The organism is Streptomyces sp. NPDC057137 (assembly GCF_042670825.1).
GTDB lineage: Bacteria > Actinomycetota > Actinomycetes > Streptomycetales > Streptomycetaceae > Streptomyces.
In genome coordinates, this window is sequence record NZ_JBHUUW010000038.1 from 1 (window position 1) to 55504 (window position 55504).

Here is a 55504-nt window from a genome sequence, read left to right on the forward strand (position 1 = left end):
GTCCCCGGCCGGGCATCCGCGCGTACCGCGTCGACGCATGGCCGAAGTTCGCCACTTGACCAGGTCATGCCAGCGCTCCACGATGTGCGCGAACAAGCGGCCGCCGCACCCGACGCGTCACGGCCGGGAACCCCCCACCCAGGAGACAACATGCGACTTCGCGTACGCGAGAGCAGATGGAAGGCCGCCACCCTCGCGGCCATGCTGGCGCTCGCCGTGGCCGTCCCCTTCACCGCCGAGGCCGCGCCCCCGGACCCGAAGGGCGCGCCCAACTCCCCCGTCGCCGCCGAGGAGCGGATCCGGCAGTACGACGTCCCCGGTGTCACCGATGTCGCGACCCGTACCGCCCTCGCCTCCACCGGTGTGTCGGTGGACGAGGCGGGCGAGCGCTCGACGGTCGTCAGCGCCACCGACACCCAGGCCGAGCGGCTGCGCGCACAGGGCTACCAGCTCGACGTGCTGCCCGCGCCGCCCGCCCGGACGAACGGAAAGGCGCTCCAGCCGCTCGACTTCCCCTCGGCCGACTCGAAATATCACAACTACGCCGAGATGAACACCGAGATCAACCAGCGGATCGCCGCCCACCCGAACCTCATCAGCAAGCGCGTCATCGGCAAGAGCTACGAGGGCCGGGACATCATCGCGGTCAAGATCAGCGACAACGTGACGGCGGACGAGAACGAGCCCGAGGTGCTGTTCACGCACCACCAGCACGCCCGCGAGCACCTCACCGTCGAGATGGCGCTGTATCTGATACGCGAGCTGGGTGACACCTACGGCACGGACTCACGGGTCACCAACGCCGTGAACAACCGCGAGATCTGGATCGTGCCGGACGTCAACCCGGACGGCGGCGAGTACGACATCGCCACCGGCTCCTACCGCAGCTGGCGGCTGAACCGCCAGCCCAACTCCGGCTCGTCGAGGGTCGGTACGGACCTCAACCGCAACTGGGCCTTCCAGTGGGGCTGCTGCGGCGGCTCCTCCAGCAGCCCCGGCACCGAGACGTACCGCGGCGCGCGTGCCGAGTCCGCGCCGGAGGTCAAGGTGGTCGCGGACTTCGCGCGCAGCCGGGTCGTCGGCGGCAAGCAGCAGCTCAAGGCGGCCATCGACTTCCACACGTACAGCGAGCTGGTGCTGTGGCCGTACGGCTACACCACGGCCAACACGGCTCCTGGCATGACGCTCGACGACCGGAACGCCTTCGCCGCGGTCGGCGGGAAGATGGGCGCGAGCAACGGCTACACCGCGGAGCAGGCGAGCGACCTCTACATCACGGACGGGTCGATCGACGACTGGCTGTGGGGCAACCAGAAGGTCTTCGCGTACACCTTCGAGATGTACCCGGGCAGCTCCGGCGGCGGCGGTTTCTACCCGCCCGACGAGGTGATCGAGCGCGAGACGAGCCGCAACCGGGACGCGGTCCTGCAACTGCTGGAGAACGCGGACTGCATGTACCGGTCCATCGGCAAGGAGTCGCAGTACTGCGCGGCCTGACATACCGTCACCTCCCTTGACGGCGGCGGCAGTTACCGTCTGACCGTCCACCGGGTACCGGGCACCGCCTTTCGCGGCGAGTCCCGTGCCCGGTGGACGGGCCACCGTCGAGTACTCGGCCGGCGGGCTCTATCATCGACAGTCCCGATGGGATCGTGGAGCAGTGGAGTGGGTACACCGCGTGGTGGTCCGCGGCCGTCCGCGCGTGCCCAGCCTTCCTCCCCGATATCCGTAAGGGACTGTGAACCTGATGACGGCAGACACACCCCGGCCCCGTGTCGACACGAGCAAGCCCCATCCGGCGCGGGTGTACGACTTTCTCCTGGGCGGGAAGGACAACTACCCGGTCGACCAGGAGGTGGGGCGGAAGCTGCCCGAGGACTCCAGGCGTGACTCCCGGCTGAACCGCGCGTTCATGCACCGCGCGGTCGCCTGGGCGGCGCGCAGCGGTATCGACCAATACCTCGACATCGGTACCGGGATCCCCACGAAGCCGAACCTCCATCAGATCGTCCAGGAGATCGAGCCCGCCGCGCGCGTCGTCTACACGGACAACGACCCGATCGTGCTGGCCCACGCCGAGGCCCTGCTGATCAGCACACCCGACGGAGCGACCGACTACATCGAGGCCGATGTCCGCAGGCCGCACACGATCCTCGAACACGCCCGCGGCTTCCTGGACTTCACCAGGCCCATAGCCCTGTCCCTCATCGCCCTGATGCACTTCGTCCCGGACGAGGACGACCCGTACGGCATCGTCCGCGATCTGGTGGACGCGCTGCCCTCCGGCAGCGTCCTCATGCTCTCGCAGGGCACCGCCGACTTCCAGCCGCAGGAACTGGTGGGCAAGGTCACCGGCACCTACAGCAAGGGCGGCATCACCCTCCGGCTGCGCACCCGCACCGAGGTCGAGCGCTTCTTCGACGGGCTCGACCTGGTGGCCCCAGGACTGGTCACGGCCCCGAACTGGTTCAAGGACCAGCCGGCCCCCGCGGTGGAGCAGAGCTCCTTCTACGTGGGTGTGGCCCGCGTCCGCTGAGCACCATCGGGACGGAGCTGATCACGTCCGTCCGCCTCGGGGGCTGAAGTCCGGGCATGTCCGGGCATGTCCGGTCGCCCCTGGTGAGCGGACCAGGGGCGACCGGATGCCCTGTGGGGGCCTCAGGCGGGCCGGCCGACGCTCTTGCGGACCACGATGTGCGTCCCCAGCAGGTGCCGTTCCTGGCCGGGCCCCTGTTCCTCGCGCAGCGCCAGCCGGACCGCCGCGCGGCCCATCTCCTCGGCGGGGATGTGCACCGTGGTCAGCCCGGGGGTCAGATCGTCGGCGACCGGGTCGTCGTTGTAGCCGATCAGCGAGATGTCGTCGGGCACGCTCAGACCGTGCTTCCGCAGCGCCTTCATGGCTCCCGCGGCAACCTCGTCGTCGCCCGCGAAGACGGCCGTGAAGTCCGGCTTCCCGGCTTCGAGGAGGCCGTTCATGGTCTCGTACCCCTGCCGCTTGTTGAAGCCGGTGCCGACCACCCGCGCGGCCTCCGGCGGCAGTCCGAAATCGCCAAGTGCCTTGCGGTACCCGGCGATCCGGTCCTCCGACGTGGAGTTTCCCGGGAGCTGGCCGAGGAAGACGATACGCCGGTGACCCGCCGTCAGGAGATGGCTGGTGATGCCGTAGGCGCCGGCCTCGTTGTCGTACTCGACGACGACCGCCGGTACCTCGGGCGGTGGGGCGGGCCGCCCGCACAGCACCAGCCTCGACCCCACCGCCGCCAGGGCCTGCGCGTAGCGGGCCATGCGTTCGCGGTACTCGTCGTCCTCGACCGCGCCGCCGACGAGCACGACCATCTCGGCGCCCTGCTCGCGCAGCATCTGGACCAGCTCGTGCTCGCGCCCGATGTCGTTGCCGGTGGTGCAGACGATGCACAGGCGCCCGCGGGCGGTCGCCTCGTTCTCCACTCCCTGCGCGACCTGGGAGAAGAAGGGGCTCGTGACGTTGCGGGTCAGTACGGCGACGGTCTTGCGGCCCGTGCCCGCCAGGGCTCGCGCGTGGGCGTTGACGACGTAGTCGAGGTCCCGGACGGCCCTGAGTACCTTGGCCCGTGCGCCGGCGGACGTCGGAAGGCTGCCCGAGAGCACCCGGGACACCGTCGCGGCCGAGACCTGTGCACGGGCGGCGACCTCCTGGATGGTGACGCGTTCCCCCAATGCCCCTCCTCGTTGTGCGGGTGGCGGCCGGCCGGCCGCCACCCTTCCTGCCCACCATGGTGCGCCATGATCACGCCTTGGCGGCCACGTACTCCTTGGTGAACTCCTCCTCGCAGCGGGCGCCGCCGTCCGAACGCCACTTTTCGACGGCCTTGTCCCAGTCGCCGAGGGACTTCCGGCCGCTGACCACGCCCGCGATGCTGTCCTTGATGAATTTAGTCAGGTTCGCCCCGTCGCGGTTGAAGGTCTCCGACTGGAGTCCCCAGTGGGCGTCCCGGGACATCAGCGGTATGACCTTGGACTCGTACGCGTGGAGCGCCTTCGTCTCCTCCGGGAAGCCCGGCAGATACAGCGGCGTGGGGGCGTCCGAGAGGTTGGTCACCGGCAGGCTGATCTTGTTGTCGATGAGACCGCTCTCGGTGGCGATCGGGTTGTTGTCCTTGTCCCGCTTGAAGTGCACTCCCTCGACGCCGTAGTGGATCTTCTCGTACTCCTCGGTGCCGAAGGGTGAGGCGAGGAAGTCCAGTACCCGCAGCAGCAGTTGGACCCGCTCCTTGGACGCCTTCCGCAGCACGGTGTAGCCGAAGGTCGCCCGTGAGGCCATGTACGCGGACTTGGCTCCCTGTGGTGTGTAGGCGAGGGCCGTGCCGACCGTGTACGCCCCCTTGTTCGCCTGCATGGCGGGCAGGGAGGCCATGACACCGTCGGTCATGGAGAGCACGGTGCCGTTGGCGAAGAGGGTCTTCAGGTCCACCTGGGAGGTGGCCATCGAATCCTTGAAGTAGTCGCCCGCCTTGCGCAGTTCGGCCATGTAGGCGACCGCGGCCTTGAACTCCTCGGTGCCGTACGCGCTGACGACCTGATCGCCGTCGAGGCCCCAGATGTTCGGGGCACCGTGCCACACGCCGTGCACCTGGTAGCCGTAGACGTTCTCCATGGACGCCCCGAGCAGCGCCTTCTTGCCGAGCGACCCGGTCTTCGCGAGGGCGAGGAAGTCGGCGCTCGACATCCCGGGGCGGTAGCCCGCCTTGTCGAACGCCTCCTGGTTGGTGAACATGCAGTGGCCCAGCAGAGGCCGCTCCACCGGAACGCAGTACAGCTTGCCGCCGATACGTCCCGCGTCGCTCCAGGCGCGGGTGGGGATGTTGGCGAGGTTGGGATAGTCCTTGATCGCGTCCCCGGACAGGTGCTCCGACAGATCCGCGCACCGGGAGCGGACGAACTGCACCTCGCGGGGCAGCGGGTTGCCGCCACCGGTGTTGATGATGTCGGGGATGTCGTCGCTCGCCATCATCGTGGCGAACTTGTTGGGCTGGTCGGCGGCCGGCACCGCGGTGAACTCGATCTTGACGCCCAGCTCCCACTCGACCAGCTGCCAGTACTTGTTCTCGTCGCGGGAACGCGGTGGGGTGCCGTACGTGATCGACATGACCTTGATGGTGCTGCCGTCGCCCGGCTTCTCCGTGCCGGCTCTCTTCAGTTCCGAGGGATATGTCAGATACCCGGCGCGTACCCCCTCGGCGGTCGGCGCGAGGTCCGGCTTGGGCCCCTGGAAGGGGAGGTAGGCGGGCCAGGGCACCAGTTCGGCGCCCTCGTTGCCGATGGCGTCACCGCTGCTGCTGGAGCTGGAACAGCCGATGAGCAGGGACGGCGCGGCAACGACCGCGCCGCCTGCGGCGATTGAGCGAAGGAGGGTACGGCGGGACAGGGAGTCACTCATGAGAAGTCCTCTTCTTTGAGGTCACGGGAGCCGGGGTCCGGGGGGGTGCGGTACGCGAGTGGCGCGGCTGGCGAGTGGCGCGTACGCGGACGGCGTCGCGGTCAGCTCTTGATGGCGCCGGTGAGTACGCCCTTGGTGAAGTAGCGCTGGAGGAAGGGGTAGACGATCAGGATCGGTACGGTCGCGGTGACCAGCACGGCCATCTGGAGGGTCTGCGGGGCCGCGACCTGGCTCGCGTCGGCGGCGCTGGAGTCGGCGAGCTGCGCGCCGCCGATCACATAGGTCCGCAGCACCTGCTGGAGCGGCCAGTGATCGCTCTCCAGATAGATCGAGGAGTAGAACCAGGCGTTCCAGTACGACACGGCGTAGAAGAGCCCGACGACGGCGAGCGCGGCCTTGGACAGCGGCAGTACGACGGACCACAGGATCCGCCAGTCGCCGGCGCCGTCCAGTCGCGCCGCCTCGTACAGCTCGTCGGGGATGGACTGGAAGAAGCCGCGCAGCACGACCAGGTTGAAGACGCTGATCAGGAACGGGGCGATGATCGACAGGTAGTTGTCCTTCAGGCCGATCCCGTCGACCAGCAGGAAGGCGGGGATCATGCCCGGCGGGAAGAGGAACGTGAACAGCACGACCAGCAGGACGGGCTTGCCCCCGTACACACCGGGCCTGCTCAGCGCGTAGGCGAGCGTGACCGTGCAGAGCATGCTGGCGAGGGTGCCGACGATGGTGACGCCGGCGCTCACCAGCAGGGCGTGGCCGACGATGCCGCCCGCGAAGATCTGGTCGTACGCGCGCAGGGTGGGGTCCGTTGGCCAGAGCACCCAGCCGCCGTTCGCCGTGACCTCCTCGTTGGAGGCGAGGCTGGTGGAGATCACCACGAGGAAGGGGACGATCACCAGCGCGACCACCACGGCCAGGGCGATGCCCTTGGCCACGGAGGTGACCGGCTTCGGCTTCTCCATCCAGGGTGGCCGCACGGCCTTGGTCGTGGCACTCATCGGTATACCCCCTGCTCACCGAAGCGGTGGGCGAGCCTGTTCGCGCTGTAGACGAGCAGCGCGCCGATCACGCCCTTGAAGAGGCCGGCAGCGGCGGCGTATCCGAAGTCGCCTCCCGCGATGCCTTTGAAGAACACGAAGGTGTCGAGGATTTCGGCGACCTCGGGCCCGTAGGTGGTGCGTTGGAGCATCATCTGCTCGAAGCCGACGTTGAGAATCTCGCCGAGCCGCAGGATGAGCAGCAGGATCAGGATGGGCCGGATCGCGGGCAGCGTGACGTGCCAGAAGCGGCGCCAGGGGCCCGCGCCGTCCATCGCCGCGGCCTCGTAGAGCTGCTCGTTCACCTGGCTGAGCGAGGCGAGGATGATGATCGTGCCCCAGCCGGCGTCCCGCCAGATCACCTGGGCCACGGCGAGCGGGCGGAAGGCGTCGGGGTTCCCGATGATGTCGACGGTGTGCAGTCCCGCGTCGCCGAGGAGGCTGTTGAGCATCCCGGTGCCGCCGAGGACCTGCTGGAACAGCGCGACGACGATCACCCAGGAGATGAAGTGGGGCAGGTAGACCACGGACTGGACGAACCGTCGCAGCAGATCGTTGGTGAGGCTGTGCAGCAGCAGCGCGAGCGCGAGGGGTACGGGGAAGAAGAAGACGAGCTGCAGCACGGAGATGTAGAGGGTGTTCCACACCGTCTGCCAGAAGTCCGTGTCCTCGAACAGCCGTTGGAAGTTGTCGAACCCGACCCACTGGCTGGCCCACAGGCCGTCGAAGGGCACGTAGTCCTTGAAGGCGATGACGCTGCCGACCATCGGGCCGTAGTGGAAGAGCAGGAAATACGCGAGTCCGGGCACCATCAGCAGGAGCAGGACGCGATCCCTGCGGATACGCGGCAGATGCAACCGCTTGCGCGAAGCGTCACCGCCTGACGCGTCCGGTCCGCCCGGTTCGATCGCCGCGCCTGGTGGCTTCACCACCTCGTCGCGGTCGCGCTGCTTCGACAGCACAGCCACGGTGTCTCTCTTTCGTCGGTGGAAGGTGCACGAAACCTAGAGCGATTGCAGAGAAGGGTCAACACCTCGTGCTGCGCGACTTCTTGACCCCTGCTGCGACCTGCATCTACTCTCCAGGCGACTTCATGAAATCGCTTGCACGAGGGTGGAGTTCATGCCGACCGACCGACCTACCGCAGTACTCGCCATGGGCGCCGAGGTGGCCGAGGCCCTCTTCCCGCCCGGTCTGCGCCGACGGCTCACGGCGAGCTTCGCGCCGGATCCGGTGGAGCTGAACGGCAGCCTCACCACACCGGGGGCACGGGCCGCCCTCGCCGGGGCGGACATCCTGATCACGGGGTGGCGCTGCCCTCCGCTGACCGCCGAGGTGCTGGCCGCGGCACCTCGGCTGCGTGCCGTGATCCATGCCGCCGGCACGGTCAAGTCGCTGGTCACACAGGCGGTTTGGGAGCGCGGCGTGGCCGTGTCGTCGGCGGCGGACGCCAACGCGCGGCCCGTCGCCGACTTCACCGTCGCGGCCATCACGCTCGCGGCCAAGAAAGCCCTGCCGACGGCGGCCCGGTATCGCGACGGCTGGCCGTCCTTCGCGGAGCGCGAAGGCGCGTACGGCCGTAGCGTCGGGATCATCGGCGCGTCACGCATAGGCCGCAGAGTGATCGCGCGGCTGGCGTCCTCGGGCAACGACACCCGGATCCTGCTGAGCGATCCGTACGTGTCGCGGGCCGACGCCGAGGCCCTGGGAGCCCGGCTCTGCGATCTGGACGAGCTGTGCCGTTCCAGTTCGATCGTCAGCGTTCACGCACCGAAACTCCCCGAGACCCATCAGCTCCTGGACGCCCGGCGCCTCGCTCTCGTACCGGACGGCGGGACGGTCATCAACACGTCCCGGGGGACGCTCGTCGACACCGAAGCCCTGGCCGGCGAGTGCGCCACCGGCCGCCTCAACGCGTTCCTGGACGTCACGGACCCCGAACCCCTGCCTCCCGGGCACGCGTTGCTCAAACTTCCCAACGTCCTGGTCACCCCGCACATCGCCGGTGCGCAGGGCAGCGAGGTGAGCCGCCTGGGGCTGTACGCGATCGAGGAGGCGGAACGCTGGATCCGCGGCGAACCGCTGCACGGGGCCATCACGGCGGCGGAGCTGACCCGGCTGGCCTGACGCGCCGAATTCTTATATCTGAACTCTGCGCGGAGCATTGTCAGACGAATCAGGCGGCCCTACTCTCACACGGTCTCGTCCATGAACTCAGTTCATACATATGACAGGAGTGTTCGATGAGCCCAATCCCCCGCCGACGTCCGCCGGCCCTGATCGCCGCAGCGATCGCCGTCGCCGCCCTCCTTCTGCCGATGACGACATCGGCCGCTTCCGCGAACCCGCAGGAGCAGTCCGGCGCCTCCGCGCGCCACGGGAGCCTCGTCATACCGAAGACGCCCGTCGTCGAAGGCAAGCGGCTCGTGGAGGCCCGCGTCCGCGTCGCCCTCGGCGACCGGAAGCTGCGCGAGGAGGTCAAGTCGCTGACCAAGCAGGCCGATTCATGGCTCGGGAAAGGTCCGTGGACCGTCACCGACAAGCCGAAGCCGGCCGCGAGCGGCGACATCCACGACTATCTGAGCCAGGCCCCCTACTTCTGGGCCAGCCAGCCGCCGACCGCCGAGAACCCGCGGGGCTGCCCGTACGTGGAGCGCGACGGCGTGCGCAATCCGGAGGCCGAGATCGGCACCGACCGCGTGGACGCCGGGAACGTCCTCAAGTCGGTGCCCGTCCTGACCCTGGCCTGGTATTACACGGGGAAGAAGGAGTACGCCGAGCACGCCTCCGAGATTCTGCGCACCTGGTTCGTCGACCCCGAGACCCGGATGAACCCGAATCTGAACTACGCGCAGGGCATCCCGTGCAAGAACGACGGCCGCGCCATCGGCATCATCGACTTCGCGCAGTACTACACGGTCAATCTCGACGCCATGGCGATCCTCGACGCGGGAGCGCCCGGCTGGACGAAGAGCGACCGCGCGGGCCTGCGGACCTGGAACGAGGGTTATCTGGACTGGCTGGTGAACTCCGATTTCGGCAAGCAGGAGTCCGCCGCCACGAACAACCACGGCACGTACGCGGCCATGCAGATCGCCGGCCTCGCGGTCGCCACCGGGGACAAGGAACTGGCGCGCAGGACGGTCCGCGAACAGGGCGCCAAGCTGATCGACACCCAGATCACCGCGGCCGGCGGTCAGCCCCGGGAACTGGCGCGCACCAGGAGCTGGCACTACTCGAACTACAACCTGGCCGCCTTCAGCCGGCTCGCCGCCATCGGCAAGCAGGTGGGCGTGAATCTCTGGTCCTACCAAGGGCCGCAGGGGCAGAGCCTGTTCGGCGCCATCGACTATCTGCTGCCCACCGCCACCGAGGCGGCCACCTGGCCACATCCGGAGCTTGAGTTCTACCGCTACGCGGCGAGCGACATGGTCCACGCGGCGGCCGACGCAGGCCACAAGGCGGCGAAGGCGGCCGTCCCGAAGCTGCAGGCGCCACCCGGCGGCGACCTCTGGGACCTGAGGCCGGCCGCTCAGCACGCGTACTGAGACCCGTCCTCCAGCAGGCTGTACGGGGGGCGAGGCGGGGCCGAGCGCCCCGCCCCGCCCCCCGGTCGCGCACCTGTATCAGCATCAAGCCTCCCCACATAGTCTTGTGCAAGAACATCTTGCCACTTATCTTCTTGTCGAAGCGTATCGCGGAACCCGGGACGGCGTCCGGAGCCAACAGGCGGGCGCCGCACGCAGCGAGGCAGGCTCTTCGCCCCGCATCACGAGGAGACAAGGCATGAGCAGCGACACCTCCCACGACCGCCCGGTCATTCTCATCAACGGCATGGCGTCCAACTTCGAGACGCAGTGGCGCAGAGGCGGCTGGGTCGACAGCCTGGAGTCGGCCGGCCGAACCGTGATCGGCGTCGACCTCCCCGGCCACGGGACGTCCAAGGACGCTGTCGGCCGCGACGCCGCCGATCTCGTCCTTGACGAGGCGGCCAAGCACGGATCGGTCGACGCCATCGGCTTCTCCGCCGGCGCCTGGGCTCTGTTGCTGGCGGCCTGCGAGCGCCCGGCCTTGTTCGAGCGGATTGCCGTTCTCGGAGCCGCGGACATGGTGCTGACCGCCGGGCTGCACCACGAGACCATGCAGAAGCCGCTCATCGAGGGTCTGCGCTCGGCCGATGAGCCGACGGACAATCCCATGGCACTGGCGATCCGCGCCATGATCGCCGACGCGGGCAACGATCGCGAGGCGGTCGCGGGCCACCTCGCGTCGAGCCATCGCTTCGTCACCGTCGAGGGCCTGGGTGCGATCAAGGCCACGGCGCTGGTCGTCGACGGCGGCGCCGATGCGGCCGGACCGTCGGACCTGGTGGCGGAGACGATTCCGAACGCGACGCGCCTCACGGTCGACGGCGCGGACCATTTCGACATCCCTGGCAGCAAGCAGTGCCAGAAGGCAGTCGAAACGTTCATCAACAGCGCCGGTTGACATGAGCGACGAGACCGAAGTCTTGATCATCGGAGCGGGTCCGGTAGGCCTGAGCGCCGCGCTCGCCCTCGGCCGCGCCGGCATCAGGTGCCTGGTACTGGAACGACGTGATCAGTTCTCCAGATACCCGAAGGCCAACGGCGTGCATGCCCGGACGATGGAGATATTCCGCGAGTGGGGAGTCGGCAAGCCCATCCGGGAACTCACCGCGGGAATGCCGGACGACATCACCATCGCGTGGATGACACGTTTGAACGGCATCGAGATCGGCCAGATGTCCGCCGGCGACGCCGATGAGACCTCCCGCCTGTTCGAGCAGCAATCGCCCGAACGTGTATCGACAGCAGGTCAGCACATGTTCGAGCCGATCCTGGCGAGAGCGGCCGAGGACATGGCATGCGTGACCATCGGACTCGGTTGTGAAGTAGTCGAGTTGGCCGACGGCGCCGACTCGGTAACGGCGACCTACACCGACCCTGACGGTGCCCGGTACACGGCCACCGCGCGGTACGCGATCGCGGCGGACGGTATTCGCAGCGTCGTTCGCCGCACTCTGGGCATCGGTGAGCACGGCCAGGAGTCGCTCGGCACCGCGATCAATGTCCAGTTCGACGCCGACCTGGGGCCGTTCCTGGGTGAGCGTTTCATCCCCATCATCTGGATCATCAACGCCGACACCCAGGGAGCGTTCATCCGCGACGGCGCCACTCGGTGGCGCTACAACTTCGAGATCGCGCCGGGGGCCGACCCCGACTCCGTGACCGTGGAGGAGTGCGAGAGGCAGGTCGCAGCCGCGATCGGTGAGAGCGTCGCCATCAGAATTCACCACATCTGGTCCTGGAGTCACGACCTGTCCGTCACGGACACATGGCGGGAGGGTCGCGTCTTCCTGGCCGGCGACGCCGCTCATCATTTCCCACCGCACGGCGGCTTCGGGCTGAACAGCGGGGTACAGGACGCGCAGAACATCGCGTGGAAACTGGCCGCGAAGCTTCGTTGGAACGCCGGCGACGGGCTGCTCACCTCGTACGAGGACGAACGGCTCCCGGTCGCGGAGTTCAACGGCGAGCAGATGATGCACAACACGCGGCAGATGGAGAAGACCGGCTTCATGATGCGGGACAGGAACTTCCTGGCGACGCTGGAGACCGCGGAAGGAGCACCCGCTCGACGAGCCATCGCCGAAGGTATCCCCGCCCAGCGGGCGATGCTGGCCTCGCACGGCCAGCAGTTCGGATACCAGTACCGGAGCGAGGCGATCGTGCCCGACGGCACAGAGATCATCGAGTCCGGCGTGGCCGAGTACCGCCCGACCGCCCGGCCGGGCGCACGGGCACCGCACTCCTGGGTGCGCTCTCGCGGCGAGGTGATCTCGACGATCGACCTCTACGACGGCGGGTTCGTCCTTCTCACCGGTCCGGACAACGCCGACTGGGTGGAGGCCGCGAATCAGCTTCGTGAGCAACTGGGCATCCCGCTCAGGACGTTCGGCCTGAGCTCGGATCTCTCGCCCGTCGAGGAGGCCGTCGATGACCTTTTGCGGCGTTACGGGCTGGAGCCTTCCGGTGCCCTGCTCATCCGCCCGGACGGATTCGTCGGCTTCCGCTCCGCCGGAAGTGCCGACGACGAGCACCAGGCGCTGGAAAACGCGCTGCACCGAATCCTGGACCTGCCCCGCGGAACAGACGGCCTCGCACCGGCCAACGGCAGCTGAGTCCTGAGCCGTACGCGAAGGAGACAAAGCCATGGAGAACGCCGCTGTTTCAGAGGATTCGTTGATCCAGAACGAGGTGGTCCGCCTGCGCGAGATATCTCCGGGCTGCTTCGTCGCGGTGATCGACAACCCACCCTTCAACTTGATCGACTCGCAGGTGTTCGCCGGTCTGAAGGCTGTGAAGTCCTTTGCCGAGGACTCCGCGAACGACGTTCGGGTACTGATCTTCGAGAGCGCGAATCCGGAATTCTTCGGCGCCCATCTGGACCTCACGGCCGCCGGCCATGGCGGTTCGGAGCCGGCGGGGTCGGAGCCGGTGGAGATCCTCCAGGAGTGGCCCGCGTTCAGTTACTGGCTCGGCACCACCCCGGTCGTCAGTATCGCCGTCCTGCGCGGACGGGCCCGCGGATTCGCCTTCGCGTTCGCCGCGGCGGCCGACATGCGATTCGCGAGCAAGGAGAACACCCGCCTGTGCCTTCCCGAGGTGGGCTTCGGCGCGTTCCCGGGCGGCGGAGGGATCGAATGGGCCCAGTTGCATGCCGGGCGCGCACCTCGATCGCCGCGGTCAAGAGCCACCTGACAAGACTGCAACCCATTCCTCTCCCGGAGGAGTTGGCACGGACCCTGGCCGTCGCGGAGACCCTGCAGGCGTCGGAGGCGGCGCAGGCGGTCGCGGTGCGGCTCATGACCAAGGCGGGTGGGCTGCCCTTCAGCCACGCCGTGGAACTTGAGCTGCCCAGACTCTGCGACATCGACTGACCGGAACGCCGTGCGGTCCAGAACGTGCCTCTCGGCGTCTCCGCAGCCAGGCGCCCAGCCGAAAGTAGTCTTGACAGAGAACATCTTGCTCCATAACATCGCGGGAGAGGTAAACGCGACTCCGGGCCACGGAATACATGCCGCGGAAGGCATTCCGGCCCCGCCCACAGCTCGCCAACAGACCGGGTCTTTCGCGCATGTACGGCCCACCAGGAGAAGGGGCACCGATGCCGTCGCCCAAACTCGCTCACGTCATCCTGAACACCAGCAACTTCGAAGCGATGAAGAAGTGGTACATGCAGGTTCTTGAGGCAACGGTCGGCGTCGAGACCTCGGATCATTCCGTGTGCTTCCTTCGGACGGACGAGAGTCATCATCGCTTCGGCATCTTCAGCGCCGCCAAGACCGACGACTCGATCGCGGTAGTGCCGCCCGGCGTCGACGATCCTCTTCGCCAGTCCCGGCTCCACCATTTCTCATTCGAGCACCCGACCTTGGCGGAGTTGCTCGACGCACACGTCCGGATCATGGATTCCTCGATCCGGCCGACAATGTGTCTCAACCACGGGCCCACGATTTCCCTGTACTACACGGACCCCGACGGGAACGTTGTCGAGTTGTTCTTCGACACCGCCTACACCGAAGAGCAGATCGTCGAGTTCTACGCCGGCGGCGACGGCAACGCCTTCGGCGCGACTCCCTTCGACCCGGCAGAGATGCGACGAGAGCTCGTCGGCGGAAAGCCGGTCGCCGAGCTGATCGCCTGGGCCCCGCCGAGCATGCGATAGGGCCCGGTCAACGAGGTGGGAAGACGGTCGACTTCATCTCGGCGCGGTCAGCACGACGTAGCGCCCGGAAGGACATACGCACATGCGGTTCGTCAGCTTCGGTCCCCGCGGAAATGAACGTCCCGGCGTTCTGGTCAACGACTCCGTTCTCCCGCTGTCCAGAGTGATGGCGGACATCGGTATCGCACCGACCGGGACCATTCGCAATCTACTGCCGTTCCTCGATCGGGTGGGCGAGGGGATCACCGAGGCCCTTGACCGCGGTGACGAGTTGATCCCGATTACCGGGACACGCCTCGGCCCTCCGATCGCCGACCCCCCGAATCTGTTCGACTGCGGAGCCAACTACCTTTCCCACCTTGCCGAGATCGGCGCCGAGGCGACCCCGACCCTGCCGGTGATCTTCCAGAAGCCGAGGTCGGCGTTGGCGGGACCCACGGACGCGATCGTGCGTCCGCTCGAATGCGTGAACCTCGACTACGAGGCCGAACTCACCATCGTCATCGGCAAGGCCGGGCGCAGGATCCCCGCGGAACGCGCCGCGGACCATATCGCGGGCTACCTGATCACCAACGATGTCAGCGCCCGTGACCTCGGCGAAGGGGAGAGCAGAAAACTCAACGCACCTGCCCTCTTCCAGCTCATGCGGGCCAAGGGCTGGGACACATTCCAGCCGACCGGACCCTGGCTGGTCACGCTCGACGAGGCCCGCGACTACGAAGACATCCGGATCCAGACGTGGGTCAACGACGAACTGCGACAGGACGCGTACGGCAAGGAGATGATCCACAGCCCGTACCAGATCATCGAATGGCTCAGCGCGACCACCACGCTCCAGCCGGGCGACCTCATCACCACCGGCACTCCCGGTGGCGTCGCGGCCGGCATGGCCACCCCCAAATGGCTGGCACCCGGCGACACCGTCCGCATCGAGATGACCGGGCTCGGCCAGATGTGTACACCCGTGCTCGATGAACAAGGCACGCGAGCGCGAGGCTGAGACAGAAACGACGGTCGATACGCATACGCAGTCGATACGCATACGCCTACGCGGCGACAGCGGACGCCGAATCGCCGATCGCCAACCGGCCTGCTGCGCAACGCCGTTCCTCGGGCGGCTCCGCTCCCCGACACCCCACCTATGACCGTGCCCACAGCCCACGCGGAAGACGACACAGCCGGAGCAGGCGAATGCCGTGGCGTGGGCGGATGCGAAAGGCGTGACCGCCATGACGAACGACACGACGAACCCCACGGGCGGCTCCGTCTCCGCGACCGACCTCGCCACCGGCCACTGGGTGCTGGACCCGGCCGGGTCCTCGGTCGGATTCCGCCACAAGTCGCTCTGGGGCCTGGTCACCGTCCGGGGCACCTTCGCCACGGTCACCGGCGAGGGCCAGGTCCACACGGGGGGCCGTGGCGAGGGAACGCTGGTCATAGACGCGACATCGGTCGACACCAAGAAGAAGAGGCTCGACGTCCATCTGCGCTCGGCGGACTTCTTCGAGGTCGACAGGCACCCGACCATCGTCTTCGCGGCGGACGGCGTCATCGCCGACAGCACCGGAAACGCCGAGGTCAGCGGCGTGCTGACCGTACGCGGAAAGTCCCGCCCGCTCACCTTCACCGCTCAGGTCACCGCCGCGAGCGCCACCGACGTGACGCTCACCGGCGAAGTGGGCGTCGACTACAAGGACTTCGGGCTGCCCTGGAAGAACCCGGGCGGCACGATGCGCGGTATCACCACGGTCACTCTGAGGACCCGCTTCACCCGGGCCTGAGAGGCGGCACGGCTGAGCCCGGTTCCTGGACCCGCTCCCATGTCAGGGCGGCGGTAAGGTGCTCCCCGCCGAACGGCAGGGGCGTCAGAGTGGTCAGTTCGAGACGCGGCTCGACCAGGACGACCTTGCGGGCCACGGTCGCCCGCACCCAGTTCGGGAACAGGCTCACTTCCGGCTCGTGCACGACCACCGAGTCGCCCTCGACGTGGTACGGACCGGCGTACGCCACATAACCGCGGGCGGCGGCAGCGGACTCGGCGTCCGTGCCGTCGCCGAGTCCGTCAGCGCGATACCGGGGTCGGTCGGGCCGCATGATCTGTACCGACATGAAGCCGTCCGCCGTGTAGAGGAGACAGCCCGTGGCGTCGTCCCCCAGCGGGTGGCCGACAGGCACTCCGAGACCGTCACGCACCTCGTACGACACCAACCGCCAGTAGCCCACCAGGCTCTTCCGGAGTGGCCGGGAATCGGCACCGACTCGCATGGTTTCGTCACGTTCCCATCAGGTGCGACGGCGACGGCGGTACAGGTTGCCGCGAAGGGTCGCCTCGCCTGTTGTTGACCCCACCCTGATGGTATAAATCAAGATGTTCTTAGTCAAGACGAGATTGACGGTGCCGGGCCCGGGTTACTTCCGTACGCGACGCATGAACTCGGGGGCGTCGGCGAACTCGTCGAACGCGTAGTGGCGGAGCACATCGAGAAAGACATCGCGCTGGGCCGGTTCGAGCAGATCGAGCAACCCCCGCTCGACCTTCTCGGTCGCCGCGCTCGCGCGCCGGCAAGCCTTCCGGCCCTCGGGGGTAAGTGTCGGCCTGCGGACCCTTCGGTCCCGCGGATCAGGTTCCCGTACGACAAGTCCCTTGGCCTCAAGGGAGTCGAGGGTCGCCGTGATGACAGATTTGTCGATCTTGACGAGGGCGGACAGCTCAAGCTGCGTCATCGGCGTAGCCATGAGCGCGACCATCACGAAGTGCTCTTTGATGTTGACGCCGACGGCCTCGAGAGCGGCCGTCTTACGCTGACCAAATCCGAGCCACGCCCGATTCAGCAGCCAGTTGACGTCGCCGTCCAGCGGATGTTCACCCTTCCCCATCCGGCCATGGTATCGACTGCCTCCCGCCCGATGCCACTCACCACGAGTTGATCCGGTGCTGTGCGGACGGCGGCCCCGGGCCGATGAGTCGGCTGGTCATGCCGGGTGTACGCGCTGGACGCATGGCCTGTCTTGGGCGATCCCCCGCGTCGCCCAAGACAGGCAGCTTCCACCCTCGCCGACCAGGCCCGACGGGCGGTCTCCGAGGACGTGCCGAGTATACTGGCTAAGAGCCAGTCAACGCGGGAGTCCAGCATGTCCCCCCGAAGCGCATCGGTCAATGAAGAACTTCGTCGGCGTTCCCGCGAACGGCTTCTGCAAGCCACCGTGGACCTGGTCGACGAGCGCGGTTTCGACGGGACGACCCTGGCCGACATCGCCGACCGGGCGGGCACGGCACGCGGACTGGTCTCGTACTACTTCCCCGGCAAGCGGCCGATGTTCCAGTCGGCCGTGCACCGGCTGATGCACCGCACCCTGCAGGCGGCCCTGGAGCGTGAGCCACGTACCGACGACGGGCGGGAACTGCTGGCGCGCGCCATCGACTCCGTCCTCGGTCTCACGGTCGACCATCCCGTGGCGATGCGCGCGCATATGGCGGGCATTCTCCAGGCCGAGGGCTTCGTCCAGTGCGCCGAACAGCAGCGGCTCGCGGAGCTGCTGCGCGAGACCATGACGCGGTACGGATCGGACGACGTGGACAGCGACTATCCGCTGCTGCGCGCGCTGATGATGGGCGCGGTCTTCGCGATTCTGCTGCCGGGGGCGGGGATGCCGCTGGCCAGCCTGCGGGACGAGTTGTTCCTGCGGTTCGGTCTGGACCCGACGTACGCCGTTCCGCCGGGCGGGGAGCCCGCCCGGCGGAACGCGTCATGACCTCATGGCACCGCCGGTCCGGCCGGCCGCGTCAACGGCCGGCCGTGCCGGTCAGTTGCGGAAGTCCTCGAAGTAGTCGGGCTGCGTCTGGACGTTGAGCTCGTCCATCTTCACCCTCTTCGCCTCGTCCGTCCGGCGGTCGTCGAGCTTGATGACGTCCAGACCCTTGGCGATGTCGTTCGAGTAGATGTAGCCGTTGTAGTAGTACGCCGACCACGGGCCGGCCGTGGTGACCTGGTCGAGGGTGACCGGGCCGCGCTCGAAGTAGCCGATCTCCTTCGGCTTCGAGGAGTTGGTGAAGTCCCAGACCGAGATGCCGCCCTGGTACCAGGCCTGGACCATGATGTCCTTGCCCTTGACCGGGATCAGCGAGCCGTTGTGCGCCACGCACACCTCGGCGTCCGCCTGCGGACGGTCGATCTTGAAGTAGCTCTTGAACTCCAGCTTCCGCTTGTCGCCCTTGCCGACGATGTCGTAGATGCCGTCGGCGCCGCGCTTCGGGCCGATCTCCTCGTTGCAGGTCGCCGCGCCACCGCCGCCGAGCTCGTCGGTGAAGACGACCTTGTTGGCCTTCTGGTTGAAGGTCGCGGAGTGCCAGAAGGCGAAGTTGACGTTGTCCTGGACGCGGTCGATGATCCTCGGCTGCTCCGGGTTCTTGATGTCGAACAGGATGCCGTCACCCATGCACGCGCCGGCGGCGACGTCCTTGGAGGGCAGCACCGTGATGTCGTGGCAGCCGGTGGTGGCCGAGACGCCCGGGTTGGTGGGCGCGCCGGGGTTGCCGCCGTCCGGGAAGAGCACCGGGAAGTCGACGATCTTCGACTGCTCGGGCGCCTTGCGGGGCACCTTGATGATGCTGATGCCGTCGTGCGGCGGCTGGCAGTCCGGGAACGTGGCACTGGGCGAGTACGAGGAGACGTACACGTACACGTTCTTGCGCTCGGGCACGAGCGTGTTCGTGTGCGAACCACACGCGGTCTCGACAGCGGCGACGTACTCGGGGTTGCGCTTGTCGCTGATGTCGAAGATCTTTATGCCCTCCCAGGAGGACTTCTCCGTGGCCGGCTGCGCGACGCTGGAGCAGGAGTTGTCACTGCGCGAGGCGTCCGTCGACAGGAAGAGCAGGTCTCCCGAGACGGATATGTCGTTCTGACCGCCGGGGCACAGGACCTGCGCGACGGTCTTCGGCTTCGACGGCTTGCTGATGTCGAAGATCCGGAAGCCGTCGTAGTTGCCGGAGAAGGCGTACTTTCCCTGGAAGGCGATGTCCGAGTTGGTCCCCTTCAGGTGCTCCTTGGGGACGTTCGTGACGAGCGACATGTTGTCGCTGTGGATGATCTCGTCCACGCCGGGTATGTCGTTGTTCTCGATGGCCTTCTTGGCCTCGGCCTGCTGGCTCTTGGAGGTCTGCTCCTTGGCCGGCTTGTCACCGGGGTCAGGCGTGGCGGCCGCCGGTCCGGCGGCCAGCAGCGTGGCGAAGAGCCCGGCGGCAGCGGCTGCTGCCACGCCCAGACGTCTACGGCGCACGCGGGTGGTGTGCAACGAAGTCACTGCGTCCTCCCTTGTATCCGTTCCCAGTTGAACGGCTTACGGACCTCGGCAGTATCGTCCTTCACATGTACATCTCAACAGATGGCAACCTAGATGTAATGAAAGTTTTTGATCACTCGCGTCCGGAAGCGTGTTAGGAAAGTGCCTAACAACGTGCCCGATACACGTCAAGTACCACAGGAGGCCATCGTGTTGATCCGGACCAGGAGTCCACGTGTCCTCCGGCCTGTCGTGGCGGCTGCCGCCGTGGCCGCTCTACTCGCCCTGGGAGCCTGCGACTCGGGCGACGACGGCAAGAAGAGTGAGACCAAGAGCGGGGCCACGGGGCAGGTCGTCGCCCCGGGCAAACCGGGCGAGAAGTCCCGGACGCTCTCCCCGGAGGAGGCGGCGAAGGAGATACCGGACAACACCCCCAACTCCTCGGACTTCGGCTACGCGACGATGATGATCCAGCACCACAGCCAGGCACTGGTGATGACCGAACTCGCCCCGGACCGCGCCGGATCCGGCCAGGTGAAGCGGCTCGCCGAGCGCATCGCCGCGTCACAGAAGCCGGAGATCGCCGCCATGGAGGGCTGGGTGAAGCTCAACGGCGGCGAGGAGAAGGCGGAGAAGGAAGGCGGCCACGAGCACGGCGCGATGACGATGCCGGGCATGGCCACCGAAGCCCAGTTGGCGAAGTTGCGCGCGGCGAAGGGCAAGGCGTTCGACGACCTCTTCATCGGTCTCATGGTCACGCACCACCAGGGCGCGGTCACGATGGCGACCGAAGCCCTCTCGGGCGGCAAGAACGTCCAGCTCGAAGAGATGGCGAACGACGTGATCGCGCAGCAGACGTCCGAGATCAACCGGATGCGCTCGCTCTGACGCGGGCCCGGCGCCACGTACGCCGTGGCGTCAGCGGCGACGGTGACGCGGTGTCAGATAGCCCCCGTCGCGGGCGCTCGCGATCAGGCTGAGCGACTTGCGGCGCCCGTATCCCGTCGCGCACATCACCGCGAGGACCGGGTCCTGGCCCAACTGCTGCGCCCTGCGGTACGTCTCCGCCACCCCGCGCCGGTCCGCGCTGTCGGACGACGCGGGGTCGTCGGCGCGGTGCCGGCCGCCGGGGGCGGGCTCCTCCTCCAGCAGGTGTGAGTCCAGCAGGTGTGAGTCCAGAAGCTGTGCGTCGAGCAGCTGTGCGTCGGTCTCGGAGTCGGTGGGGTCGCTCTCGTACTCGTACCCCTCGTCCTCCTCCGTCACGGCCACCCCCGCCACCGCCGCCGCCATCGCAGCGTCGTCGTCGGTGACCGGGTCGGGCTCCACGTGGTGCTGTCCCGCCACCGCCCGGCAGGCGTACGCGAGCGGCTCCTCGATCCAGGCGCCCAGCTCGGTCAGGTCGTCCAGGGGCAGCGGTGGATCGGCCTGCGCGTCCTCGACGGCGATCACGCCGTCCCGCAGGACGGCGAGTACATCGACGCGGGCCCCGTCGGCGAACGTCAGACGGATGTCGACCCAGGGCGGCACCAGCTCGTGCGGCGGCAGCTCGCACCGGCCACCCGGCGGCGAATCGCAGGTGACCGTGCCGTACCCCTGCACCTCCCACCGGGGCCGGACAGGGGCCGTGGGCTCAGCGGCGGAAGTCATCTCAAGTTCTGACACATTCACCACTTAATCAGGCAATTCTCCCCTGCCGCTGTGGCGCACCCGCCCCGGCGCGCATCGCACTCGGTCAGCGCACTGGCGTACCCCCACCCGCGCCGTCTCCCGCGAGCCGACGGCGCCGCGTACTCCCCGGCGCCACGGCCCGGTGCGATGCTGGAAGCCTCCTGTCGGAAGGAGTACGCCGTGCTGCGCATCGCCGTCGTCGGATCGGGCCCCAGCGGGGTCTACACCGCCCAGGCCCTCGTCCAGCAGCCGCTGGTCCCCGGCATCCTGGTGGATGTCCTGGACCGGCTTCCCGCCCCGTACGGGCTGGTGCGCTACGGCGTCGCACCGGACCACGAGAAGATCAAGTCGCTCCAGAACACGCTGCGTTCGGTGCTGGAGCACGAGCGTGTCCGGTTCCTCGGCAACGTGGAGATCGGCGCGCACGGCCTCACACCCGAACGGCTGCTGGGGCTCTACCACGCGGTCGTCTACTGCGTCGGCGCCGCCCGGGACCGCCGGCTCGGCATCCCGGGCGAGGAGCTGGCGGGCAGCCACTCGGCGACCGACTTCGTCTCCTGGTACAGCGCGCACCCCGACGCCGCGCCCGCCGATTTCGGGCTCGGCGCGCGCTCGGTCGTGGTGATCGGCGTGGGCAACGTCGCCGTCGACGTGGCGCGCGTCCTGGCGCGCGGCGCGGAGGACCTGCGGCCGACGGACGTGCCGCACCCGGCGCTCGGCGTGCTGGCCGCGAGCGGGGTCCGGGACGTGCACATGGTGGGCAGGCGCGGGCCGTGCGTCGCAGGCGAAGTTCACCACCAAGGAGCTGCGTGAACTGGGCGCGCTGCCCGCGGCGGAGGTGCGGGTGGAGCCCGCCGACCTGGCACTCGATCCGGCGTACGCCCCAGTCCGGCCGCCGGCCCAGGGCGCGGTCCGGGGCGCGGTTCAGGGTCCGGCCGCCGGTGCGCCGCTCCCGCTTGCCGCCGTTAACAGACGCAATGTCGAGGTCGTACGCGGCTGGGCCGACCGGCCCGGCCAGGGCCGGGCACGCCGTATCCATCTGCGGTTCTTCCTGCGCCCGGTGGAGCTGCTCGGGACCGACGGACGGGTGACGGCCGTACGGTTCGAACGCACCGCGCCGGACGAGCGCGGCGGGGTCCGTGGCACCGGAACGTACGAGGAGATCGAGGCGGGACTCGTCCTGCGGGCGGTCGGTTACCGGGGGGTGCCGATCCCGGGGCTGCCCTTCGACGAGACGTCGGGCACGGTGCCGCAGCTGGCCGGCCGGGTGCTGCGGTACGGCGTGGCGTCGCCCGGCGAGTACGTGGCGGGCTGGATCAAGCGTGGACCGACGGGAGTGATCGGCACCAACCGCGCCTGCGCGAAGGAGACGGTCGTCTCGCTCCTCGCGGACGCGCCGCTGCTGTCGGCACGCCGGATCACGGCGGACCCGCTCGACGCGCTCCGGGCGGCCGGGCACCGCCCGGTCGAATGGCCGGGCTGGCTGGCGATCGAGGACGCGGAGGCGGCGCTGGGGGCATCGCTGGGACGGCGGTCGGTGAAGATCCCGGACTGGGAGGGCCTGCTGACGGCCGCACGCGGGGAGCGGGGGCCGGCCGGTACGTAGCCGATCCGCCCCGGTCCGCCCGCCGGGCGGGCCCGGACTGCTAAAGTACGTTGTCGTTCAAGCCTCCTCCGGCACGGATTCCGATCCGCCGGGGAGGCTTTTTGGCGTGCCTCGGCGTGCTTCTACGTACCCGGAGTCGGCTCGCGCCCGGCCCGGCCGCCCTCCCGAACGGCTCACCTGTCCCGTCCCGCAGAGGAGACCCATGTCTGACTTGAGTACGCGCCCCGCGGCGTCCGCCGGCACCTGGCAGCTCGGCGATCTGTCCGTCAACCGCGTCGGGTTCGGCGCGATGCGTCTGACCGGCGGCACCCCCTTCGGTGCCGACGGCCGGAGCGATCGCGAGAGATCCCTCGCCGTGCTGCGGCGCGCCGTCGAGCTCGGCGTGAACCACATCGACACCGCCGCGTTCTACTTCTCCCCGACGCGCTCCGCCAACGAGCTGATCAACCGGGCGCTCGCGCCGTACGCCGACGACCTGGTCATCAGCACCAAGGTCTGGCCGGCCCGGGACCCTTCGGGCGCGTGGTGGTGGGCGAAGCCGGAGCAGTTGCGGGGTCAGGTCGAGGAGAACCTGCGCCAGCTCGGCCGTGACCACCTCGACGTGGTGAATCTGCGCCTCCCCCGGAGCTGGACGACCGACCCGGTCTCCGAGCACTTCGGGGCGCTGGCCGAACTGCGCGAGGCCGGGCTCATCCGGCATCTCGGCGTCTCCAACGTCACCTCCGCGCAGCTGGCCGAGGCCCGGTCCGTCGCGCCTGTCGTCTGCGTACAGAACGCGTACAGCGTCGACGCGCCCGGCGCCGAGCAGAAGCTCCTTCGGGAGTGCGGTGAACTCGGCATCGCCTTCGTGCCGTTCTTCGCGATCGCCGGCGGCCGGCGGGAGGAGGGCGCGGGCGCCGCCGAGGACGAGGCGGTGCTCGCCGTCGCCGAGGCGCACGGCGCGTCGCCCGCGCAGATCCGGCTGGCCTGGACGCTGGAGCAGGGCCCGCACGTACTGGCCATCCCGGGTACGGGCAATCCGGACCATCTCGTGGAGAACGTGGCGGCCGGCGCGATACGGCTCTCGGACGAGGAGACCGCCCTTCTCGGGTCGGTCCAGGGGTCCGGCGGGTAGACAGCCGCCCGGAGGGACGGCGGACGGCGGACGGCGGGCGGCGAGCGGCGAGCGGCGGTCCTCGGCCGCCGCCCGGCCGACGGAGGCGGCGGTCCAGGACCTGTCTTCAAAGTCCCGCCTTGCGATGCACCGCACCAACGAGACATCAGCCGCTCCGCAGCGGGCGCGGTCCCCGTCCTACGGGCGGACGGCGCTACTTCGCGGACAGGCCCTTGGCCGGTTCGTTGATCGCGAAGTCCGACGGCGCATTAGAGTGACGCACCGTGGCACGTGAACTCAAAGAAATCGTCGAGTCCGGATGGGCCGACGCCCTCGCCCCGGTGGCCGAACGCATCACCGCTATGGGCGACTTCCTCCGCGCGGAGATCGCCGCGGGACGCACCTATCTACCCGCGGGCCCGAATGTGCTGCGCGCCTTTCAGCAGCCGTTCGACGACGTCCGCGTCCTGATCGTCGGCCAGGATCCGTATCCCACCCCGGGGCACGCGGTGGGCCTGAGCTTCTCCGTCGCGCCGGAGGTACGGCCGGTGCCGGGCAGCCTGGACAACATCTTCCGGGAGATGCACGCGGACATCGGGGCGCCCCGGCCGTCCAACGGGGATCTGACGCCGTGGACCCGCCAGGGTGTGCTCCTGCTCAACAGGGCGCTCACCACCGCTCCCCGTAAACCGGCCGCGCACCGGGGCAAGGGCTGGGAAGAGGTCACCGAGCAGGCCATCCGCGCGCTGGTCGCGCGGAACAAGCCGCTGGTGTCCATCCTGTGGGGCCGCGACGCCCGCAATCTGCGCCCGCTTCTCGGCCAGTTGCCCGCGATCGAGTCGTCGCACCCCTCCCCCATGTCGGCGGACCGGGGCTTCTTCGGCTCGCGTCCGTTCAGCCGCGCCAACGAACTCCTCGTCCAGCAGGGCGCGCAGCCCGTCGACTGGCCGCTGCCGTGAGCCGCGTGCTCGGCGTCGACTCGGGCGGGTCCGGTCTGCGCGTCGCCCTCGGGTCGACGGACGACGCTCCGACGGGCGCCCCGACCGACGCTTCGGTGGGCGGCGGCCCGGTGGTCCGGACGATCGGCACCACCGTGTCCACCGAGCCGGTCCGCACGGGTCCTTCGGGCATCGATCCGGACCATTTGCTGAAGCAGTTGCTGCCCGCCGTTCAGACGCTGCTCGCGCGCGCCGGCGCGGATACGGCGGATGCGCCGGTGGCCGTCGTGATCGGCGCCGCCGGCATGGCGACGCTCGGCGACGGGCTCCGCGCCGAACTGCCCGCGGCGCTGGAAAGTGCCCTGGGAGTAAGGCGGTTGGCGCTCGCCGCCGACGCCGTCACCGCGTACGCGGGGGCGCTCGGCCAGCGTCCTGGCGCCGTCGTGGCCGCCGGTACGGGCATGATCGCGCTCGGCACCGACCTGACGGGCTGGCAGCGCGCGGACGGCTGGGGACATCTGCTCGGCGACTGCGGCGGCGGTGCCTGGATCGGCCGGGCGGGGCTGGAGTCGGCGATGCGCGCGTACGACGGGCGGCGTGGCGGTTCGGCCGCACTGCTGTCCCGGATGGAAGCCGTGTTCGGCCCCGCGTCGGAGATGCCGGGGGCCGTCTATCCGCGTACGGACCGGCCCGCCGTGCTCGCCTCCTTCGCCCCCGAGGTGGCCCGCTGCGCGGCGCACGACCCGGTCGCCGCGGAGATCCTCGACGAGGCCGCACGGCAGATCGCGGACGCGGCCGTCGCGGTGTGTCCGCAGGCCGAGGGGTGTGAAGTGGCCCTGACGGGTGGGGTGTTCAAGATGGGCGACCCGCTGCTCGTACCGCTGCGGGCGGAGTTGGCCGAGCGGCTGCCGCGCGCCAGGACGGTGTCGGCGGAAGGTGATCCGCTGGCTGGGGCGCTACGGATCGCGGCGGCCCTCGCGACCGGTTCGCTTCGACTGCCGTGCGACGGACGACTGTTGTCCGTCCCGACAGAGCGGGACGAATAAACAGTAAGCAGCATATCGAAAAAATATGGACAGATGACGCGCGACCGGACCCTCCCCGAACAGCCGACCCCACAAAACCAGTAGCATTCGGCGCCATGAGCTCCCCCACTGGGCCGGCACCCGGCCTGCCTGTACGAATGCCTCGACCTCGACAGTCGGGGCGGCACCGTCGACCCGAACCCGTGGCGGCGCCCGAGGGCGCGCCCACGCTTGTGCTGGCCATGCCCGGCGCCCCGAGCGCCGAGGTGCGGAACCTCGGCGAGGAGGTCGTCAGCATCGCGCGTTCCGAGCTGCCGGGCCTCGACGCCCGGATCGGCTATCTGGACGGCGACGACGACGAGTACCCCGCGCTGGGCACCGTCCTGGCCCTCACCGCCGAGCATCGTGTCGAGCGCTACGAGCTCGCGAAGGCCGCCGGCCGCGAGGTCAACGAGCCCGAGGGCATCTCGGCCGTTGTCGTGCCGCTGCTCGCGGGTCCCGACAACTCCCTGGTCAGGCGGATACGTCAGGCCGTTGTGGACAGCAAGGCCGTGGCGGAGATGACCGAGGTCCTCGGTCCGCACCCGCTGCTCGCCGAGGCGCTGCACGTGCGTCTGTCGGAGGCCGGGCTCGCCCGTGCCGACCGGGCGAGGCTTTTCACGGTGGCCACGGCCGCCGACGGCATCATCCTCGCCACGGTGGGCGGCGAGGAGGCCGTGCAGGCCGCGGGGATCACCGGGATGCTGCTGGCCGCGCGCCTCGCCGTGCCGGTGATGGCGGCTGCGCTCGACGACGAGGGCGCGGTCTCGGCCATCGCCGAGCAGCTGCGTGAATCCGGTTCGACGCAGCTGGCGCTCGCCCCGTACCTGATCGGACCCGAGCTGCCCGAGGGGCTGCTCGACGTCGCGCTCAAGGAGGCGGACTGCGCCGCGTCCGAGCCGCTGGGCGCGTATCCGGCGGTCGGCAAGCTGGTGCTCTCGCAGTACACGAGCGCGCTGGGCATCTCGGCGCAGACGCAGGCGCCGGCGCACTGACCTGCGGAGCTCCGGGTCGGCCCGGTGGCAGGTACTGATACGTCCTCGATCGCCGGACGGTCCGATCTCTCGGACCGTCCGGCGATCTGCGTTCGGCGCCGCCCCGCCGGGTCAGCCGAAGATCACGCAGGATGCGGCGGGCGCCTCGAACGAGCCCGCGCGGGACGGGACTCCGGATGCCGGATCGATGTCGAACCAGGTCACATCGCCGGAGTGCTCGTTCGACACGTAGAGCCTGCGGCCCGCCGGGTCCAGCGTGAGGTCACGCGGCCAGCGTCCGCCGCAGTCCACCGTGGTGACCAGAACGGCCTTCTCACGCGTCTCGTCGAGCGTCAGGACGGCGATGCTGTCGTGCCCGCGCACGGCGGCCCAGAGGTACCCGCCGTCGTGCGAGACGACGATCTCGGAGGCGTAACTCGCCGCCTCGACACCGTCCGGGAGGACAGGCGCCTCGCCGACCGGCTCCAGCGTGCCCTTGTCCGCGTCCCAGCGGCAGACCGTGAGGGTCGCCTCCAGTTCGTTCAGTACGTACGCGTGGGTGCCCGCCGGGTGGAAGACGAGGTGGCGCGGTCCCGTGCCGGGGCGCAGCGCGGTCTCGCCGTGCGGGGTGACGTCGCCGCTCGCGGCGTCGACGGCGCTTGTCCGTACGGAGTCGGTGCCCAGGTCGACGGCGAGCAGCCACCGTCCGCTCGGGTCGGGCAGCACCTGGTGGGCGTGCGGGCCTTCCTGCCGGTCGGGGTTGGGTCCGGTGCCCTCGTGCTGGAGGATTCCGGCGGCGGCGCCGAGGGTGCCGTCGGCGTGGACGGGCAGGACGGTGACGCTGCCGGAGCCGTAGTTGGCGGTCACCAAGTGCCCGGCGGCGAGGGTGAGATGGGTGGGGCCCGATCCGCAGACCGGCACCGGCTCGCCGATCATGCGCGGCGCCGACGTACCGCCCGAGGCGCGGGGGGTGACCTCGAAGGCGGCGGCCGCGCCCTCCTCGCCCTCGGAGACGGCGTAGAGCACCGAGCCGTCGGCCGAGAGGGCCAGGTAGGAGGGGTCGGCGAGGGCGTCTGTCGCGCCGAGTTCCGTCAGCGCCCCGGTGTCCGCGTCCACGGCGGTGGCGATGACGCCGCGGCCTCCCGCCGAGGTGAACGACCCGATGTAGGCCCGCCCGTCGCTCCCGCCGGCGCCGCTGCCGTCGCTCCTGTCGCCCACTGTCTGTCCCCTTGTCGCTCGTTCGATCGCTCGGTGCGTCCGTGAGTGGTGCGCGTGCCGCACTCGCGGCTCTTTCCGGCCGACGGTAGCAGGCGGTCTAGACCAACCGGCCGCGTCGGGCGCTGCCGCCTGAACTACCCAGTCCGGCGGCCGGTTCACCCTTTCGGACGGGCCGGAAGCACTTCTCCGCTCAGAGGGCGTGCGCGGGGAGCGCGACACCGGTGAGGCGTTCGGCCTCCGCCCACAGACGGGAGTTGACCGCAGGGTCCTGCGCCCTGCGGGTCGTACGCGCCGTGGCGGTGGGGCCGACGAGGCTGAAGCGTCCACTGGGGCCGTAGTAGCCGGCGGCGACCGCGTCGGGGCTGGTCGCCGCGTACAGCAGCGGTTCGGTGCCCTGTTCGACGCCCTGCGAGGGCAGGAGCCCGTTGAGCAGGGCGGATGCGCGGGACGGCCGGGCGCCGCCGAGGCTCGCGCCCGCCGTCTGGAGATTGGTACGGGTGAAGCCCGGGTGCGCGCCGGTGCTCAGCAGGTGCCAGCCGCGCTCGGCGGCGATACGGGCGAGTTCCCTGATCAGGATGAGGTTGGCGAGCTTGGACTGCGCGTAGGAGCGGTTCGCGCTGTAGCTCCGGCTCTCCCACTGGAGGTCGGAGAAGTCGATCTTGCCGTAGTTGGCGGTGCCGCTGCTCATGGTGGCCACGCGCGGGGCTTCGGCGGCGAGCAGCAGCGGGAGGAGCCGCACGGTCAGGGCGAACGGGCCGAGGAAGTTGCTGCCCATCTGCAGCTCGAAGCCGTCGGACGTCTCCATCCGGGAGGGCGGGGCCATCACTCCGGCATTGTTGACCAGCAGGTCGATCGGGGCGCCGTCGGCGATGAGCCCGTCGGCGAACGCGGTGACGGACGCCAGGTCGGCCAGGTCGACGCGGCGCACGTCGAGCTTGGCGTGCGGGTGCCGCGCCAGGATCTCGTCGCGGGCCTGCTCGCCCTTGGCGACCGTACGGACGGCCATGACGACGTGCGCTCCGGCGTCGGCGAGACGGCGGACGGCTTCTTTGCCGGTGCCGCTGTTGGCGCCGGTGACAACGGCGTGCTTACCGGTCTGATCAGGGACGTTGTACATGACGACTCCTTCGGGTGGGTTCGGGTGCGGCGGACGGCGACCGTAGAAGACCGCCGGTCTCTTCCCTTCCGAAGCTAGCAGACCACCGGTCCGATAACAACAGACCGCAGGTCTGTAGACTCGTGCCATGGCACACACCTTCCAGCGCGCCCGCAGCGAGGAGCAGCGCGCCCAGCGCCGACAGGCGATCCTCGACACAACGGCGTCGATGCTGGCCGAGATGCCGGTGGCCCAGGTGAGCCTCAACGAGCTGAGCCGGCGCGTCGGACTGGCGAAGTCGAACGTCCTGCGTTACTTCGAGTCCCGTGAGGCCGTACTCCTCGAACTCCTCGACGTCGCGTGCCGGGAGTGGCTGGAGTATCTGGAGGGCGCGCTCCCCTCGGGCGTGGACGCCGACGCCCCACTGCCCGAGCGCGGTGACCGGGTGGTGGCCGTGCTCGTGGCGTCGCTGGCGGACCGTCCGGTCCTGTGCGACCTCACCAGCTCACAGGCGGCGGTCCTGGAGCGCAACGTCTCGCCGGCCGTCGCGGCGGAGTTCAAGCGCACCGCGATCGTGAACGTCGGCGCGCTGGCCGGTCTGATATGCGCCCAGGTGCCCGAGCTGGGGGGCGAGGACGCGGGGCGGTTCGCGGCCGTCTGCGTCATGACGACCGGGGCGGTCTGGACCCACGCCCAGCCGTCGGCCGCGATGCTCGCGGTGTACGAGGCGGAACCGGCGCTCGCGGCCATGCGGATCGACTTCGCGGCGACGCTGCGGGAGGTGCTGGAGGTCATGCTCTCGGGGCTGCTGGCGCGTGCGGCACGCTGAGGTGCTCGTGGGCACGTGTGTCACCTGTGTCACGTGGAGAGCGGGCCCGAGGCGCCGATCTCGTACTGCGTGATCTCCATGCTGAGCACGACGGGGGACGGCTGCGACTCCCGCGCCGTACGGGCCAGATGAGCCGCAAGATGTTCCTGTGACTCCCACCGCTCGTACACGTTGACGCGTCCGGGCTCGACGGGGTCGGCGGCCACCACGTAGTCGAGACAGCCGGGTTCGGCCCGCGCCCGCCGCTGCACCGCCTCGAAGCCCGCGAGGAAGGCCTCACGGCCGTCCGGATCGACGTAACCCTTACCGGCGACGATCAGCATGCCGGGCCTCCGTGGTGTTCGGGGGTGCTGCGTGAGCCATGCCTGGACCGGTTGGATTCTCCCGCGTGCGGGGCCGGCGGCATACGGCGGGGCCGCTGTCGTCATGGGGAACTGTCGTACGGAACCGTCCAGGCCCGCGCACGTCGTCGCGGAACGGGAGGCGACGAGGACGCCGCGGCCGAGTGGACGGACGAGGCCAAGCGCCTGTCGGCCCCGCCCGCCGAGATGGTCGCCACGAGCCGGCGCCCGGGCGCCTGACCGGGACGGATGGCGGCGGGGTTGGCATGCTGGGAGCCATGAGCACCGCGCGCACCCCCTCCGCCTCCGCCGCCCTCTCCGTCGTCTTCGATCTCGACGGCACCCTCGTGGACAGCGAGCCGAACTACTACCAGGCCGGGCGGCGACTGCTCGCGCGGCACGGCGTGGACGACTTCAGCTGGGAGCACCACACCCGGTACATCGGCATCAGCACCCGCGAGACGCTGGAGGCGCTGCGCGCGGAGTACGGGATCGAGGACCCGGTCGACGAGTTGCTCGCGGTGAAGGACCGTCTCTATCTGGAGCTGGCGCGCGCCTCCACCGAGGTCTTTCCGGAGATGCGGAAGTTCGTGGAGCAGTTGTACGCGCAGGGGGTGCCGATGGCGGTGGCCTCCGGCTCGTCCCGCGCCGCGATCGAGGCCGTGCTCGGCGGCACGGGGCTGGAACCGTACTTCACGCTCGTCGTCTCCGCCGAGGAGGTCCCGCACGGCAAGCCCGCGCCCGATGTCTTCCTGGAGGCGGCGCGGCGCCTCGGCGCCGACCCGGCGGACTGTGTGGTGCTGGAGGACGCGGCACCGGGCGTGGCGGCGGCGCGGGCGGCCGGGATGCGGTGCATCGCCGTTCCGTACGTGGCGGGTACCGCCGACGATCCGGCGTTTCGCGGGGCGGAGCTGCTGTTCGCGCGTGGGCAGGGTGAGTTCACGGCGCGGGCGGCCTACGGCTGGCTGACCGGGACGGAGCAGGGCCGGGAGTAGGCACGCGGGTCCGTGGGAGGGCCCGGAACGCCACGGCGATGTCCAGCCCACCCTCCGGTCCCGGTACGGCGGTCAGCTCCGCGCCGTGCGCGGTGGCGACCGCCGCCACGATGGACAGGCCGAGGCCGAGACCGTCCGGGCCGCCCGCCCGGGACGCGTACCGCTGGAAGGGCTGGAACAGCGTCTCGACACGGTCGGCCGGGATGACCGGTCCGCTGTTGATCACGCGGAGCACCGGCCGCCCGCCCTCCGTGCCCGTGCTCACCCGCACCCACGCGTCGGCACCGCCGTCGTTGTGGCGCAGTGCGTTGTCCACGAGGTTGGTGACCAGCCGCTCCACCAGCCGTGGCTCTCCCGGCGTCCACGCCGGTGCGAGTGACCGCTCGATCCGTACTCCGTCGGGCGGCGCGGCCCGCAGCGCGTCGGCGACGACGGGCGCGAGATCGGTCGGCCGCCGTCTCTCCAGGCCGCGCTGGCTGCGGGCCAGCGTCAGCAGCGCCTCGATGAGACGTTCCTGCTGCTCCCCCGCCGCCAGCACCCTCTCGCACACGGTGCGCAGCGACCGCGCGTCCGCCGTCGGGTTGGACAACGCGACCTCGATCAGGGCGCGTTGGAGGGTGAGCGGGGTGCGCAGCTCGTGCGAGGCGTTGGCGACGAAGCGCTTCTGCGCGTCGAAGGCGCTGTCGAGGCGGGCGAGCAGACTGTCGAACGTGTCGCCGAGGTCCTTGAGTTCGTCGGCGGGGCCGGTGACGGCGAGCCGTTCGTGCAGGTTGCGTTCGGAGATACGGCGGGCCTTCTCGGTCATGGTCCGCACCGGGCGCAGTACGCGGCCGGCGGTGAGCCAGCCGAGTACGACGGAGACGGCGGACATCAACGCGAGGGCCACCCCGGACTGGACGAGCAACTGGTCGAGTGTCGCTTGCCGTTGCCGGTCTGCGTCTCTCCTCATGGCGTGGCGTATCGCCTCGCTGTCGAGGGGTGGCCCGCCTTCCATGCCGCTGCCGAGGAGGAAGACGCGGGGCTTGCCGCCGCTCGCGACGAGGAAGTACGTGATGGCGAGGAGCGCGGCCCCCGAGAGGAGGAAGAGCGCGCCGTAGAGGAGGGTGAGGCGGAGCCGGGCCGTCCACCGGATCCGGCAGAACGGCGAGCGCGGGCGCCGGACTTGGCCCGGACGCCGGACTCGCAGGGGGCGCCGCGTTGGGCGCGCCCGCTCAGATGCGGTAGCCGGCATGCGGCACCGTCTCGATCACCGGCGGCTCGCCCAGCTTGCGGCGGAGCCTGCTGACCGTGACCTTGACCGTGTTGGTGAAGGGGTCGGCCGCCTGGTCCCAGGCGCGCTCCAGGAGTTGTTCGGCGGAGACGACGCCGCCCTGGGCCGCCAACAGCAGTTCGAGTACGGCGAGTTCCTTGGGTGACAGTTCGAGACGGCGTCCGCCGCGCCGCGCGGTGCGCCGGCTCGCGTCCAGCGAGAGATCGCCGTGGGTGAGAACCGGTGGTACGGCCGGCTGGGCGCGGCGCGCCAACGCCCGTACGCGCGCTATCAGTTCGGCGAAGGCGAACGGCTTCGGCAGATAGTCGTCGGCGCCGATGCCGAGGCCGTCGACCCGGTCCTCGATGGTGGCCGAGGCGGTCAGCATCAGTACGCGGGACCGGCCGCCGCGCGCCACCAGGGCGCGGCAGACGTCGTCGCCGTGGAGTCCGGGCAGGTCGCGGTCGAGTACGACGACGTCGTACTCGTACACCGCCGTCATATCGAGAGCCTGTGGTCCGTCGTGGGCGAGATCGACGGCCATGCCGTCCTGCCGCAGGCCGGCGCCCACGGTCTCGGCCAGCTCCCGGTGGTCCTCGACGATCAGTACGCGCATGTCACACAGCATGCAGGACCAGGGGTTACAGCGACATAACAGCGTGCGTTCCCGCCGTGTAACCGCCCGGTCGATAGATGTTGCGCCATGACCTACTCATCCAGGCGCAAGAGTGCGCGCATCCTTCCCCTCGTCCCCCTGCTGCTCGCCGGAGTGCTCCTCACGGGCTGCTCCGACGACGGCTCGTCCTCGTCGGCCGACACCGGCTCCGGGCCGGACGCCTCCCCCACCAGCCCCGAGGAGCGGACTCTCGCGTACGCCAAGTGCATGCGGGAGAACGGGGTGACGAAGTTCCCCGATCCCAGTGAGGGCGGCGGTATCAGGCTCGATCCGAGCAGCGGTGTGGACCCCGAGTCGCCGGAGTTCAAGAAGGCACAGGAGGCTTGTGTGGAGCTGTCGCCGCAGGGTGCGGGCGGCAGCGGCGGCGCGCTCGACTCGACGAAGGTCGCCGCGTGGGCCGAGTGCATACGCGAGAACGGCGTACCCGAGTTCGCCGACCCGAAGATCAACGGCGGTTCCATGGAGATCACCATGGCCGCGGGGATGAACCCCGACGACTCCACCTTCCAGAAGGCCATGGACAGTTGCCGCGACAAGTTCCCCGGCGGCGGCGTCATGATGAAGCGGGGCGGCGGCTCGTGACCTCCCAGCACCCGGCCGACGGCACGCCGCCGGACGGCTCCGCGGACATCCAACCTCCGGACGACTCCGCCGACATCCGGCCCGACGCGACCGCCGAGCACGACGGCCCCAGGCGCCGTCCGCTGCGCGCCTCGCTCATCACCTTGGCCGCTCTGACGGTGGTCGCCGCCGGTGGCGTCGGCGCGACGGGCGTACTGGGCGGCGACGGCGGGGAGTCCGCCGCGGCCGCACCCTCCCGGCCGGCGAAATCGGCGACGGTGGAGAAGACCACGCTCACCCGCAGCGAGACCGTGGACGGCGCGCTCGGGTACGGGGACGCGACGACCGTACAGGCCCCGGCCACCGGAGGTGGTTCCGGCACTCAGGGGTCGACGGCCGGCGGCGCCAACAGCGGCTCTGACACCGGCTCCGGGACCCTGACCTGGCTGCCGGACGTGGGCGACGAGATCGAGCGCGGCGAGCCCGTCTACAGCGCGGACGAACGCAAGTCCGTCCTGCTGTACGGGTCCACCCCGCTGTACCGCACTCTCGACGTCGGCTCCGAGGGCAAGGACGTCCTGATGCTGGAGCGCAACCTCGCCGCGCTCGGCCACACCGGCTTCACGGTGGACGAGGAGTTCACCGGCACGACCGCCGACGCCGTAAGGGCCTGGCAGGAGGACCTGGACCGGGAGGAGACCGGCGAGGTGACACCCGACGACGCGGTGGTGGCGCCCGGCGCGCGGCGCGTCGCCGAGGTCAAGGCCACGCGGGGTGGTGCCCTGACCGGTGAGGTTCTCACCTGGACCGGCACCGGACGCGTGGTCACCGTCGATCTGGAGGTGCGCTTCGAGGGCCTCGTCAAGGACGGTACGAAGGCCACGGTGACGCTCCCCGACGGCACCGTCGTCGCCGCGAAGGTGACCGACATCGGCGCCGCGGCCACCGCCGCGCCCTCCGACAACGGCCAGGACGCGAGCGCCGAGGACGCCACCCTGCCGGTCGAACTGACCGTCAAGGACCAGAAGAAGCTGGGGCGTTACCAGGCGGCGCCGGTCGATGTGACGCTGAGCGCGGAGAGCCGCGCGAACGTACTCGCCGTGCCGGTCAACGCGCTGATCGCCCGTCAGGGCGGCGGCTACGCCGTGCAGGCGATCACCGACGACGGTGTCGAGAACCGTCCGGTGGAGCTGGGCCTGTTCGCGGACGGTCTGGTCGAGGTGTCCGGCACGGGCATCACCGAGGGCCTGCGCGTGGGGGTGCCCCAGTGACGCCGGCCTGGCCCGTCGTTGAGCTGACGAGTGTCTCCAAGACGTACGGAGAGGTCGCCGCGCTCGCCGACGCCGAACTCGTCATCGAACAGGGCGAGTTGCTGGGCATCGTCGGCCCGTCCGGCTCCGGCAAGTCCACCCTGCTGAACATCATGGGCACGCTCGCCCGCCCGTCGGCCGGCACGGTGCGCATCGACGGGCATCCCGTGGCGGAGCTGTCCGACCGCGAACTGTCCGCGCTGCGCGCCCAGTCCATCGGCTTCGTGTTCCAGTCCTTCCATCTCGCCCCCGGCGTACCGGCGTTGGACTCCGTCGCCGACGGACTGCTCTACAGCGGCCGTTCGCGCGGGGAACGGCGCGGGCTGGCCGAACGCGCCCTGCGCCGGGTGGGTCTGGGGCACCGGCTGCACAACGAACCGCATCAGCTGTCCGGCGGTGAGAAGCAGCGGGTGGCGATCGCCCGCGCGGTGCTGGGAGATCCGCCGCTACTGCTCGCGGACGAGCCGACGGGCGCGCTGGACTCGAAGTCCGGGGCGGTGGTGATGGAGTTGCTGCACGAGCTGCACCGGGCCGGGACGACGGTCGTGGTCATCACCCACGACCGGGACATCGCCGCCTCGCTGCCGCGCGAGGTACGGCTCAAGGACGGCCGGGTCGAGCACGACTCGGCCGTGGCGGCGGGCACGTACGCGACCACGGCCACGGCCACGGCCACGAGCGATCATGTACGGCGAGGGGTCGGCGTATGAGTACGAGTACGGCGGCTCCCCCACGTCCCGCGCCCGCCCGCCCGCGCCCCGCCCGGCTCGGCGCCGCCGATGTCGTACGGGTCGGCGGTTCGGGCCTGCGCTCGCGCCCCATGCGGGTGTTTCTCTCCGCGCTCGGCATCGCCATCGGAATCGCGGCGATGATCGGCGTCGTGGGCATCTCCACCTCCAGTCAGGAGGAGTTGAACCGGAGGATGGCGGCGCTCGGCACCAATCTCCTCACCGTCGGCCCCGGGCAGTCCTTCGGCGGCGACCAGGCGTCTCTGCCCGACGAGTCGGTCGGGATGATCGCGGCGACCGACGGTGTGGAGTCGGTCTCGGCGATCGGCCGCACCGAGGCGGCCGTCTATCGGACCGACCACATCCCGAAGGAACAGACGGGCGGCATCGGCGTGTTCGCCGCCCGAATCGATCTGACGAAGACGGTACGGACGGACGTCGTGGACGGCCGCTGGCTCAACGCGGCGAACGACCAGTACCCGTCGACGGTGCTCGGCGCCAAGGCGGCCCGGCATCTCGGCATCCTGGAGGCCGGCCCGGAGTCCCAAGTCTGGCTGGGCGAGCGGTGGTTCACCGTCGTGGGGCTGCTGGCGCCGAACGAGCTGGCCCCGGAACTCGACGCCGCCGCCCTCGTCGGCTGGCCGGCGGCGGAGGACGTCCTCGGTTTCGACGGCCATCCGACGACCGTCTACACCCGGGCACAGGAGACGGCCGTCGAGGACGTACAGAGCGTGCTCGGCGCCACGGCCAACCCGCGCAGTCCGAACGAGGTGGAGGTCTCCCGGCCGTCCGACGCGCTGGCGGCGAAGCAGGCGACGGACGACGCGCTGTCCGGTCTGCTGCTGGGCCTGGGCGCGGTAGCGCTGCTGGTCGGGGGCGTCGGGGTCGCCAACACCATGGTGATCTCCGTGCTGGAGCGCAGGGCCGAGATCGGGCTGCGGCGGTCACTCGGCGCGACGCGGGGGCAGATCCGTACGCAGTTCCTCTGCGAGTCGCTGCTGCTTTCCGCGCTCGGCGGGATCGGCGGTGTCCTGCTGGGCATCGGTGTCACCACCGGCTACGCGGGATATCAGGGCTGGCCGACGGTGGTGCCGTTGTGGGCGATGGCCGGCGGTGTCGCGGCGACGCTGGTGATCGGCGGCCTGGCGGGCTTCTACCCCGCCGTACGCGCCGCCCGCCTGCCACCGACGGAGGCGCTGGCCGCGTCCTGAGTCACCGTCAACACCGTTCGGGCCGGGCCGAGTCGCACGACTCGGCCCGGCCCGGCCGATGTGGTCAGTCAGGCGCGGTCAGTCAAGCGGCTGAGGCCATTCGTTGGCGGGCAGCAGCTCACGCAGACTCGCCGAGGTGTTCCGGCCCAGGACCACCTCCGCGTCGATGTTGGCCGGGTCGATCTGCCGGACGAACTCCCGGCATCGGCCGCACGGCGGCAGTACGTGCAGGGCTCCTTCCTCGTTCCGCCACACTGCGACGGCTTTGAGGATCCGGTATTCGCGGGCCGTCACCATGGCGGCGATCGCCGCGTGCTCCGCGCAGAATCCCGTCCCGCAGCCGGTGTCGATGCACACGCCGGAGTAGAGCGCCCCCGAGTCCGTGACAAGGGTGGCCGCCACATCGCCGAAGAGGCGGTCGCCCACCCGGTGCGGGTGGAGCACCGCCTGTGCGGTGTCGATCAATTCGCTGTTCGAGGGAATCTTCACGCGACGAAACGCTACGTCGCCCCGCACCCCGCCCGCGTCCGTACAGGTCAGGTCCGGGTCAGGTCCGGGTCAGGTCCGGGCCAGGTCCGGGCCAGGTACGCGTCCAGCGCGCCGAGCCATTCGCCGGTGCCGTGCTCGCGCCACTCCGGCTTCTCGTACCCGTCGAGGAAGCTGCCGTCCGATCCAGCCCTCGGCCATCCGCAGCCCCGCGGGCTCGATGCGGCAGGTGCGCGCCCGGCCGACCTTCTCGGACCGGACCAGCCCGCACGCTTCGAGCACCTGGAGGTGGTGCGTATCAGGCGGTGCCGTCGGCCGCCGCGCGCAGAGCGGCGAGATCGATCTTCTTCATGCCGAGCATGGCCTTCATCGCCCGCTGGGCACGTTCCTGGTCGGGGTCGTTCAGCAGCTCGTTCATCCCGCCGGGCGCGACCTGCCAGGACAGGCCGTACTTGTCCTTCAGCCAGCCGCAGGGGCCCTCCTCGCCACCTGCGGAGAGCTTGTACCAGTAGTGGTCGACCTCCTCCTGGTCCGCGCACTCGATCAGGAACGAGATGGCCTCGTCGAAGGTGAACTGCGGGCCGCCGTTGATCCCGGTGTAGCGGAATCCGTCGAGCTCGAAGTCGACGGTGAGCACCGTGCCGGCCGGCCCGGGACCGGCTTCGCCGTAGTGGGTGATGCCGGTGATCCTGGAGTTCGGGAAGATCCCGATGTAGAACTCGGCGGCCTGCTCGGCCTGCCCGTCGAACCAGAGATTGGGGGTGATCCTCGGCATGGCTGTCTCCCGGTGTCGTCGCGGTTCGCTGCCTCTTCCTCTTCTGACTCTCGCACCGGCCGAAACTCATCGCAGCAGGAGCCGTCTCAGCCCTTCGTCGCTCCCTGGAGCAGCCCGGTCACGAAGCTGCGCTGGAACAGCAGGTAGACGATCATGATCGGCAGCATCACGATGACCGTTCCGGCCGCCAGCGTCGGTACGTCGGTGTTGTTCTGGCCCACGAAGAAGCCGAGGCCCGCCGGGGCCGTACGCATGGTCGCGTCCTGGATGAGCACCAGGACCAGCAGGAACTGGTTCCAGGACCACATGAAGACCAGGACCCCGAGGGTCATGAGCGACGGGCGGGCCAGCGGGAGCAGCACGCGGAGCAGGATCGTGGCGGACGAGGCTCCGTCGATCCGCGCCGCCTCCACCAGCGACGGCGGTGTGGAGCGGAAGTGGGTCCGCATCCAGAACACGCTGAACGGCATGAACAGCGCGATCTCCACCAGGATGACGCCGAGGTAGGTGTTGGTGAGCCCCACGGCGCGCAGGTCGAAGTAGAGCGGCACCACGATCAGCTCGACCGGGATGGTGAGGCCGGCGACGAAGAACGCCGCCACCGCGTTGCCGCCGGGCAGCTTCATCGTGCCCAGCGCGTATCCGGCCAGGGTCGCGAGGACCAGTGACGCGGGTACGACTCCGACCGCGATGACCAGGCTCGACCGGATCAGATCCGAGAAACCGGCCACGCTCCAGGCCTGCCGGTAGTTGGCGAGGCTCCACTCCTCGGGCCACGCCAACCCGGTGACCGGCTCGCCGGCGGGCCGGAGGGAGGCGAGGAAGACGCTCAGGAAGGGGACGACGACGGCGATCGCCATGACGGTCAGGAGCGCGTAGCCGGACCAACGCTCCGTACGCGACGTCCTGTTCGCGGCGGCCCTGGCCGTGGTCGTCCCGTTTCCGGCCGGCCTCCTCGCGGCCGGCCTCTTCGCGGCGGTCATGTTCCCGGTCGTCATGTCTCGTACCTCGCAAGCCTGTTGACGACATAGACGAGCCCGAGGATCAGACAGCTCAGCACCACACCCAGCGCCGACGCGAGACCCACGTCGCCGTCCGAGAAGGCCAGCCGGTACACCAACAGGCCGGGCACGGTGGTCTGTTCGCCGGGGCCGCCGTTCGTCGTGACGTACACGATGTCGAAGCTGGCGAGCGCGGCCACCATCGTCACGGTCAGGGCGACGGCCAACTCGCCGCGCAGCTGCGGCAGCGTGACGGAGACGAACTCCCGTACCGGTCCGGCGCCGTCGAGCCGCGCCGCCTCGTAGAGGGTGGGGTCCACCTTGTGGACCCCGCTCAGGAAGAGCATCATGCACAGCCCGCTCAGCACCCAGGTGCCGACGAGCCCCACAGCGATCAGAGCGGTGTCGAAGTCACCGAGCCACGCGCGGGTGATCCCGTCGAGCCCGACGGCGCGCAGCGTCTCGTTCACCAGCCCGTCGTCCCCGTACAGCCAGCGCCAGGTCACGCCGACGGCGACGAGCGGCACGATCTGCGGAAGCATGAACAGGACGCGGTAGATCCCCATGCCCGGCCGCCGGTACCGGGCCAGGAGGGCGGTCGTCAGCAAACCGATCGCGATGGGGGCGAAGGAGAAGAAGACCACCAGCGTGAGGGCGTTGACGAGGGACCGCAGCAGTACGGGGTTCCGGAAGACCTCGCGGTAGTTGTCGAGCCCCACCCAGCTGCCGAGGGTGATGCCGTCCCAGTCGAAGAGCGACAGATAGGCGGTGTGGAGCGCCGGAAGCACCGCGAAGACCACGTAGACGGCGAGAGCGGGCAGTACGTAGAGATAGCCCCGCATCGTCCCGCGCCGGTGGCTACTTCTCATGGTGCGCCTCCCAGACGTCCTGGATCTCGTCCAGGAACTCCGCCGGTCCGGTGCGGTCGGCGATGAGTCTCTGTACGCCGGAGCGGAGCCGGTCGAGCATGGACGGGGCGGTGAAGTCGGGGAACTGGTTCGTTCCGTCGTCGGCGACCACGCGCCGGTGCGCGGCGGCCACTTGACCCAGTACGCCCTTCTGGTCGGGCACGGCGTCCGGGTCCGGTGGGAGGAATCCGTTGGCCGCGACGATCGAGGCGGCCTCGGGCGAGGCCATGAAGTCGAGGAACGCCCCGGCCGCTTCCGGGTGCCGGGTACGCGCGGAGACGGAGTAGGCGACGCTGAAGCCGGAGGCCACGGACCGGGCGGATTCGACGGGACCGGGCATGGGGAAGAAGCCGACGTTCTCCCCCATGGCGCCCACCAGTTGGCCAGCCGCCCAGTTCCCGTTGATCAGGAAGACGCTCTCGTCACGGGTGAAGTGCGCGGTGGAATCGACCTGCGCCGTACCGTTGGCGGATGGGTCGAAGTATCCCTCCGCCGCCCACTCGGCCACCAACTCGGCTGCTTTCAGGGCGCCTTCGGTCTCGATGGTGGCTCCGTCACGTCCGTCCACCCAGGCCCGGTACTCCTCGGGCGGCATCATGACGTTGACGAGCGCCGCCCAGAGATGCAGACCGCCGGAGTCGAGCGCGCCGAGGCTCATGGGCGTCAGACCGGCCCTCTTCGCCGCCGCCAGTTGCCCCTCGAACTCCTTGAGCGTTCGCGGCGGACGGCTGATGCCCGCCGTCGCGGCCAGTTTCCTGTTGTAGTACAGCCCCGTCATGGACAGTCCGACGGGCACGCCGTACAGCGGCTGGTGACCAGCCGAGCGACCGGCCGCGCGACCTGACGAATCGTCACCTCCACCGGCGGTGAGCTGAGCCAGATTCGCCGCGGGGAACTCCTTCCGCCAGCCGTACGCGTCCCGGTAGGGCGCCAGATCGAGAATGTCGCCGCGGTGCGCGAGGGCGTCCATCCCTACCGCGTACTGCGCGATGTCGGGCGCGGTGTCCGAGGTCATCGTGAGCTTGAGACTCTTCACGTAGTCCGCGAACTGCGTGTACTCCGGCCGTACATCGATACGTGGGTGCCTCTTCTCGAAGGCGGCGGCGAGCGCGTCGACCATCACCGGCGCGTCCGCGAAGTTCAGCCGGAGCGTGATGTCCTCGTCGGGTACGGCCGTGGACGAGGGTACGGCTCTGGGCCGGCCGGTGTTCGCGTCGTAACCGCTGCCCGGGGTGAGGGCGCCACAGGCGCCGAGCAGCACGGAGAGGACGGGGGCGAGGGAGCGGACGAGGGTGGCGGGGACGATGCCTCGGCGCGCCGCGCCTCGTTCGGTGGCCGCCATGGATGCCTCTCCGGTGGGGGACGGGGGGCGAGGAACGCCGGGTGCGGGCGCGCCGACAAGCGTCCCGCACCCGGACGGCCCCGGACGAGCGGAGATTCGGTCAGCCGGGCAGGACGGGACGGCAGGACGGCAGGTCAGCACAGCCGTCCGGTCAGTCCGTGGCGAGGGAGATCTCCGTCGACTTGATCAGCGCGGTGACCCCGGTACCGGGAGTGAGCCCCAGCTCCTCCACGGCTTCCCTGGTGATCACGGCGGTCAGTTCGGCGTCGTCCACGGCCACCTTGACGTTCGCCAGGTTGGCGCCGAGCACGATCTCGATCAGCGTGCCGGACAGCCGGTTGCGGATGCTCAGCCCCTCGATCGGCCCGGTGGCCAGGGAGACCTCGGTCGCCTTGGCCAGCACACGCACCGCGGAGCCCACCCCGATACCGAGATCCTGGACGGCCTCCAGGGTGATGGCGGCGGTGATGTCCTGCCCGCCCGACAGATGGACCTTGACCGTGGCCATGACCTCCCCGGGGGTGACACCGGTGACGGTGCCGGGGATCTGGTTGCGGATGCTCAGCTGCATGTGAGGTTCGGCCTCTCGCTGGTGGGGGGCGTGGAGCGGACAGGAGTGAGGCCATTCAAAAGGATGAGTAAAGGCTAACTACCCATTGACGCCTGTATCTGAGAATTTGCTCTGATTTCTCACGAGTAAGGCCGGGCTAACTTAGGCTCGCCTCATTCCGGGGCCGCGACGAACACTGTCCTCAGCCGCTGGAGCCCTCATGCGCCCCGTCCGTCTCTCCTTGGTCACCGCCGTCGCGGCGGTGGCCGCCCTCACCACCGTCACGGCGTGCGCCGAGAAGAGCGACGCCGGAGGTGACGGGGCGATCGAGGTCACGGCGACCGACACCTCCTGCGAGGTGTCGAAGAAGGAGTTCCCCGCCGGTCACCTCCAACTGGCCGTGGAGAACAAGGGCTCGAAGGTCACCGAGGTCTACGTCCTGTTCCCCGACGACCGGATCGTCACCGAGCGCGAGAACATCGGTGCGGGCACGAAGGCGAACATCACCGCGGAGATCAAGGCCGGCGACTACGAGATCGCCTGCAAGCCGGGCATGAAGGGCAAGGGCATCCGGCAGCAGGTCAAGGCCACCGGCGGCGGCAGGACCGCGAAGCGGGACCCCAAGCTGGACGCGGCGGTCGCGGCGTACCGCCAGTACACGCTGGAGCAGGCGGAGGAGACACTGCCGAAGGCGAAGGTGTTCGCGGAGGCCGTGAAGTCCGGTGACATCGAGGCCGCGAAGCGGGCGTACGCGGACTCCCGCATCGGCTGGGAGCGCACCGAGCCGGTGGCCGAGTCCTTCGGTGACATCGACCCGAAGGTGGACCTGCGCGCGGACGGCCTCGAAGAGGGTCAGGACCCCGAGACGGACTGGACCGGCTGGCACCGCCTGGAGAAGGCGCTGTGGCAGGACAAGAAGATCACCCCGCGCGACAAGGAACTCGCCGATCAGCTGATCACGGACCTGACCGTCTGGCAGAAGAAGGTCGGTACGGCGGAGATCACCCCGACGTCCATGGCGAACGGCGCCAAGGAGCTGCTCGACGAGGTCGCCAGCGGCAAGGTCACCGGCGAGGAGGAGCGGTACAGCCACACCGACCTCGTCGACTTCAAGGCCAACGTCGAGGGCGCCGAGAAGTCGTACGCGCTGCTGAAGCCGGTGGCGTCGAAGAACGACGCGGCGCTGACCGGCGAACTGGACACGCAGTTCGCCGCGTTGAACACGCTGCTCGACAAGTACCGCGAGGACAAGACGAGTTACGTGTTCACGTCGTACGACAAGGTCGGCAAGGCGGAGCGCAAGGAGCTGTCCGACGCGGTGAACGCGCTGGCCGAGCCGCTGTCGAAGCTCGCCGCCGCGGTCGTGAAGTAGCGGCGCGGACATGTCCGACAAGACCGACTCCAACTCCGACGCCCCGAGCGACCCGGCTGACGCGACCGACGAGACCGCCGCGGCCGAGGAAAGCCGTGCGCCATCACGCCGTTCGGTGATCGGCTGGGGCGGTGCGGGGCTCGCGCTCGGCGCCGCCGTGGCCGGCGGTACGGCCGTCGCGCTGCGCGGCACGGAGGGGACGGAGCCCGCCGGGTCGGCGGGCGCGGCCGTCCCGTTCCACGGCGCGCACCAGGCCGGTATCGCCACCGCCGTCCCCGACCGCCTGCACTTCGCGGCCTTCGACGTCACCACCAAGGACCGGGCGGAGCTGATCCAGCTCCTCAAGGACTGGACCGCCGCGGCCGCGTTGATGACCGAGGGGCGCGCGGTCGGCGAAGGGGCGTTCGGCGGGCTGCCGGAGGCACCGCCGGACGACACGGGTGAGGCCGTCGGCCTCAAGCCGTCCCGGCTGACGCTCACCATCGGCTTCGGACCGTCTCTCTTCACGGCGGCCGGCAAGGGCCGAGAGGACCGCTTCGGCCTGGCCGGCCGCAGGCCCGAGGCGCTGGTCGACCTGCCGAAGTTCCCCGGCGACAATCTCGACCCGGCGCGCAGCGGCGGCGACCTGTGCGTCCAGGCCTGCGCCGACGATCCGCAGGTCGCGGTGCACGCCATCCGTAACCTCGCGCGGATCGGCTTCGGCCGGATCGCCGTCCGCTGGTCGCAGCTCGGCTTCGGCAAGACCTCGTCCACCACGCCCGACGCGCAGACCCCGCGCAATCTCTTCGGCTTCAAGGACGGCACCCGCAACGTCGCGGGCACCGACACGGCCGCGCTCGACCGGCACGTGTGGGTGTCCCCCAAGGCGGGACCCGCCTGGATGGCCGGCGGCTCCTATCTGGTGGCCCGCCGGATCGCGATGCGGATCGAGCCCTGGGACCGTACCTCCCTCCAGGAGCAGGAGGACGTCTTCGGACGGGACAAGGGTGAGGGCGCGGCGGTCGGCAAGGCCAAGGAGCACGACGAACCGTTCCTCAAGTCGATGCTGCCGACCTCGCACGTACGCCTCGCGCACCCCGACTCCAACGGCGGGGCCCGGATGCTGCGCCGTGGCTACTCCTACACCGACGGTACGGACGGACTCGGCCGTCTCGACGCGGGTCTGTTCTTCCTCGCGTACCAGCACGACGTGCGGGAGGCGTTCATCCCCGTACAGCGGAGTCTGTCGCGCGCGGACGCGCTCAACGAGTACATCCAGCACGTGGGTTCGGCGGTCTTCGCCGTACCGCCGGGCGTCCGGGACAAGGACGACTGGTGGGGTCGGGAGCTGTTCTCGTGACCCGCGTTCTCGTGACTCGCGTTCTCATGACGCGCACTTTCGTGACCCGCACTCCCGTGACACGCACAGTGACATCGGCGGAAGGACGGCCGGCATGTTCGGCAACTATCTGATCGGTCTGCGCGAGGGGCTGGAGGCCAGCCTGGTCGTCTGCATCCTCGTCGCGTATCTGGTCAAGACCGACCGCCGCGACGCGCTGCGGCCCGTATGGCTCGGCATCGGCATCGCCTGCACCATCTCGCTGGCCTTCGGCGCCGCGCTCGAATTCGGCTCCCAGGAGCTGACGTTCGAGGCGCAGGAACTGCTCGGCGGGTCGCTGTCGATCATCGCGGTGGGCCTGGTGACCTGGATGATCTTCTGGATGCGGCGTACGGCGCGGCATCTCAGGAGCGAGCTGCACGGCAAGCTCGACGCGGCGTTGCAGATGGGTACGGGCGCGCTGGTCGCGACCGCGCTGCTGGCCGTGGGCCGGGAGGGGCTGGAGACGGCGCTGTTCGTGTGGGCGTCGGTGCGGGCCGGCGGCGAGGGCCGGTCGGGTCCGCTGGTCGGTGTGCTGCTGGGGATCGCCACCGCGCTCGTGCTGGGCTGGCTGTTCTACCGGGGTGCGCTGAAGATCAACCTGGCGAAGTTCTTCACCTGGACCGGCTCGATGCTGGTGATCGTGGCGGCGGGCGTTCTCGCGTACGGGGTGCACGACCTTCAGGAGGCGCGCTTCCTGGGCGGGCTGCAGAACAAGGCGTTCGACATCACCAGCACGGTCCCGCCGGACAGTTGGTACGGCACCCTGCTCAAGGGCGTGTTCAACTTCCAGCCCGATCCGACCGTCGTCCAGGTGACGGTGTGGGCGCTGTATCTGATCCCGACGATGCTCTTCTTCCTCGCGCCGCAGCGCGGGAAGTCGGGGCGCCCCGCTCCGGCGGCGCCCCCGAAGCCCTCCCCGGAGTCCTCCTCGGAACCGGCCCAGAAGTCTTCCTCGGAGCCGGCCTCGAAGGCGCCGTAGTTCACGCCGCAGTTCACGCCGTAGTCCGGCTCCGGGGGGGGGAGGACGGATCGATCAGCCCCCGATGACCGAGAAGCCGATGACGACGCCCGCCGAGACGCTGACCTTGCCGGGGGTCAGGTCGCCGTCGCCCCCGTCCCCACCACCGCTGCTGCTGTGGCTGCGGTAGCTGTTGCGCATGTTCTCGGAGTCCACGTCCTTGATGTGGATGACCGGACCGAGTCGGACCCCGGCGGCCTCCGCGTACAGCGCCGCCTTCTCCTGTGCGGCGGCCACCGCGGCCGTGCGCGCCCGGGCGCGCAGCTCCTTCTTCGTCCGCACGTCGAACTCGACACCGTCGACCTGGTTCGCCCCGGCCTCGACGACATCGATGAGCACGGTCTCCAGGATGTCGAGTTCACGCAGTTCGATCACGAACGAGGCGGTGCACTCGTAACCCAGGAACTTGCGCTCGTTGCCGTAGCTCCACGTGGACTTGAGACCCAGCCGGGACGTAGACACGGCGGTGTCGGGGATCCCGTGGCCGCGCAGCACCTCCCGGATCTGGTTGACCCCGCCCCGGGTGACCTCGAACGCCTCGCCCGGCTTCTGCCGGGTCTGCTCGATCGCCACCCGGAGCCGGGCGAGGTCCGGCGGGGCGTCCACACTGGCCGCGCCGAACACCGATATGCCCCAGGGGGCGTCTATGGACTGAGTACCGTTCATGCCGCTCATCCAACCAGGCCGGCGATCAACCCGACGGACGCGCAACGGACCCGGGAGGAGCCCCGCTCAGGACTCCAGCCAGCCGTGCGAGCGCGCCAGCTCGATCACGGACGACCGCGCCCGCTTGATCTGATCGCCCGTCAGGGATCCGTCCGCCTGGAGCAGCGCCTCGGTCAGCTCGTTCCGCAGCTCGACCGTGGACAGCACGTCCGAGTAGTCGCCGTGCGGATCCACCGGCCCCATGCCCGACGAACTCCCCTTCGGCGCGGGCGCGTTCACCAGCCGAATCTGTGACGCCTTGGGGCCCTTGTCCCCCATCTCCAGGTAATACTCGACCTCGCTGCCCGCCTTGTACTGATACTTCTCGTCCAGCAGATCGTTGGCGTGCATGAACACGTCCTCGTCCCCCTCGCTCGGGACGATGAACCCGTACCCGCGCACCTCGTCGAACCTCAGCACTCGACCTACCTGCAACACAGCCCCTACCTCCACGGCCTACCGCTACCTCGGCTACCTCTGCGGGGATCCACAGCGAACCCCCGGGCAACCTCTCATATACACCGGCCTGCGAGAATCCGTTCCCAGCAGATAAACATGAGTCGGGGGCGCGATGGGCACCGTGGTGCGGGTACCGCAGACCCGGGACATGATCGGGGAAGAGCTTTCCGGCGACGAGGCGTGGGCGGCGCTGCGCACGTACGGCGGGCGCAAACTGCTGACCGACGCGTTCCTGCGGTTCCGTTACGCGGACGGGTTCAGCATCGCGAGGGCGCTCGCCTTCCAGTTCGTCCTGGCGCTGGTGCCGTTCAGCATCGCGCTGGTCGGCGTCGCGACGTCCCTGCATACGGAGAGTGTCGGCCGTGTCGTCGAGTTGACGCTCACCCGAATAGCACCCGGCCCCAGCGCGGATCTGATCCGGACCTCGCTGGGCCGTGCCGAGGAGGGGGCCGGTTCCGGTCCCGGGGGTGAGCTGGCCGTCTGGCTCGGGCTGGGGTTCGCGACGCTGAATCTCGCGTCGGCCATGGCGCAGATCGAGCGCGGGGCGAACCGGATCTACGGGGTGGAGCGGGACCGCCCGTTCCTCGCGAAGTACGCGCGCGCACTCGTACTCGTGGTGGCGGCCGGGCTGCCGCTGATCGGCGGGTTCCTCGTCCTGGTGGGCGGCAAGGCAGTCGGCAGCGCGCTCGCGGACACGTTCCACTGGGGCGGGGCGGCGCAGGACGCCTGGGGGTGGCTGCGGATTCCGGTGGGCATCCTGCTGACGTGGCTGGCCTCGGCCGTTCTGTTCCGCCGGGCACCGCGCCGCGACCAACCGGGGTACACATGGCTGGCGTTCGGCTCCGCCGTGCATCTGCTGCTGTGGGTGGGCGCGACGTGGCTGCTCACTCTCTACGTCGGGTTCAGCGGATCGTTCGGCTCGGTGTACGGGCCGCTGACGGCGTTCGTCGCGCTGTTGCTCTGGTCCAACCTGGCGGGCATCTCGCTCTTCCTCGGTCTGTCGCTGGCCGCGCAGCTGGAGTCCGCGCGCGCCGGACAGCACGATCCGGTCCATCCCGATCCGGGCCACGGGGGCGATCCGGACCACGTCTGAGCGGGGCTGAAGCCAGGGGGTCTTGCCGCTCAGTGCGACTCGCGCGACACCTCGTGGCCGCTCGACCCGACGAGGAAGTCGAGGTCGACTCCGGTGTCGGCCTGCATGACATGGTCGACATAGAGACGTTCCCAGCCGCGTGCCGGAGCGGCGAAGGCGCCGGTCATCTCCTGGGCGGGGCGGCGTAGTTCGAGCTCCGCCGCCGGTACGTCCACGTCCAGGCGGCGCCCCGCGACGTCCAGCTCGATCCAGTCCCCCGTGCGTACGAGTCCCAGCGGGCCGCCCGCCGCGGCCTCGGGAGCGACATGCAGCACGACCGTGCCGTACGCCGTCCCGCTCATCCGCCCGTCGCAGATCCGCACCATGTCGCGTACGCCCTGCTCCAGCAGCTTGGTGGGCAGCGGCAGGTTCGCCACCTCGGGCATTCCGGGATAGCCCTTGGGGCCGCAGCCCCGGAGCACCAGCACGGACGTCGCGTCCACGTCGAGATCCGGGTCGTCGATGCGTGCGTGCATGTCCTCGATGCTGTCGAAGACGACCGCCCGGCCCCGGTGGTTCAGCAGTTCGGGCGACGCCGCGGCGGGCTTGATGACGGCACCGGACGGGGCCAGGTTCCCGCGCAGCACGGCGATCCCCGCGTCGGCCTGCAGCGGCTCCGTACGCCGGTGGATGACGGAGTCGTCCCAGATCCGCGCCCCGTCGAGGTGGTCGACCAGTGGCCTGCCGGTGACGGTGAGCGCCGCCGGATCGAGCAGGTCCCGCACCTCGTGCAGGACGGCGAGCAGGCCCCCGGCCCGGTGGAAGTCCTCCATGAGGTGCCGTCCGGCGGGCTGGAGGTCGACCAGCAGCGGGACGCCCGCGCCGGTGCGGTCGAAGTCGTCGAGCGTGAGGTCGATACCGAGCCGCCCGGCGATGGCGAGCAGATGCACGACGGCGTTGGTCGAACCGCCGACGGCGGCCAGGGCGACGATCGCGTTGAGGAAGGACCCCTTGGTCAGTGTGGTGCTGGGGCGGCGGCCTTCGGCGACCATCTCCACGACGAGCCGTCCCGTGCCGTGGGCGCTCTCCAGCAGTCGGCTGTCCGGGGCGGGGATGCCCGCGACGCCGGGAACGGTGGTGCCCAGGGCCTCCGCGACGCAGGCCATGGTGGACGCGGTCCCCATGGTGTTGCAGTGCCCCCGGCTGCGGATCATCGAGGACTCGGACCTCAGGAACTCCTCCTCGGAGAGCGTGCCCGCCCGTACCTCCTCGCTGAGTTTCCACACGTCCGTGCCGCAGCCCAGCGGCTTGCCGCGGAACGTGCCGGTCAGCATCGGACCGCCGGGCACCACCACGGCCGGCAGATCGACGGAGGCCGCCGCCATCAGCAGGGACGGGATGGTCTTGTCGCAGCCGCCGAGGAGTACGACCCCGTCGATGGGGTTGGCCCGCAGCATCTCCTCGGTCGCCATCGCCGCCATGTTCCGCCACAGCATGGCGGTGGGTCTGACCAGCGTCTCGCCGAGGGAGACGACCGGGAGATTCATCGGGACGCCGCCGGCCTCCCAGATGCCCTGCTTGACGCTCTCGGCGACCTCGCCGAGGTGGGCGTTGCAGGGGGTCAGGTCGGACGCGGTGTTGGCGATGGCGATGTGCGGGCGGCCGTCGAAGGCGTGGGCGGGCAGTCCCCGGCGCATCCACGCCCGGTGGATGTAGGCGTTCCGGTCGGTTCCCGCGTACCACTGAGAGCTGCGCTGCTCCGGCATGGCTGGCACCCTAACTTCCCCGGGCCGTACCGTGGAAGAGCGCACCCGCCCTCCCGCCCGCCGTCCGGCCCGCGCTTCCAGGAGGTTGGCCTTGCGTGCTTTTGTCATCACCGGACCGGGCCGATGCGAGGTTCAGGACGTCGATCCGCCGGTCGCCCGGCCAGGTGAGGTCGTCGTCGATGTCGACCGGGTGGGTGTCTGCGGCACCGACATCGAGTTCTACACGGGCGAGATGAGCTATCTGCACGACGGCCACGCCACGTATCCGATCCGGATCGGCCACGAGTGGTGCGGCACCGTGTCGGCCGTGGGTGAGGGGGTCGAGCCCGGCTGGCTGGGCCGGCGCACCACCGGGGACACGATGCTCGGCTGCGGGCACTGCCGGCGGTGCGTCGGCGGGTTGCACCATGTGTGCGAGGACCGTTACGAGTTGGGCATCCGGCACGGCCGGCCGGGCGCGCTCGCCGAGCAGGTCGCCGTTCCGGTCTCGTCGCTGCACGCGCTCCCGGACAGCGTGGACGCGACGGCCGGCGCGCTGGTGGAGCCGGGCGGCAACGCGCTGCGCGCCGTCGAGGCCGCCGCGCTGTCCCCCGGCGACCGGCTGCTGGTGCTCGGTCCGGGCGCCATCGGTCTGCTCGCGGCGCGATTCGCCCTGGCGCGAGGCGTGGAGGTGCACGTCCAGGGGCTGCCGGGGGCGTCGCTGGATTTCGCCCGCTCCGTGGGCGCGCATGGCGCGTGGACGGCCGAGGGCCTTCCCGAGCTGCCCTTCGACGCGGTGATCGACGCGTCGAACGCGGCCCATCTTCCGGCGCGGGCACTGGAGTTGGTCGAGCCGGGCAAGCGGGTCGTGTACATCGGTCTGGCGAGCGTGCCGAGCCGGATCGACACCCGCGCGCTGGCGCTGAAGGACGTCACCGCCGTGGGCGTCCTGAGCGCGTCGCCCGCCCTCTCCCGCACCGTCGGGCACTACGCGTCGGGCGCGGTCGATCCGCGGCCGCTGGTCGCGAGCACGGTAGCGCTGGAGTCGCTGGCGGCCGTACTCGCGGGTGTACGGCCCGAGGGGGCGGGCCCGGGGCCGAAGATCCAGGTCGACCCTCGACTGTGAGCGGGGGGGACGGCCGGGGGGGCCGAGGGGGGCGGCCGGGGCCCGGGGCTCAGGCGAGTGCGATACGGACCTGGTGCCGGCCGCGCAGACCGGCCGGCACGGTGTCGGTCCGGCGCCCGTCCACCGTCGCCGACGCGACGCGGTTGCCGGAGCCGGTGAGCGTGATGTCCAGCGTCATGTCCCGGTAGGACAGGTCGCGCAGGGTCACGGGTCCCCAGCCCGCGGGCAGGCTCGGGGCGAAGCGCAGCCCGCCCCGCCCGAACCGCATGCCGAACAGCCCCTGGTGGATCAGCCGTAGATAGCCGGTGGCCGACCAGGTCTGGTCCTCCTCCGACTCCCACTGCCGTTCGTTCTGCCAACCACCGTCCACCGCACCGGTGTCGGCGTTGTAGATCTCCCAGAAACGGCCGTCCGGCCGCTGAAGGCCGGCGATGTCGGTGACCGCCTGCGCGAAGAGGTCGATCCGCCCGCCGACGGCCGCCGCGTGCCCCCACATGCCGACCGTCATCGGCCAGACGATCACGTTGTGGCGGCCCGGCCGTTCGTCGTCGAAGCCCGAGAAGTGCGGGTACACGTTGACCACGCCGCGCGGCTGGCGGTGGGTCGTGCGGAGCAGCGCGCGCGTCTGGCCCGGGGAGGCGACCCCGCAGAGCACGGCGAACGCGAGCCCGTTCCCCTCCTGGTACGTCTCCAGTTGGCCGACGCGCTCGCCCGCGCCATGGATGAAGTAGCCGTAGCTGTCGGCCTCGGGCCGCCAGAGGTGGGAGTCGATGGCGGTACGCAACCGGGCCGCCGAACCGCGCAGTTCACCGGCCACGGCCCGGTCGCCCACCACCTCCGCCATGTCGGCGCAGGCCAGATACGCGGCGTAGTAGAGGCAGTTGGTGGACAGACACATCATCGTGTCCGCGTCCGGGTGGTCGAGGACGAACGACGAGCCGTTGGCGGGGTCGTAGGGCGGGCTCGGGTAGCCGGCGATGCCGTCCTGCATGAAGGCCGGGCCCTCGAAGAGGCCGTACTCCTCGTTGAAGTGCCGGTCGCGGTTCAGGCGCAGCGTGTTGAGCGCGGCCTGGTGGGCGTCGGTGACGAACTCGTGGTCCCCGGTGGTCAGATGGTGGTCGCGGGCGGCGATCGCCCAGATGATCTGGTCCCACCACTGGTTGTCCTGCTGCACGATCAGTGTGCCGTCGTCCTGTCGGCGGCAGACCGACCAGAGCGTGTTGCGGGCCGCGTCGGGCGACAACAGGCTCGCCGCGTTCCAGGAGTTGACCGAGGCGTCGCGGGTCCAGGGCTGTTCGTATCCGCCGCCGGCCCGGATGAAGACGCCGGGCGGGTCGGTCATAAGACCGGTCTGGTTGTACTCGGCCGGGTCGTAGCTGACGGTGTTGATGTCGAGGAGGTTGTCGAGCGCCGCGCGGTAGGCGCTGCCCAGCAGCGCCTCGTGGGGTCTCCCGAACTCGATGCGCGGGCGTCCGGGGCCTGTTCGGCCGGGCGCGGCGAAGCCGGGTACCGCGGCGGACGCCAGGCCCGCCGCCGTCAGTGCGGTGACGGCTCCCGCCCGCAGGATGTGACGTCGTGCCGGTCCGTGCCGTCGCTCGTCCGCGCTCATGTGGCCTCCCGCATCGACACCGTTGTCACGCGCTCGCACGGAGGGGATGTTCGCTGCGACGTGACGGGCTGTCAATAAGGGGGTCGACGAGGAGGGGGATCAGTGTTGTTCAAGCCGGGCGGCGGCGGACCTGTCGTCGGCCGCCGCCGTCCCGCTCGTGCTTGTTCTCGTGTCTTGTTCTCGTGCTTACTGATCTTGGCTTACTGCTCTTGGCGCTCGTTCTCAGACGTTGACGCCGAAGTCGGCGGCGATACCGGCCAGTCCGGAGGCGTAGCCCTGACCGACGGCGCGGAACTTCCACTCCGCACCGTGCCGGTACAGCTCGCCGAAGACCATCGCCGTCTCGGTGGAGGCGTCCTCGGTGAGGTCGTAGCGCGCGAGTTCGGCGCCACCGGCCTGGTTCACCACGCGGATGAACGCGTTACGGACCTGGCCGAAGCTCTGCCCGCGCGAACCGGCCTCGTGGATCGAGACCGGGAAGACGATCTTGTCGACGTCGGCGGGGACACCCGCGAGGTTGACCTTCAGCGACTCGTCGTCACCCTCGCCCTCACCGGTGAGGTTGTCACCGGTGTGCTCGACCGAACCGTCGGGGCTCTTGAGGTTGTTGTAGAAGATGAAGTGCTGGTCGGAGAGCACCCGGCCGGCGCTGTTCACCAGCAGCGCGCTCGCGTCGAGGTCGAAGTCCGCACCGGTCGTGCTGCGCGCGTCCCAGCCGAGGCCGACGAGCACGGCGGTCAGGCCGGGAGCCTCCTTGCTCAGCGAAACGTTGCCACCCTTGCCCAGGGAAACGCCCACGATCTCCTCCTGCTGTTCGTGACTGAAAAGTGGATCAAAATCTATAACACCGGGCCACCGACGGTCCCGGTATCGACCAGACTTGTACGGTTCGGTGACCGTCGTTGGGACTGGAGTGGCTGAAGCGGGGCAGGCGGTGGTGTGAACGCAGGACCGGCCCTCTTCTACGGGCCGCCACGGGGAACGGATCGCACTCATGGACCAGCGGGTGGAAGAGACCGAGGACCGCTGCCCGGCCACGGGCCGGGTGCTCAGGCGGGGCGCGGTGTTCGACGGGGAATCGGGAATGATCGGTGAGGCACGCCGCTTCACGGCCGACTTCCTCGGAGGCGTACGGACCGATCAGGGCCGGACGGTGCCGTCGCGCGTGATCGGTACGGCGCAGCTGGTCGTCAGTGAGCTGGTGACCAACGCGTGCAAGTACGCGCCCGGCCCCTGCCTCCTTGATCTGGTGTTCGACGGGGACACGGTGGAGATCACCGTGTGGGACACCGATTCCACGCTGCCGGTGGCGTGCGCCGCCGAGCCCGGCCGGATCGGGCAGCACGGGCTGGAGATCGTCATCTCGCTGTGTGAGGGGTACGACGTCCGCCGGGAGCCGGTGGGCAAGCGCATCAAGGTCCGCCTCGCGTCGGGGGACGACAGCCAGACCTAGGGCCGCCGGGCGGCGGGCGGCGGGCCGAAGCCGATCGGGTGGTCCGTGGCGGGGCACGTTTGCCGGGTGTGACCGAGGGATACCCGACGGTGATGCCGCACACCTCCGAAGTGATGCTCCACGTCAACGGCACCCCGCACCGGCTGACGCTCGACAACCGAACCACGGTGCTCGACGCCCTGCGCGAGCACCTGGATCTCACCGGCCCCAAGAAGGGCTGCGACCACGGCCAGTGCGGCGCCTGCACCGTCCTCGCCGACGGCCGGCGCGCCAACAGCTGTCTGATGCTGGCCATCGCACACAGCGGTGCCCGGATCACCACGATCGAGGGCCTGTCGGGCGGCGGTGGCGGTACGGACGGTCTTCACCCGCTGCAACAGGCGTTCCTCGACCGCGACGGCTTCCAGTGCGGCTACTGCACACCCGGCCAGATCTGCTCGGCGGTCGGCGTCATCGCCGAGGCGGCCGGCGGACATCCGTCCCATGTCACCGGCGCGGACGGCCCGCCCCCGGGCGCACCGGTGCCACTCACCGCCGACGAGATCCGCGAACGGATGAGCGGCAACATCTGCCGCTGCGCCGCGTACCCGCACATCGTCGCGGCCGTCGAGGACGTCGCGGGCAGGACGAGCCGGACAAGCAGGACGAGCAGGACGGAGGTGGCGTCCTCGTGAAGTCCTTCACCTACGAACGCGCCACCGATCCGGCCCAGGCCGTCGCCCTCCTCGCCCACCGTCCGGGCGCCCAATTCCTCGGTGGCGGCACCAACCTCGTCGACCTGATGAAGCTCGGGGTCGAGACCCCCGGTCATCTGGTCGACATCGCCCGGCTGCCGCTCGACCGCGTCGAGGAGACCGCCGACGGCGGCCTGCTCATCGGCGCCACCGTGCGCAACAGCGATCTCGCCGCCGACCCGGCCGTCCGCACCCGCTTCCCGGTACTGTCGCAGGCACTGCTCGCGGGTGCCTCGGGACAGCTGCGCAACTCGGCCACCACAGGCGGCAATCTGCTCCAGCGCACCCGCTGTCCGTACTTCCAGGACATCACCAAGCCGTGCAACAAGCGGCGGCCCGGCTCCGGTTGTCCCGCGCGGGAGGGTGCGCACCGCGATCTCGCGGTGCTGGGGCACTCGGAGGCATGCGTGGCGACGCATCCCTCCGACATGGCCGTCGCACTCGCCGCGCTCGACGCCGACGTCCTACTGCTGGGTCCGGACGGCGAACGCACCGTGCCGCTCACCGACTTCCACCGGCTGCCCGGCGACCGCCCCGACCAGGACACCGTGATCCGGCCCGGCGAACTCGTCACCGCGGTCCGGCTGCCCGCGTCGGCCGCCGGGCTGCCGTCCGCGTACCGCAAGGCCAGGGACCGCGCCTCGTACGCCTTCGCGCTGGCCTCGGCCGCCGTGGCGCTCGACGTGCGCGACGGTGTCGTACGGGAGGTACGGCTCGCCTTCGGCGGGCTGGCCCACAAGCCCT

At 69.9% G+C, this 55504-nt stretch carries 55 protein-coding genes and 1 pseudogene (1 of these 56 cut by a window edge); 32 read left to right on the forward strand and 24 right to left on the reverse strand.

Translation table 11 applies throughout. The annotated features are described in order from the left end of the window. Nucleotides 1-150: 150 nt before the first annotated feature. Entirely contained in the window at nucleotides 151-1497 is a 1347-nt protein-coding gene (locus tag ACFT9I_RS25930) for a M14 family metallopeptidase (protein WP_382567973.1), read from the forward strand. A gap of 250 nt (nucleotides 1498-1747) precedes the next feature. Beyond that, nucleotides 1748-2536: an SAM-dependent methyltransferase gene (locus ACFT9I_RS25935; protein ID WP_382567975.1), complete on the forward strand. Its 789-nt coding sequence runs from the start codon at nucleotides 1748-1750 to the stop codon at nucleotides 2534-2536. Nucleotides 2537-2658: 122 nt separating this feature from the next. Here the strand turns inward: ACFT9I_RS25935 and ACFT9I_RS25940 are convergent, their stop codons facing one another. The 4 genes from ACFT9I_RS25940 to ACFT9I_RS25955 form a co-directional block, all read right to left on the reverse strand. Further along, nucleotides 2659-3696, reverse strand: coding sequence for a LacI family DNA-binding transcriptional regulator (locus ACFT9I_RS25940; RefSeq protein WP_382567977.1), 1038 nt, complete (start codon nucleotides 3694-3696; stop codon nucleotides 2659-2661). A 70-nt stretch (nucleotides 3697-3766) separates the two neighbouring features. Next, nucleotides 3767-5416: an extracellular solute-binding protein gene (locus tag ACFT9I_RS25945; RefSeq protein WP_382567979.1), complete on the reverse strand. Its 1650-nt coding sequence runs from the start codon at nucleotides 5414-5416 to the stop codon at nucleotides 3767-3769. Nucleotides 5417-5517: 101 nt separating this feature from the next. Then, a complete protein-coding gene (locus tag ACFT9I_RS25950) occupies nucleotides 5518-6417 on the reverse strand; it encodes a carbohydrate ABC transporter permease (protein ID WP_382567981.1) in 900 nt (299 codons plus the stop codon). Further along, nucleotides 6414-7268, reverse strand: a complete 855-nt coding sequence (locus ACFT9I_RS25955; RefSeq protein ID WP_382568094.1) for an ABC transporter permease — start codon at nucleotides 7266-7268, stop codon at nucleotides 6414-6416. Before ACFT9I_RS25955 ends, ACFT9I_RS25950 begins: the two co-directional genes overlap by 4 nt. Before the next feature lie 310 nt (nucleotides 7269-7578). Between ACFT9I_RS25955 and ACFT9I_RS25960 the strand changes: the two genes are divergently transcribed. The 9 genes from ACFT9I_RS25960 to ACFT9I_RS26000 all read left to right on the forward strand — a co-directional run bounded on the left by ACFT9I_RS25960 (nucleotide 7579) and on the right by ACFT9I_RS26000 (nucleotide 15986). After that, the gene (locus ACFT9I_RS25960) at nucleotides 7579-8583 is read left to right on the forward strand and encodes a hydroxyacid dehydrogenase (protein ID WP_382567982.1); all 1005 of its coding nucleotides are present in this window, start codon (nucleotides 7579-7581) and stop codon (nucleotides 8581-8583) included. 116 nt (nucleotides 8584-8699) lie between these two features. Continuing rightward, the gene (locus ACFT9I_RS25965) at nucleotides 8700-10004 is read left to right on the forward strand and encodes an alginate lyase family protein (RefSeq protein ID WP_382567983.1); all 1305 of its coding nucleotides are present in this window, start codon (nucleotides 8700-8702) and stop codon (nucleotides 10002-10004) included. A 238-nt stretch (nucleotides 10005-10242) separates the two neighbouring features. After that, entirely contained in the window at nucleotides 10243-10944 is a 702-nt protein-coding gene (locus ACFT9I_RS25970; RefSeq protein ID WP_382567985.1) for an alpha/beta fold hydrolase, read from the forward strand. A gap of 1 nt (nucleotide 10945) precedes the next feature. Then, complete coding sequence (locus ACFT9I_RS25975) at nucleotides 10946-12658, forward strand: FAD-dependent monooxygenase (RefSeq protein WP_382567987.1); 1713 nt, start codon at nucleotides 10946-10948, stop codon at nucleotides 12656-12658. A 31-nt stretch (nucleotides 12659-12689) separates the two neighbouring features. Next, entirely contained in the window at nucleotides 12690-13238 is a 549-nt protein-coding gene (locus tag ACFT9I_RS25980; protein ID WP_382567988.1) for an enoyl-CoA hydratase-related protein, read from the forward strand. A gap of 32 nt (nucleotides 13239-13270) precedes the next feature. Next, nucleotides 13271-13417 carry a hypothetical protein gene (locus ACFT9I_RS25985; protein WP_382567989.1) on the forward strand — a complete coding sequence of 49 codons (147 nt, stop codon included), beginning with the start codon at nucleotides 13271-13273 and terminating at the stop codon, nucleotides 13415-13417. A gap of 227 nt (nucleotides 13418-13644) precedes the next feature. Next, complete coding sequence (locus ACFT9I_RS25990; protein WP_382567991.1) at nucleotides 13645-14205, forward strand: VOC family protein; 561 nt, start codon at nucleotides 13645-13647, stop codon at nucleotides 14203-14205. 82 nt (nucleotides 14206-14287) lie between these two features. After that, the gene (locus ACFT9I_RS25995; RefSeq protein ID WP_382567993.1) at nucleotides 14288-15205 is read left to right on the forward strand and encodes a fumarylacetoacetate hydrolase family protein; all 918 of its coding nucleotides are present in this window, start codon (nucleotides 14288-14290) and stop codon (nucleotides 15203-15205) included. 229 nt (nucleotides 15206-15434) lie between these two features. Continuing rightward, nucleotides 15435-15986 (forward strand): YceI family protein, encoded by a 552-nt coding sequence (locus tag ACFT9I_RS26000; protein WP_382567994.1) that lies wholly within the window; start codon nucleotides 15435-15437, stop codon nucleotides 15984-15986. On the opposite strand, the gene ACFT9I_RS26005 is transcribed toward ACFT9I_RS26000, so the two are convergent. Next, a complete protein-coding gene (locus ACFT9I_RS26005; RefSeq protein ID WP_382567996.1) occupies nucleotides 15973-16470 on the reverse strand; it encodes a lipocalin-like domain-containing protein in 498 nt (165 codons plus the stop codon). The genes ACFT9I_RS26000 and ACFT9I_RS26005 overlap by 14 nt on opposite strands. Before the next feature lie 144 nt (nucleotides 16471-16614). Next, nucleotides 16615-17082, reverse strand: coding sequence for a MarR family winged helix-turn-helix transcriptional regulator (locus tag ACFT9I_RS26010; RefSeq protein WP_382567998.1), 468 nt, complete (start codon nucleotides 17080-17082; stop codon nucleotides 16615-16617). 255 nt (nucleotides 17083-17337) lie between these two features. On the opposite strand from ACFT9I_RS26010, the gene ACFT9I_RS26015 reads away from it, so the two are divergent. Beyond that, nucleotides 17338-17958 (forward strand): TetR/AcrR family transcriptional regulator, encoded by a 621-nt coding sequence (locus tag ACFT9I_RS26015; RefSeq protein WP_382567999.1) that lies wholly within the window; start codon nucleotides 17338-17340, stop codon nucleotides 17956-17958. A 51-nt stretch (nucleotides 17959-18009) separates the two neighbouring features. Here ACFT9I_RS26015 and ACFT9I_RS26020 read toward each other — a convergent pair whose 3' ends face one another. Next, complete coding sequence (locus ACFT9I_RS26020) at nucleotides 18010-19509, reverse strand: LVIVD repeat-containing protein (protein ID WP_382568001.1); 1500 nt, start codon at nucleotides 19507-19509, stop codon at nucleotides 18010-18012. A gap of 189 nt (nucleotides 19510-19698) precedes the next feature. Between ACFT9I_RS26020 and ACFT9I_RS26025 the strand changes: the two genes are divergently transcribed. Further along, nucleotides 19699-20376: a DUF305 domain-containing protein gene (locus ACFT9I_RS26025; RefSeq protein ID WP_382568003.1), complete on the forward strand. Its 678-nt coding sequence runs from the start codon at nucleotides 19699-19701 to the stop codon at nucleotides 20374-20376. Nucleotides 20377-20406: 30 nt separating this feature from the next. On the opposite strand, the gene ACFT9I_RS26030 is transcribed toward ACFT9I_RS26025, so the two are convergent. Further along, nucleotides 20407-21135 (reverse strand): DUF6214 family protein, encoded by a 729-nt coding sequence (locus ACFT9I_RS26030; RefSeq protein WP_382568004.1) that lies wholly within the window; start codon nucleotides 21133-21135, stop codon nucleotides 20407-20409. A gap of 201 nt (nucleotides 21136-21336) precedes the next feature. Here ACFT9I_RS26030 and ACFT9I_RS26035 point away from each other — a divergent pair. From ACFT9I_RS26035 to ACFT9I_RS26055, 5 genes and pseudogenes are all read left to right on the forward strand, one after another. Then, nucleotides 21337-22762, forward strand: a pseudogene (locus tag ACFT9I_RS26035) (FAD-dependent oxidoreductase). A 202-nt stretch (nucleotides 22763-22964) separates the two neighbouring features. Continuing rightward, on the forward strand, nucleotides 22965-23876 hold the full coding sequence (locus tag ACFT9I_RS26040; RefSeq protein ID WP_382568006.1) for an aldo/keto reductase: 912 nt from the start codon (nucleotides 22965-22967) through the stop codon (nucleotides 23874-23876). A 263-nt stretch (nucleotides 23877-24139) separates the two neighbouring features. Further along, entirely contained in the window at nucleotides 24140-24814 is a 675-nt protein-coding gene (locus tag ACFT9I_RS26045) for a uracil-DNA glycosylase (protein WP_382568008.1), read from the forward strand. Beyond that, nucleotides 24811-25839: an N-acetylglucosamine kinase gene (locus tag ACFT9I_RS26050; RefSeq protein ID WP_382568010.1), complete on the forward strand. Its 1029-nt coding sequence runs from the start codon at nucleotides 24811-24813 to the stop codon at nucleotides 25837-25839. The genes ACFT9I_RS26045 and ACFT9I_RS26050 overlap by 4 nt, the downstream gene beginning before the upstream one ends. A gap of 95 nt (nucleotides 25840-25934) precedes the next feature. Continuing rightward, the gene (locus ACFT9I_RS26055; protein ID WP_382568011.1) at nucleotides 25935-26852 is read left to right on the forward strand and encodes a sirohydrochlorin chelatase; all 918 of its coding nucleotides are present in this window, start codon (nucleotides 25935-25937) and stop codon (nucleotides 26850-26852) included. A gap of 111 nt (nucleotides 26853-26963) precedes the next feature. Here the strand turns inward: ACFT9I_RS26055 and ACFT9I_RS26060 are convergent, their stop codons facing one another. Then, nucleotides 26964-28049 carry a lactonase family protein gene (locus ACFT9I_RS26060; RefSeq protein WP_382568012.1) on the reverse strand — a complete coding sequence of 362 codons (1086 nt, stop codon included), beginning with the start codon at nucleotides 28047-28049 and terminating at the stop codon, nucleotides 26964-26966. Nucleotides 28050-28239: 190 nt separating this feature from the next. Then, complete coding sequence (locus ACFT9I_RS26065; protein WP_382568014.1) at nucleotides 28240-29166, reverse strand: SDR family oxidoreductase; 927 nt, start codon at nucleotides 29164-29166, stop codon at nucleotides 28240-28242. Between the two features lie 127 nt (nucleotides 29167-29293). Between ACFT9I_RS26065 and ACFT9I_RS26070 the strand changes: the two genes are divergently transcribed. Continuing rightward, nucleotides 29294-29974, forward strand: a complete 681-nt coding sequence (locus tag ACFT9I_RS26070; protein ID WP_382568016.1) for a TetR family transcriptional regulator — start codon at nucleotides 29294-29296, stop codon at nucleotides 29972-29974. Nucleotides 29975-30003: 29 nt separating this feature from the next. Here the strand turns inward: ACFT9I_RS26070 and ACFT9I_RS26075 are convergent, their stop codons facing one another. After that, the gene (locus ACFT9I_RS26075; RefSeq protein WP_382568017.1) at nucleotides 30004-30297 is read right to left on the reverse strand and encodes a putative quinol monooxygenase; all 294 of its coding nucleotides are present in this window, start codon (nucleotides 30295-30297) and stop codon (nucleotides 30004-30006) included. A gap of 296 nt (nucleotides 30298-30593) precedes the next feature. On the opposite strand from ACFT9I_RS26075, the gene ACFT9I_RS26080 reads away from it, so the two are divergent. Continuing rightward, nucleotides 30594-31310: an HAD family hydrolase gene (locus ACFT9I_RS26080; protein WP_382568019.1), complete on the forward strand. Its 717-nt coding sequence runs from the start codon at nucleotides 30594-30596 to the stop codon at nucleotides 31308-31310. Here ACFT9I_RS26080 and ACFT9I_RS26085 read toward each other — a convergent pair. Next, nucleotides 31255-32541: a sensor histidine kinase gene (locus ACFT9I_RS26085; protein WP_382568020.1), complete on the reverse strand. Its 1287-nt coding sequence runs from the start codon at nucleotides 32539-32541 to the stop codon at nucleotides 31255-31257. The genes ACFT9I_RS26080 and ACFT9I_RS26085 overlap by 56 nt on opposite strands. Beyond that, nucleotides 32522-33175 (reverse strand): response regulator transcription factor, encoded by a 654-nt coding sequence (locus ACFT9I_RS26090; RefSeq protein ID WP_382568021.1) that lies wholly within the window; start codon nucleotides 33173-33175, stop codon nucleotides 32522-32524. Before ACFT9I_RS26090 ends, ACFT9I_RS26085 begins: the two co-directional genes overlap by 20 nt. Nucleotides 33176-33262: 87 nt before the next feature. Here ACFT9I_RS26090 and ACFT9I_RS26095 point away from each other — a divergent pair, with 87 nt between their 5' ends. The 4 genes from ACFT9I_RS26095 to ACFT9I_RS26110 are packed head-to-tail and all read left to right on the forward strand — an operon-like array spanning nucleotide 33263 to nucleotide 37045. Then, entirely contained in the window at nucleotides 33263-33817 is a 555-nt protein-coding gene (locus ACFT9I_RS26095) for a hypothetical protein (protein WP_382568023.1), read from the forward strand. Further along, nucleotides 33814-35067, forward strand: coding sequence for a peptidoglycan-binding protein (locus ACFT9I_RS26100; RefSeq protein ID WP_382568024.1), 1254 nt, complete (start codon nucleotides 33814-33816; stop codon nucleotides 35065-35067). The genes ACFT9I_RS26095 and ACFT9I_RS26100 overlap by 4 nt, the downstream gene beginning before the upstream one ends. Beyond that, nucleotides 35064-35816: an ABC transporter ATP-binding protein gene (locus ACFT9I_RS26105; RefSeq protein ID WP_382568025.1), complete on the forward strand. Its 753-nt coding sequence runs from the start codon at nucleotides 35064-35066 to the stop codon at nucleotides 35814-35816. The genes ACFT9I_RS26100 and ACFT9I_RS26105 overlap by 4 nt, the downstream gene beginning before the upstream one ends. Next, complete coding sequence (locus ACFT9I_RS26110) at nucleotides 35813-37045, forward strand: ABC transporter permease (protein ID WP_382568026.1); 1233 nt, start codon at nucleotides 35813-35815, stop codon at nucleotides 37043-37045. Before ACFT9I_RS26105 ends, ACFT9I_RS26110 begins: the two co-directional genes overlap by 4 nt. Before the next feature lie 78 nt (nucleotides 37046-37123). On the opposite strand, the gene ACFT9I_RS26115 is transcribed toward ACFT9I_RS26110, so the two are convergent. The 6 genes from ACFT9I_RS26115 to ACFT9I_RS26140 form a co-directional block, all read right to left on the reverse strand. Beyond that, nucleotides 37124-37534, reverse strand: coding sequence for a cytidine deaminase family protein (locus ACFT9I_RS26115; RefSeq protein WP_382568029.1), 411 nt, complete (start codon nucleotides 37532-37534; stop codon nucleotides 37124-37126). Nucleotides 37535-37829: 295 nt separating this feature from the next. Further along, nucleotides 37830-38306: a VOC family protein gene (locus tag ACFT9I_RS26120; RefSeq protein ID WP_382568031.1), complete on the reverse strand. Its 477-nt coding sequence runs from the start codon at nucleotides 38304-38306 to the stop codon at nucleotides 37830-37832. A gap of 86 nt (nucleotides 38307-38392) precedes the next feature. Next, complete coding sequence (locus ACFT9I_RS26125) at nucleotides 38393-39304, reverse strand: carbohydrate ABC transporter permease (RefSeq protein ID WP_382568033.1); 912 nt, start codon at nucleotides 39302-39304, stop codon at nucleotides 38393-38395. Next, entirely contained in the window at nucleotides 39301-40176 is an 876-nt protein-coding gene (locus tag ACFT9I_RS26130) for a carbohydrate ABC transporter permease (RefSeq protein ID WP_382568035.1), read from the reverse strand. Before ACFT9I_RS26130 ends, ACFT9I_RS26125 begins: the two co-directional genes overlap by 4 nt. Then, nucleotides 40166-41557: an ABC transporter substrate-binding protein gene (locus ACFT9I_RS26135; RefSeq protein WP_382568037.1), complete on the reverse strand. Its 1392-nt coding sequence runs from the start codon at nucleotides 41555-41557 to the stop codon at nucleotides 40166-40168. The genes ACFT9I_RS26130 and ACFT9I_RS26135 overlap by 11 nt, the downstream gene beginning before the upstream one ends. Nucleotides 41558-41708: 151 nt before the next feature. Continuing rightward, the gene (locus ACFT9I_RS26140; RefSeq protein WP_382568039.1) at nucleotides 41709-42128 is read right to left on the reverse strand and encodes a molybdopterin-binding protein; all 420 of its coding nucleotides are present in this window, start codon (nucleotides 42126-42128) and stop codon (nucleotides 41709-41711) included. Between the two features lie 199 nt (nucleotides 42129-42327). Here ACFT9I_RS26140 and efeO point away from each other — a divergent pair, with 199 nt between their 5' ends. The 3 genes from efeO to efeU all read left to right on the forward strand — a co-directional run bounded on the left by efeO (nucleotide 42328) and on the right by efeU (nucleotide 45818). Further along, on the forward strand, nucleotides 42328-43479 hold the full coding sequence (gene efeO, locus ACFT9I_RS26145) for an iron uptake system protein EfeO (RefSeq protein ID WP_382568041.1): 1152 nt from the start codon (nucleotides 42328-42330) through the stop codon (nucleotides 43477-43479). 10 nt (nucleotides 43480-43489) lie between these two features. Further along, the gene (gene efeB / locus ACFT9I_RS26150; RefSeq protein WP_382568043.1) at nucleotides 43490-44818 is read left to right on the forward strand and encodes an iron uptake transporter deferrochelatase/peroxidase subunit; all 1329 of its coding nucleotides are present in this window, start codon (nucleotides 43490-43492) and stop codon (nucleotides 44816-44818) included. Nucleotides 44819-44912: 94 nt separating this feature from the next. Beyond that, a complete protein-coding gene (efeU, locus tag ACFT9I_RS26155) occupies nucleotides 44913-45818 on the forward strand; it encodes an iron uptake transporter permease EfeU (RefSeq protein ID WP_382568045.1) in 906 nt (301 codons plus the stop codon). A 54-nt stretch (nucleotides 45819-45872) separates the two neighbouring features. Here the strand turns inward: efeU and ACFT9I_RS26160 are convergent, their stop codons facing one another. Together ACFT9I_RS26160 and ACFT9I_RS26165 are read right to left on the reverse strand one after the other, a co-directional pair. Beyond that, a complete protein-coding gene (locus ACFT9I_RS26160; protein WP_382568047.1) occupies nucleotides 45873-46523 on the reverse strand; it encodes an SIMPL domain-containing protein in 651 nt (216 codons plus the stop codon). Between the two features lie 66 nt (nucleotides 46524-46589). Beyond that, a complete protein-coding gene (locus ACFT9I_RS26165) occupies nucleotides 46590-47000 on the reverse strand; it encodes a cold shock domain-containing protein (protein ID WP_382568049.1) in 411 nt (136 codons plus the stop codon). Between the two features lie 133 nt (nucleotides 47001-47133). On the opposite strand from ACFT9I_RS26165, the gene ACFT9I_RS26170 reads away from it, so the two are divergent. Beyond that, the gene (locus ACFT9I_RS26170) at nucleotides 47134-48114 is read left to right on the forward strand and encodes a YihY/virulence factor BrkB family protein (protein ID WP_382568051.1); all 981 of its coding nucleotides are present in this window, start codon (nucleotides 47134-47136) and stop codon (nucleotides 48112-48114) included. A gap of 29 nt (nucleotides 48115-48143) precedes the next feature. On the opposite strand, the gene ACFT9I_RS26175 is transcribed toward ACFT9I_RS26170, so the two are convergent. Next, on the reverse strand, nucleotides 48144-49859 hold the full coding sequence (locus ACFT9I_RS26175) for an IlvD/Edd family dehydratase (RefSeq protein ID WP_382568053.1): 1716 nt from the start codon (nucleotides 49857-49859) through the stop codon (nucleotides 48144-48146). A 91-nt stretch (nucleotides 49860-49950) separates the two neighbouring features. Here ACFT9I_RS26175 and ACFT9I_RS26180 point away from each other — a divergent pair, with 91 nt between their 5' ends. Further along, a complete protein-coding gene (locus ACFT9I_RS26180) occupies nucleotides 49951-50964 on the forward strand; it encodes a zinc-binding dehydrogenase (RefSeq protein WP_382568055.1) in 1014 nt (337 codons plus the stop codon). Nucleotides 50965-51013: 49 nt separating this feature from the next. On the opposite strand, the gene ACFT9I_RS26185 is transcribed toward ACFT9I_RS26180, so the two are convergent. Beyond that, entirely contained in the window at nucleotides 51014-52573 is a 1560-nt protein-coding gene (locus ACFT9I_RS26185; protein ID WP_382568057.1) for a glycosyl hydrolase family 65 protein, read from the reverse strand. Between the two features lie 222 nt (nucleotides 52574-52795). After that, nucleotides 52796-53371 (reverse strand): TerD family protein, encoded by a 576-nt coding sequence (locus tag ACFT9I_RS26190; RefSeq protein WP_381948723.1) that lies wholly within the window; start codon nucleotides 53369-53371, stop codon nucleotides 52796-52798. A 196-nt stretch (nucleotides 53372-53567) separates the two neighbouring features. On the opposite strand from ACFT9I_RS26190, the gene ACFT9I_RS26195 reads away from it, so the two are divergent. From ACFT9I_RS26195 to ACFT9I_RS26205, 3 genes are all read left to right on the forward strand, one after another. Next, nucleotides 53568-54026, forward strand: coding sequence for an ATP-binding protein (locus ACFT9I_RS26195; RefSeq protein WP_382568059.1), 459 nt, complete (start codon nucleotides 53568-53570; stop codon nucleotides 54024-54026). Between the two features lie 92 nt (nucleotides 54027-54118). Further along, entirely contained in the window at nucleotides 54119-54700 is a 582-nt protein-coding gene (locus ACFT9I_RS26200) for a 2Fe-2S iron-sulfur cluster-binding protein (RefSeq protein ID WP_382568096.1), read from the forward strand. Then, nucleotides 54697-55504, forward strand: the 5' portion of a protein-coding gene (locus ACFT9I_RS26205) for an FAD binding domain-containing protein (RefSeq protein ID WP_382568061.1). The gene runs 266 nt beyond the window's last position; 808 of the gene's 1074 nt are visible here — the first part of the coding sequence; it begins with the start codon at nucleotides 54697-54699; the stop codon falls past the right edge of the window. Before ACFT9I_RS26200 ends, ACFT9I_RS26205 begins: the two co-directional genes overlap by 4 nt.

Coding starts and splice junctions, on each gene's coding strand:
- ACFT9I_RS25930 (WP_382567973.1), top strand. CDS start 151: ATGCGACTTCGCGTACGCGAGAGCAGATGGAAGGCCGCCACCCTCGCG.
- ACFT9I_RS25935 (WP_382567975.1), top strand. CDS start 1,748: ATGACGGCAGACACACCCCGGCCCCGTGTCGACACGAGCAAGCCCCAT.
- ACFT9I_RS25945 (WP_382567979.1), bottom strand. CDS start 5,416: ATGAGTGACTCCCTGTCCCGCCGTACCCTCCTTCGCTCAATCGCCGCA.
- ACFT9I_RS25950 (WP_382567981.1), bottom strand. CDS start 6,417: ATGAGTGCCACGACCAAGGCCGTGCGGCCACCCTGGATGGAGAAGCCG.
- ACFT9I_RS25955 (WP_382568094.1), bottom strand. CDS start 7,268: ATGGTGCCCGGACTCGCGTATTTCCTGCTCTTCCACTACGGCCCGATG.
- ACFT9I_RS25960 (WP_382567982.1), top strand. CDS start 7,579: ATGCCGACCGACCGACCTACCGCAGTACTCGCCATGGGCGCCGAGGTG.
- ACFT9I_RS25965 (WP_382567983.1), top strand. CDS start 8,700: ATGAGCCCAATCCCCCGCCGACGTCCGCCGGCCCTGATCGCCGCAGCG.
- ACFT9I_RS25970 (WP_382567985.1), top strand. CDS start 10,243: ATGAGCAGCGACACCTCCCACGACCGCCCGGTCATTCTCATCAACGGC.
- ACFT9I_RS25975 (WP_382567987.1), top strand. CDS start 10,946: ATGAGCGACGAGACCGAAGTCTTGATCATCGGAGCGGGTCCGGTAGGC.
- ACFT9I_RS25980 (WP_382567988.1), top strand. CDS start 12,690: ATGGAGAACGCCGCTGTTTCAGAGGATTCGTTGATCCAGAACGAGGTG.
- ACFT9I_RS25990 (WP_382567991.1), top strand. CDS start 13,645: ATGCCGTCGCCCAAACTCGCTCACGTCATCCTGAACACCAGCAACTTC.
- ACFT9I_RS25995 (WP_382567993.1), top strand. CDS start 14,288: ATGCGGTTCGTCAGCTTCGGTCCCCGCGGAAATGAACGTCCCGGCGTT.
- ACFT9I_RS26000 (WP_382567994.1), top strand. CDS start 15,435: ATGACGAACGACACGACGAACCCCACGGGCGGCTCCGTCTCCGCGACC.
- ACFT9I_RS26005 (WP_382567996.1), bottom strand. CDS start 16,470: ATGCGAGTCGGTGCCGATTCCCGGCCACTCCGGAAGAGCCTGGTGGGC.
- ACFT9I_RS26010 (WP_382567998.1), bottom strand. CDS start 17,082: ATGGGGAAGGGTGAACATCCGCTGGACGGCGACGTCAACTGGCTGCTG.
- ACFT9I_RS26015 (WP_382567999.1), top strand. CDS start 17,338: ATGTCCCCCCGAAGCGCATCGGTCAATGAAGAACTTCGTCGGCGTTCC.
- ACFT9I_RS26030 (WP_382568004.1), bottom strand. CDS start 21,135: ATGACTTCCGCCGCTGAGCCCACGGCCCCTGTCCGGCCCCGGTGGGAG.
- ACFT9I_RS26040 (WP_382568006.1), top strand. CDS start 22,965: ATGTCTGACTTGAGTACGCGCCCCGCGGCGTCCGCCGGCACCTGGCAG.
- ACFT9I_RS26055 (WP_382568011.1), top strand. CDS start 25,935: ATGAGCTCCCCCACTGGGCCGGCACCCGGCCTGCCTGTACGAATGCCT.
- ACFT9I_RS26065 (WP_382568014.1), bottom strand. CDS start 29,166: ATGTACAACGTCCCTGATCAGACCGGTAAGCACGCCGTTGTCACCGGC.
- ACFT9I_RS26070 (WP_382568016.1), top strand. CDS start 29,294: ATGGCACACACCTTCCAGCGCGCCCGCAGCGAGGAGCAGCGCGCCCAG.
- ACFT9I_RS26075 (WP_382568017.1), bottom strand. CDS start 30,297: ATGCTGATCGTCGCCGGTAAGGGTTACGTCGATCCGGACGGCCGTGAG.
- ACFT9I_RS26080 (WP_382568019.1), top strand. CDS start 30,594: ATGAGCACCGCGCGCACCCCCTCCGCCTCCGCCGCCCTCTCCGTCGTC.
- ACFT9I_RS26085 (WP_382568020.1), bottom strand. CDS start 32,541: ATGCCGGCTACCGCATCTGAGCGGGCGCGCCCAACGCGGCGCCCCCTG.
- ACFT9I_RS26090 (WP_382568021.1), bottom strand. CDS start 33,175: ATGCGCGTACTGATCGTCGAGGACCACCGGGAGCTGGCCGAGACCGTG.
- ACFT9I_RS26095 (WP_382568023.1), top strand. CDS start 33,263: ATGACCTACTCATCCAGGCGCAAGAGTGCGCGCATCCTTCCCCTCGTC.
- ACFT9I_RS26110 (WP_382568026.1), top strand. CDS start 35,813: ATGAGTACGAGTACGGCGGCTCCCCCACGTCCCGCGCCCGCCCGCCCG.
- ACFT9I_RS26120 (WP_382568031.1), bottom strand. CDS start 38,306: ATGCCGAGGATCACCCCCAATCTCTGGTTCGACGGGCAGGCCGAGCAG.
- ACFT9I_RS26125 (WP_382568033.1), bottom strand. CDS start 39,304: ATGACGACCGGGAACATGACCGCCGCGAAGAGGCCGGCCGCGAGGAGG.
- ACFT9I_RS26130 (WP_382568035.1), bottom strand. CDS start 40,176: ATGAGAAGTAGCCACCGGCGCGGGACGATGCGGGGCTATCTCTACGTA.
- ACFT9I_RS26135 (WP_382568037.1), bottom strand. CDS start 41,557: ATGGCGGCCACCGAACGAGGCGCGGCGCGCCGAGGCATCGTCCCCGCC.
- ACFT9I_RS26140 (WP_382568039.1), bottom strand. CDS start 42,128: ATGCAGCTGAGCATCCGCAACCAGATCCCCGGCACCGTCACCGGTGTC.
- efeO (WP_382568041.1), top strand. CDS start 42,328: ATGCGCCCCGTCCGTCTCTCCTTGGTCACCGCCGTCGCGGCGGTGGCC.
- efeB (WP_382568043.1), top strand. CDS start 43,490: ATGTCCGACAAGACCGACTCCAACTCCGACGCCCCGAGCGACCCGGCT.
- efeU (WP_382568045.1), top strand. CDS start 44,913: ATGTTCGGCAACTATCTGATCGGTCTGCGCGAGGGGCTGGAGGCCAGC.
- ACFT9I_RS26160 (WP_382568047.1), bottom strand. CDS start 46,523: ATGAACGGTACTCAGTCCATAGACGCCCCCTGGGGCATATCGGTGTTC.
- ACFT9I_RS26170 (WP_382568051.1), top strand. CDS start 47,134: ATGGGCACCGTGGTGCGGGTACCGCAGACCCGGGACATGATCGGGGAA.
- ACFT9I_RS26175 (WP_382568053.1), bottom strand. CDS start 49,859: ATGCCGGAGCAGCGCAGCTCTCAGTGGTACGCGGGAACCGACCGGAAC.
- ACFT9I_RS26185 (WP_382568057.1), bottom strand. CDS start 52,573: ATGAGCGCGGACGAGCGACGGCACGGACCGGCACGACGTCACATCCTG.
- ACFT9I_RS26195 (WP_382568059.1), top strand. CDS start 53,568: ATGGACCAGCGGGTGGAAGAGACCGAGGACCGCTGCCCGGCCACGGGC.
- ACFT9I_RS26200 (WP_382568096.1), top strand. CDS start 54,119: ATGCCGCACACCTCCGAAGTGATGCTCCACGTCAACGGCACCCCGCAC.